This is a genomic window from [Pseudopropionibacterium] massiliense (assembly GCF_900607225.1).
GTDB classification, from domain to species: domain Bacteria; phylum Actinomycetota; class Actinomycetes; order Propionibacteriales; family Propionibacteriaceae; genus Arachnia; species Arachnia massiliensis.
This window is the reverse complement of sequence record NZ_LR027842.1, coordinates 1,709,738-1,766,159: the sequence shown is the minus strand read 5'-3', so window position 1 is coordinate 1,766,159 and position 56,422 is coordinate 1,709,738. Positions and strand designations below refer to the sequence as shown.

Sequence of the window (56,422 nt, the reverse complement as noted above, 5' to 3'; positions counted from 1 at the left end):
GCAACCGTGGATCTCGCCCCTGTCGGGAGGGGGGATTCTGCTGAGAGGGGTTCTGCCACTGTGGAACGTTCATGGTGGCTCACACCATACCTGTCGATCTTGTCAACAATTGCTGCGGTTCCCGTGAAAGCGGACGATTCGGTTGGCAGCCTCCCACAACGGTGGTGTGAACACTTCTGACGCCATCCTGCACAGCTCCACCGATGAGGACCTCCTCTGCATACCCGGAATCTGTCTCGGATTCCGCCCGACGGAGTCCTGCGTGGTACTGGGGATCTCGGAGAACCATGTGGAGTTCTGCGTGCGTGCGGACCTCGACTGGCTCGATGACGGTGGAGCTGCTCTGATCAATCAGGTTGATGCCGCGGCGCAGGCCGTGGGAACCAGCAGTTTTGTGATCCTCGGATACACGGCGAACCCGGACGAGAACAGCGAACGACTGATCCGTCTCGCCTTGGAGATCAGGGGCAGGGTGACAGATGTGCTCATGGCCACCTCGGATCGTTACTGGGTCGTCACCCCCATGGGCCTGGTGCCTCCCGAGGGATGTGCGTGGGACCCCACGGCAACGACACTTTCCGCTGAAGCCGTCTACCTGGGGATTGCAGTAGCCCTGAACCGGTCGGAAGTGATCGCGGAGGTGCGCCCCTCCGTGGAACCCGTGGAAGCGGAGTTCCTCACGGATTCGGCCCTCGAGTACATTGCTGGGCTTGGACGAGGGCAACGTAGGGAACTGATGGAGAAGTTGCTGGATGGTGGGGAACCGATGCTTCCCATCGAGGGAGCGCAGCTGGCGGTCCTTGTGGGTGACCCCGAGCTGGCAGGGGAGGTGGTGGCGCGTCTCGATCGCGAAAGTGCAGCCAGATTGCGCCCCAGGATCGCGTATGCCAGGCGCATGTGCAGCGATGCGCAGGTTTCCGAAGTACTCGCGTTGCTGTCCTTGATCTGCTGGTACGACAACCAGGGAGCACAACAGACGGAATGTTTGGAACAACTGGAGGAACTGGTTCCGCGACACCGTCTTCTGCCGTTGCTGCGAGGGTTGAGAGCTCTGGCCATCAAACCTCCCATTCCCTTCCCACCGGATTCCTTCCCAGCGGACTGAAGGACCACTAGAGTAAGGACATGCGTTTCGTTGTTTGCGGAGAAGCTCTCATCGACCTACTGCCAAGAGAACAGGTTTCCGCGGCCGAGACCCACTGGTCGGCGCTGTGCGGTGGCGGCCCAATGAACACTGCACTCGGGCTTGCGAGGCTCGGGGAGGACAGCCACTTCCTGGGGCGGTTGGGAGGTGACGCCTTCGGACGTCAACTCGAGCGTTACCTCCAGGACAACGGTGTCGCGACCGATCTGGCGATCAGGGCAGGGGAACCCACGTCGGTCGCGGTCGTCTCGCTCGACGCCGAGGGAAGGGCGTCCTACACCTTCCATTTCCAGGACACGTCGAACTTCGGTTGGCGGGCGGGGGAGTTCCCCGAGCTCAGGGAGAATGACTGGCTGCACTTCGGATCCATCGGAACCATTTCCGGGCCGGGGGCGCGGGCCGTCCTGAATTTCGTGCGCTCCACCCCGGCCTCGCTCAGCTACGACATCAACGTACGCCCAACCGTGCTGTCCGACCGCGTGGAGTACTTCCAGCGCGTCGAACAGCTGATAGCAGCCGTCGGGGCCGGCGGCGGCATAGTCAAGGCCAGCGACGAGGACATCTGCTGGCTCGTGGATGACCCGGACCCGCTGCCCTACGCGGAGGCATGGTGCATCGAGTACGGTCTTGCCCTGTGCATCGTCACGCTCGGTCCCGATGGCGCCGTCGCCATCAAGCCGGACGGGAGACAGTTCCGCGTTCCGGGTCACGCCATCGAGCTGGCGGACACGGTCGGGGCCGGGGACACCTTCATGTCGGGATTCCTGGCCTCCTACGCCAGGCGTCCGGACGATGTCGAGCGGGCCCTTCGCTGGGGAGCAGGGGCATCCGCGTTGGTCTGCACCAAGCAAGGAGCGAATCCCCCGACCCGCGCCGAACTGGAGGCGTTCCTCTCCTCGCCGAAGAAGAAAATTGAATAGATAAACCTATCTTTAATCGCAATGAGATTGGTTAGGTGAACCTAATTCCTGCCGTCGTGTGCGCCAAAGGAGATTAGGCTTTGAGGCATGGCAACGATGCTTTCTTCCAAAGCGATAGATCGTCTCGCTATGGCGCACGACGCCTCTCATTATGCCTTCACCCCGGTGCAGATATCGAGGCCCCAGAGCGTCAACGACATACTGGACCTGTTCGCCCACGCCCGTCATGAGGGTTCCCCGCTGACCTTCCGGGCCGGCGGTTCCAGTCTGTCCGGGCAGTCCGCCGGCGACGGCATCCTCGTCGATTCGCGCCGCGGGTTCCGCGGGATCCAGGTCCTCGACGAGGGACGTCGCGTGAAGGTCTCCCCGGGGGAGACCATTCGCGCCGTCAACGCCCGTCTGGCCCGGTACGGATACAAACTCGGCCCCGACCCGGCAAGCGAGATCGCCTGCACCATCGGCGGCATGGTCGCCAACAATTCCTCCGGTATGCAGTGCGGCACCACCGAGAACTCGTACGCAACCCTGGATTCGCTGGAGTTCGTCCTGGCCTCCGGTACCCGGATCGACACGGCCGATCCGGACGCCGCCCGGCAGTTCGCCGAGGCCGAACCCGAACTTGTCGCGGGGCTGATGAGGCTGCGTCAGCGAATCCTGGACAACCCGGACTCGGTGAACATCATTCGCCGCCAGTTCGCGATGAAGAACACCATGGGTTACGGGATCAACTCCCTGCTGGACTTCGAGACCCCCCTCGAGATCGCCAGGCACCTGATGATCGGATCCGAGGGAACCCTCGGGTTCGTGGCCTCCGCCACCTTCCGAACCATTCCGGTGGCGCCCCACGCGGCCTCGGCCCTGGCCATCTTCCCGACCCTCCGGGAGGCCACGGCCGCGCTTCCCGATCTGGTGGCCGCCGGTTTCGCGGCCGTCGAGCTGATGGATGCGCAGTCGCTCAGGGTGGCGCAGACGCTTCCCGAGGCCACCCCCGAGATCCTGGAACTGGACGTGACCGGTCAGGCCGCACTGCTGCTGGAACTCCAGGACGCCACCGCCGCGGGGGTCGAGGACAAGATCGAGGCCGTGGCGCCGCTACTGGCCTCCTTGCCGCTGACGAGCCCCACCCAGGCCACCAGTCACGGACCCACCCGGGCCCGGCTGTGGCACATCCGCAAGGGCCTTTACACCACGGTCGCCGGACATCGCAACCCCGGCGCGACCGCCCTGCTCGAGGACATAGTGGTACCCGTGCCGACGCTGCTGGACACCTGCACCGAGCTCATCAAGCTGTTCGGGCAGCACCGGTACGAGAACTCCGTCATCTTCGGTCACGCCAAGGACGGCAACGTCCACTTCATGCTCAACGAGGACTTCACGGATCCGGCATGCATGGAGCGCTACATCCACTTCACCGAGGACATGGTCGACCTGGTGATCGGGCACGGCGGGAATCTCAAGGCCGAGCACGGCACCGGGCGCATCATGGCTCCGTTCGTCGCCCGCCAATACGGGGACGAGCTTCACCAGGTGATGTGTGAGATCAAACGCCTGTTCGACCCGGCGGGCATCCTGAACCCGGGTGTGGTGCTGACCGACGACCCGCAGGGCTACCTGAAGAACCTCAAGCTGGTGCCCAGCGTCGAGGAGGAGGTGAACCGCTGCGTGGAGTGCGGTTTCTGCGAACCCGTCTGTCCCTCTCGCGAACTCACCCTCACGCCGCGACAGCGGATAGCGCTGCGCCGGGAGCTGGCCTCCAACCAGCCCGACGAGCAGCTCCTGAAGGACCTCGACAAGGACTACGACTACCACGCCATCCAGACCTGCGCCGTCGACGGCATGTGCGGGGAGGTCTGCCCCCTCCACATCAACACCGGCGACCTGGTGCGCAGGCTGCGCGCCGAGCAGGCCAATCGTGTTCTCGGCGGGGTGTGGGGAGCCGCCGCCAAGGCTTGGGGGCCGTTCACGAAGGGCGCCAGTGTCGCGATGACCACGGCGCACGCCGTCGCCCCGGTCGCCTCGGGTATCACCAAGGTGGCGCGCAAGATCATCAGCCCGGACGTCATGCCCCAGTACTCGAAGGACCTCCCCAAGGGCGGCAAACGTCCCAAGGCCCGGGAATCGGCAGATCCGGTGGCCTTCTACCTCCCGGCCTGCATCCAGACCATGTTCGCCAGCGGGGTTCCCAAGGCGTTCACCGCCCTGTGCGAACGGGCCGGGGTCCCGGTGACCACGCTGAACACCGGCAGCCTGTGCTGCGGCACCCCGTGGAAGTCGAAGGGTTTCCTGAAGGGATACGCAACCCAGCTCAAGCGGGCCGAGGAACGTCTCGGCGGCAGTCCGGTTCCCATCGTGGTGGATGCGGCCAGCTGCACCGAGGGTTTCCACGTCATGCAGTCGAAATCCTCCAGCGAGGAGTTCAAGGCCGTCCAGATAGTCGACGTGGTCAAGTTCGCCCACGAATGGCTCCTGCCGCACCTGACGGTGACCAACCGCCTGGGCTCCATCGCCCTGCACCCCACCTGTTCGTCCACCCACCTCGGGTTGAACGACGCGCTGAAGGGCCGGGCGGAGGCGATGGCGGACGAGGCCTCCGTCCCGCGGGACTGGGGTTGCTGCGCCTCCGCCGGTGACCGCGGAATGCCCCCCCCGGAGCTGAACGCATCGGCCGCGAAACGGGAGCCCGCGGAGGTCAACTCCCGCCACTTCGACGCCTACGCCTCGCTCAACCGTACCTGCGAGATCGGCATCGGTAGGGCGACGGGCAAACCCTACGTCCACATCCTCGAACTCGTGGAGCAGGCCACGCGTCCCTGAACCCGGCGCCGGGGGCCGGTTCTCAGACCAGCCCCCGCTCCCAGGCCTCCCGCACCGCGGCGGCCCGGTCCAGCACCCCCAGCTTGGCGTAGACGTGGGCCAGGTGGGTTTTCACGGTGGCCTCGCCGATCCCGAGTCGTCTCGCGACCGCCCGGTTGGTCAGACCGTCCGCGACCAGCGCCAGCACCTCGGTCTCCCGGTCGGTGAGCGACAACCGTGACCCGTGGGGGGCGTTGGCGTGCGCCCGGGGGGAGCCGCTCATCAGTTCCCGGACGGCCGCCACGAGCTGGTCGCGGGGAAGGTCCTTCAACAGGTATCCGTCGGCGCCCGCCGCCATCGCCCTGCGGATGTCGCGTTCCGTGTCGTAGGTGGTGAGCACGAGAACCCGGGGACGCTCTCCCCGTTCCCGCAGCTGCCTGATGGCCGCGAATCCGTCGCCGCCGGGCATCCTGAGGTCCATCAGCACCAGGTCGGGATCGTGCTCGGCCACGACGGCCAGGGCCTCGGGGCCGTTCCCGGCCTGCCCGACCACGTCGATGTCCTCCTCCAGGGCGAAGATCCCGACGAGGCCGTCCCGGACGATCGGGTGGTCGTCCACCACCACCAGCCGGAGGGTCATGAGGGAACCACTGCTGTCACCGTGCATCCTTTCCCCGGCGCGCTGTCCACTCTCAGGCTGCCGCCGATCTCTGTCAGGCGATCACGCATGCCGGAAAGCCCGTGCCCGGCGGCGAAGATGGGTGTGAAACCGATGCCGTCGTCGGTGATGCGGATCCGCGGCCCGGCGGGTGTGCCGTCGAGGCGCACCCACACCCGGCTGGCGTTGCCGTGCCGGGCTGTGTTGGCCAAGGATTCCTGGGCGACGCGGACCAGCACTCCGTCGTGCGGCGAGGCGGCCGGGGCGTCGTCGGCATCCAGTTCGGTGACGATGTGGTTCATCCGCCCCCAGCCCCTGACGATCTCGTGCAGGGCATCGGCCAGGGGACCGTCATCCAACTGGTGTGGCGCCAGGGCCTGCACCGCCCGCCGTGCCTCCGTGAGGCAGTCCCGCGCCACCTGTTCTGCCCGCCGGACCCTTTCCCGGGCGGAGTCGTCCAAGGAGGAGGGGAGCGCCTCCAGCTGGCGGATCACACCGATCAGTCCCTGTGCCACGGTGTCGTGGATCTCCCGCGACAACCGTGCCCGTTCCTGCTCGATACCCATCTGGCGGGCCTGCGCCATCAGCTCCTCGTGCAGGGCCAGGTTGGCCGCGTTGGCCTTCGCCAGCCGCTCGGCGGTCTCCTCCCGGATCCGCACCTGACGTTCGTGCTCCCGGTTCAGCGTCAGCATGAGGAAGGCCACCCCGACGTTCACCAGGGCCAGCAGCGTGAAAAGCCAAGGAGTCGCCGAGGCCCCGGGGATCCCACCGGCCTGTCCGACCGCGATCACCAGCCCCGTGGCGATGGTGGCGGGCACCCGGAAGGATCCCGTGACCAGGCGGTCGACATCCGGATAGCCCGAGAACAGGTAGATGCACATGAACGGGTTGAACAGGGAGGCCGTCAGGGCGAGCAGCAGATTGCCCGCCACAAAAGCGAGCGCTGCCGGGCTTCCCCCGGACGGCGGCCGGACCGCCACGAACACGCGGCCGAGCAGGATCAGGGCGGCGGGGCACAGGGAGACGAGCATGCCCCCGGGGTCGATGAGCCTGTCCGTCAGGACCCAGCCGATGATCACCGACACGGCGAGCAGCACGAAGGGTCCCCAGCGTGCCGCCCGGATCGCGATCGGGCTCTCGTAGCGTTCCACCGGACCATTGTCCCGGTCCGGTGGTGGTGGCCGCCATCCACCGATCGGACGATGGTGGAGGCGGATCCGGAATCGTAACTTCGAACCATGACCACCGAAAAATGCCTTCACGAACCCGGCACCGCCCGTTCCGATGCCCTCCCGCAACGCCTGCACGGCCTCGACGCAGTCCGTTCCGGCGCCCTGCTGCTCGGCATAGTCCTGCACTCGTTGCTGCCCTTCACCGACATCGTCTGGATGATCAACGACTCCGAGCGCAGCATCCTCGCCCTGTGGGTATTCGGCACGATCCACCTGTTCCGGATGGCGTTGTTCATGCTGCTGGCCGGCTATTTCGGGCGAATGGTCACCCTGCGGCGCGGGTCCGGTAGCTACTTCCGGGACCGCGCGAAGCGGATCCTGCTGCCCGCCGTCGTCTTCTGGCCGTTCACGGTCATCCCGCTCGGTCTCCTCGCGATGTACGGGGCCTCGGTCCGGGGCCTGCCGGCGCCGATGGCCTCGGAGCCGGCCTCACCCCTGATGATGTTCACCCCGGGGCAGCTGTGGTTCCTGCTGGTGCTGTTCGAGCTCGCCACCCTGGTGCTTCTCGCCCGGTCCGCGCTGCTCCGGTTCCTGGGCGCGGAGCGCGCAGGGCGGGCCGCCACCCGGATCGGTGAGATCCTGTCCCACCCGGTCGGTGTCCTCCTTCCGGCCCTGGTCTTCGTGGTCGCATTGCTGGTGCAGGGTGGGGAACCGGCGGGTGGGATCATCGCCCCGACCACCATCGTCCCGGAACCGGCATCGACGCTCGGTTACCTGGGGGCGTTCCTGACCGGCTGGTTCCTGCACGCATCCCCGGGTTCCGTGCAACGCATCGCCGGGAACTGGCTCCCGATGCTCGTGCTGGGTCTCGTCGCGACAGTGGTCGTGTGGCTCCCAGGCGTGCCGAGGGAGGCGCTGATGGTCGCCGTCGCCCTGGCGGGCTGGCTGCTCGGTTTCGGCCTGTTGGGCGCCGCGGTGCGGTTCCTGGACCGGGAACACACCTGGATCCGCTACCTCGCGGACGCCTCCTACTGGATGTACCTGGTTCACCTGCCGCTGCTGGTGCTGTTCGAGATCCCGCTGGCCGACCTGGGATGGCCGGTTCCGGTGAAGCTCCTGGTCACGTGGGTCGTGACCACCGCGGTCCTGCTGATCACCTACGAACTGCTGGTCCGGCACACCTGGCTGGGTGCATGGCTCAACGGCAGGCGCTACCCGCGCCGGGCGCGCTGATCGGGCTGTGAAGGTGAGGGGACGGGATCCCTCCCCCGTCCCCTCACCGTTCGTCACGAACCGGTCCTGGGGAGCCCCGGCCTGACGAGGGTCCGCGACGGGGTCCCCGTCGGCTCCGGTTCCGGCGGGGCCGGGGTACACGACGAATCGTCCCCGGTGATGTTCACCTGCCGGTGGGCGAGGGTCCCCGAGGGGGCGAACCTGAAGGTCAGCGTCTGGGTTCCGGTGGGTGCGGAGCAGCCGCCGGGCAGTGTGACATCGACCTTCGCCCTGCCGTCGGTCACGGTCCCGCTGCCGATTCCGGTCCCGCCCAGGAAGACCTCGACGCCGTTGTTCGTGAGCGCCGGGCTGACCTTGGCCGGGTCCTTCGGGGATGCGCCGGCCGCCTCACCCAGCAGGAAGTCGATGCCCTCCCGTGCCTTCACGTCGCCACCCGGCACGTCGAAGTTGAAGGTGGCGGTCCCGCCGTTCCGGTTGATCTCGGTGGGGGCGTCGATCAGCGGCAGGCCGCGCTTGGCGTAGCTGGGGGAGAGCGTCTGCCGGGCCTTCACCCATTCGGTCCAGGCCTCCAGATCGACGCGTCCCGTGTCCCGGGTCCCGGCGCCCTTCGCGAACTCCCGGAAATTGTCCCCACCCGCGATCAGGAAGGAAGTGGAACCGACGGTGTAGAGCCGCTCCGGATCGAGTGGGGAGTCCCCGACGAAGACCGAGGTGATCCGGTCCCCCTCCGGGCGGGACTCGTCATAGGTGTAGGAGACGTTGCTGGAAAGACCCAGGCGCAGGAACGGGCGCGAGGGGATCTCGCCCTTGTCGTTGCGCTGCCACTGCTGCTCCAGGATCGTCTTGAACTGGGCCCCGGTGAGCCGGGTGGTCATCAGGGTGTTCGCGAACGGCAGCGTGAGCGCGGCCTCCTTGTAGGTGATCTCCCCCGCATCGAAGCTGTCGCGGGTGCCACCCGGGTTCTGGACGCCGATGAAATACGGATCGTCGCCGCCCAGCACCTCCCGGAACATCTGGGCCACCATGTTGCTCATGGGCGACTCCACGTCCCGGACGTCGGAGTTGCCGGTCGGCGTCGAGATGGCCTCGGTTGCCTGGCCGATCACCTGTGCGCCGATCTCATCGGCCTTGGTGACGGCGGCGGAGACGATGTCGGTGATCTCCCGGATGCGCGGCAGGCTCGTGTCGGATGCCTTGGGGTCGATCCCGGTGGTGGTGTTGGAGATCCCGCACAGGGCGCCGTCGTCGGTGACCCCGGCCTTGAGCTCGTTCAGGGCCGCCGCGTAGGAACCGGCCTGGGTGAACAGCTGCCCCTTGTCGTTGGTCCACGAATAGGTCTGGTGGGTGTGTCCGCCCAGCACCACGCGAATCCTCGGGTCGATTCCCGTCCACATCTTCCGGAAGTTCGGGCTGGTGGCGGCCTGCTCGTCACCGGTGCCGTTTCCGCTCGGCGCTCCTTCGTGGATGGAGGCGATCACCAGGTCGATTCCCTCGGGAAGCTGGGAAACTGTCTCGTTCACGGCATCCACGGGGTCACCGATGGTCAGGTCCGAGATCCCGGCGGGGGAGACGAGGGACGGCAGATCCCCGGTTACGGCGCCGATCACGGCGACATCGAGTTCCCCGACCTTGAAGGTCGTGTACGCCTTGAGTGGGGAGGCCACCTGCCTGGTTCCCTTGAGGTAGACGTTCGCCCCGAGCTGATCCACCCCGGGTACCGCTGGGTTCACGCGGCCCGCGAGGTCGGCCCAGCCCTTGTCGAACTCGTGGTTCCCGACGGTTCGTGCGCTGAGTTTGGCAGCGGCCATCACCTTCAGGGTGGGGTTGTCGTCATCGGCCATGGACTCGAACGTGGAACCCCCGATGTCGTCCCCGCTGCTGATGAGAGCGACATTCGCGTCCCCCCGGGAGGCGCGGGCCTTCTCCACGGGGGTGAACAGGGCCGCGGCGTTCGCCAGCCTGCCGTGGAAGTCGTTGTAGGTGAACATCGAAACGGTGTTGGCGGGCGTGCAGTCGGCCGGGTCGGCCGCTGCGCGGGGCTGTGCCATGAGATGTGTCCCGAGCCCCAGGCACAGGGCCGTGAGCCCGGCTGTGAAACGTTTCCTGAGCGGAATCATGAGCAACTCCAGGTGTTCTCCGGTCGACGCTGTTGTCGATCTCTCCGAGATCACCTTCCGGCGCGGTCACCAATCCAGTCAAGGAATTAATTTTTTGTTAACCTGGCATTAAATTAGGTGTAATCTTTGTCAGAGTTTCCAACAGGGTCATGACTCAGTGGAGGATCTGGCTCCACACCGCCCAGAGTGTTGGCATGGGGAGCCTCACGGAACAGCAGCAGATCGAACGGGCGCGGTTGGCGCTCGTCGCATCGGGGCAGACTCCGCTCGGTGCGGCGCGCCGGGCTGACGATGTCCCGCTCAGCAATGACGGACCCGGGAAGGAGGAGCCATCTGAACCCTCCGGGCAGCAGGCCCCCAAGGGGTGGCGGCGGGTGGTGATGCTCGGCCGCGAGCACATCATCGTGGTGGCGGCCCTGCTGGTCGGCGGGATGGTGATCACCATCCATGCTCTGGGGCAGAGTTCCGCGACGGAGCTGCCGGTTGCATCACCCAGCGTGGTTCCCGTCTCGACCGCGGCAGCATCACCCGGTCCCGAGGCCTCCGCGAGTCGTGGCCTGGTGCGGGTTCACGTTCTCGGGGCCGTGGCCAGACCCGGGGTGGTGTCGGTTTCGGATGGCGCCATCGTTCAGGACGTGATCGAGGCTGCCGGTGGGCTGGCTCAAGGAGCTGATCCCGGGGAGCTGAATCTCGCGGCCCCGGTCAGGGATGGGCAACAAGTCATAGTGGGGACCTCGGAGTCACCTCGCGGGGAGGTTGTGGATCCCGGTGGTGGCAGTTCGGCGACGGGGTCGGCAACGACCTCCGGGGCGGGGCTGGTGAACCTCAATCGAGCCACCTCGCAGCAGCTTCAGGAACTCCCGGGAGTCGGTCCTGTCCTGGCCGAGGCCATCATCAAGTGGCGCACGGACAACGGTTCCTTCACCGATGTCTCGCAGCTTCGGCAGGTCTCGGGGATCGGGTCGAAACTGTTCGAGAAGTTGTCGCCGCTGGTGACCCTGTGAAAGGGCACGACTGGCGTCTTTTCCCACTGGCGGTCGCCGCCTGGGCGGGTTGCTGGGCCGGGACCTCGGGGTGGCGGCCCGGAGCGGGGGTGCTTCTCGGATGCGTGGGAATCCTGGTGGTGTGTCTCCTGCTGGTGCGACGCATCTGGGTGGGGCTTGCCGCCTGCACCTTGGTGGTGGCCGTTCTCACATCCGGGTTGCGTTCCGCGGGACTGCACGACGGCATGCCCGCCAGGTGGGCCGCGGATGAGCCGTTGGCATCCGTGCTGGTTCGTCTGGACGGAGAACCAACCCTGGTGAAGCACTCGGGTCGCAGCCTCGCGATCGTCCGTGCCACGCTGCTGCAGCTGGATGTGGGGAGGAAAAGCCTCACCACATCGCAGCCGATTCTTCTGCTTGCCGGGGACCAACTGGCCACCGAACTGGCCGGCATCGCGCCCGGCTCTGTTCACAAGGTCCTGGGCCGGCTCGGCGCCTCGGAGCCGGATTCCCAGGAGGCGTTCGTCGTGCGGGTGAGCAGGATCTCTGATCAGGCGCGTGCCCCGGATGTCTTCAACGCCCTCGTGAGCATGATTCACGCGGGACTGCGTGAGGCTGCTTCTCACTCGCCACCCGAACAGGCGGCCCTGGTTCCTTCTCTGGTGGTCGGGGACCGCAGCGGGATCACCAAGGAACTCACCGAGATCTTTCGCGCCACCTCGCTGAGCCATCTGCTCGCTGTCAGCGGTTCGAACCTGACGCTGCTGCTCGGTGTGCTGTTGCTCGTCGTACGGTTCCTGGGAGTTCGTGGCTGGGCGATCCGGGGTATCGCTGCCGGGGGAGTGGCGCTGTTCGTTCTGGTGTGCAGGGCCGAACCCTCGGTGCTGCGGGCGGCTGCCATGGGACTTGTCGTCCTGCCCGCCGCGGGAATCGGGCGCGGCAGGAGCAGCATCCGAAACCTGAGTATCGCGGTCCTCGTCCTGATGCCCTTGGATCCCTGGCTGGCGCGTTCCTGGGGTTTCGCGCTCTCCGCGGCTGCCTGCCTCGGCATCAGCCTGGGAGCGGAGCCGTTCGCCAGGATCATGACAGGCTGGGCTCCCGCATGGCTCGCCGAGGCCGTTGCGGTACCTCTGGCCGCGCAGCTGGCCACGATTCCCCTGACGACGGTGTTGTCCGGTCAGGTGTCCGTGGTCGGGGTGCTCGCCAATGCCCTGGCCGGCCCCTTCGTCGGCCCCGCCACCGTGCTCGGACTGGCGGTCACCCTTCTGATCTGGGCCCCACCTGTCGCTGCCGCGGTGGCCTGGGTGGCCGGTTGGGTGGTGCAGCCCATCCTCTGGATCGCGCATCTTGGCGCGGCCATGCCGGGGGCCGTCCTCGAGTGGCCCGCCACCCCGTTCGGGATGCTCACCAGCGTCCTGCTGGCGGTGGCGGTAGCGGTGCTGGCCCGGGCGGGGCTCCGGCGGCGGGCAGGTTTTCTGCTGCTGGCCCTCGGGTTGCTGCTGGCAGGATGGATTCGCCCGGCCCCGTTGGGATGGCCGGGGCGATGGCAGGTGGTTTTCTGCGATGTCGGTCAGGGGGATGCGACGGTGCTGCGGGCAGGCGAAGCAACGGCGGTTCTGGTGGACACGGGACCGGAACCTGGCCCCACCATCGCCTGCCTGGAGTCCTTGGGCGTCGAACGCATCCCGCTGCTGGTCCTGACCCACTTCCACGCGGATCACATCGGGGGAACGGAAGCCGTCGTGTCCCGGTTCCGTCCGGAACTGGTGCTGGTCAGCCCGCTGCGTTCCCCCGGTTTCGCGGCGGCATCCGTCGAGGCCACGGCGGAGGCCCACGGCGCACGCCTGCTCGTGGCGGAGCCGGGGCAGCGCATGGAAGTGGGGGACGTGAACTGGGTGACGGTCTCGGCCTGGCAGCCGGGTGGGGCGTCCGTCGCAGGGGAGAGCGAGAGCTCGGTCGAGAACGACTCCTCCGTCGTGGGAATCGCGGACATCTCGGGTCTGCGGGTCCTGTTGCCGGGGGACGCGGAACCCGGCGGTCAGGAACAGGCGATCCGGCGGGCCCGGAACCTGGGCATCCCGCTTTCCGTGCACATCCTGAAGATTCCCCACCACGGATCCTCCCGGCAGGCCCCGGAATTCCTGGAGGCCTCGTCGGCGCAGCTGGCCGTGGCGAGTTGTGGGCTGGGAAACGACTACGGGCACCCGAGCCCCAAGACCTTGAGCAGGGTGACCTCGCTGGGCATGGCGGTGGCGCGCACCGACACGGAGGGCAGCATCGCGGTCTCCTCGGGTGATGACGGGCGACTCGGTGTGCGTCGCTGGCGTGGCTGATGTCGGGGTCAGCTGGCATGCTGGGCCCGTGAACAGTTTCGGACGCACCCTGCTCGTCACCGGTTCGGAATCCCTGCTGGCCGCCCGCGCCATCGACGGCAGGCGCCGGGCCGCCCTGGAGGCGGAACCCGACGCCGAGGTCAACCGGGTCTGTGGGGCGGAACTGGCCGATTCCATGCTCTCGGAGGTGACGGGGGGATCCCTGTTCTCGAACCACATCGTCGCCATCATCGATGACGTCGGCTCCACCCCGCCCGATGTCGTCGACGCCCTGGTCGCCCTGGCGAAGAACCCCGGCGACGAGCTGTGCCTGATCCTGTCACACGAGGGCGGGAACAAGGGCAGGGGCTTGATCGACAAACTGAAGAAGGCCAGGATCGAGACGGTCGCCGTGGCGGCCCCCAAACCCTGGGAACTGCCGAAGTTCTGCGTGGAGGAGGCGCGTTCCCGGAAGGTGAAGCTCTCCCAGGACGCGGCCGGGGCGCTCGTGGCGGCGGTCGGAAACGATCTGAGGGCGCTCACCTCGGCGGTCGCGCAGCTCGCCTCCGACTCCGACGGGGAGCCGGTGGACGAGGCCCTGGTGCGGAAGTACTTCGCGGGACGGGCGGAGGTCACCTCGTTCGCGGTCTCCGACGCCGTGCTGGCCGGTGATGCGTCGCTGGCGTTGGAACGTCTCCGCTGGGCCCTCGGTTCTGGCGTGGCCCCCGTGCTGATCACATCCGCCATGGCCGGTGCCTTCCGTGGCATGGGCAAGTATCTGGAGGCGCGGGGGAGCGGGACCGACTTGGCCCGGCGAATCGGGGTGCCGCCGTTCAAACTGAAGGAGTACCAGCGCACCTCCCGGAACTGGCAGCCGGCCGGGGTGGCCGCGGCCATCGGGATCATCGCCCGGGCCGACGCGGACGTCAAGGGGGCGGCCACCAACCCGGACTACGCGCTTGAACGCATGGTGCTCGGCGTCCTCCGCCAGAGACGAACCTGAAACCCCGCGGGCTCAGTGCTTCCGGTACAGCCTCTTGGTCTGGAACACCGGTTCGCACGTGACGTAGGCCCCCAGGCTGCGCAGGATGGCCTCGTCCACGGGACCGAGGATCACCGTCGAGTGGACGTCACAGCCCCGGATGTTGTGAAGTTCTGCCAGTGCGCGGCGGGCGAAGTCGCTGTGGGTGGCGCTGACGGACAGGGCGATCAGGACCTCGTCGGTGTGGAGCCGGGGATTCCGACTTCCCAGGTGCTTCGTCTTCAGCGTCTGGATGGGTTCGATGGTCTCGGTGGCGAGCAGTTTCACATCCGGGTCGATGCCGGCCAGGGCCTTCAGCGCATCCAGGAGCATCGCGGAACAGGCCCCCAGCAACGGTGATGTCTTGCCCACGATGATCTGCCCGTCTGGGAGCTGGATGGCGGCGGCCGGTCCCTTCGTGGTCCTCTGCTTCTCCAGCGCGGGAAGCACCACGGGCCGGTCCTCGCGGGAGATCTGCAGTTTGCTCATCAACAAGGCGATGCGATCCGACTGGATCGGCTCCGACTGGTCCCGGTGCTCCGCGGCGAGGGCCTTGAAGTAGCGGCGGATCACCTCCTGCTTGGAGGCCTCCCGGCACACCTCGTCGTCGCTGATGCACATGCCTGCCATGTTGACGCCCATGTCGGTGGGCGACTGGTACGGGGATTCGTCGAGGAGCTGCTCGAACAGGCGTTCCAGCACGGGGAAGATCTCGATGTCACGGTTGTAGTTGACCGTCTGCTCCCCGTAGGCCGCCAGGTGGAAGTGGTCGATCATGTTCACGTCGTCGAGGTCCGCGGTGGCGGCCTCGTAGGCGATGTTCACAGGATGGTCGAGGGGCAGGTTCCAGATCGGGAAGGTCTCGAACTTCGCGTAACCGGAGCGGACTCCCCGCTGGTGGTCGTGGTAGAGCTGTGACAGGCAGGTGGCCATCTTGCCTGACCCCGGGCCGGGAGCGGTCACCACCACCAGGTCGCGTTCGGTCTCGATGTAGTCGTTGCGTCCGTACCCCTCCGGGGAGACGATGCGTGCCACGTCGTGCGGGTAACCCGGGATCACGTGGTGCCGGTAGACCTTGATGCCGAGCCGCTCCAGTTTTCGTTTGAACGCCGTGGCCTGACGGTTGTCGTTGGACCAGTGGGAGATGACCACGCTGCCGACGTAGAGACCGTAGGAGCGGAAGGCGTCGATGTGGCGCAGCACGTCGTCCTCATAGGAGATTCCGAGGTCGGCGCGGACCTTGCGGCGGGAGAAGTCCTGGGCGTTGACCACCACCACGATTTCCACCTCGTCGGCGAGGCCTGCCAGCATCACGATCTTGTTGTCGGGGGTGAAACCCGGGAGTACACGGGAGGCGTGCATGTCGTCGACAAGTTTTCCCCCGAATTCGAGGTAGAGCTTGCCCCCGAACTGTCGTCGTCGGGCCTCGATGCGTTCCCCCTGGAGAATCAGGTATTTTTCCCGGTCGAATCCAACTTTGTGCATTGCTCCCCATTCATTGTGCCTGCCGAAGCATACGCGAAACAGCGCCCGGACCACCGAGTGGGTCCGGGCGCTGGAATTGCCCTCGCGGCCTGGGCTCAGTCGAGGGCGTTGACGGTGAGGCTGATCGCTGACTTGCGGTTGGCAGCCTGGTTGGCGTGGATGACGCCCTTGGTCACGGCCTTGTCCAGGGCGCGGTTGGCGACCCGGGAGAGCTCGACGGCCTTGGCCTTGTCGCCCTCGGCGACCGCGGCGCGGAAGTGGCGCACATGGGTGCGCAGCTCCGACTTGATAGCCTTGTTGCGCTGACGTGCTTTCTCGTTGGTCTTGACGCGCTTCTTCTGGGACTTGATGTTTGCCACTTGGGCTTGCCTCACTAGTCTGGGTTACTCGGTATGTGGGTGCGTTGTGATGACGCGATTGCTCAGACTAGCGGAGCTTCGGGGTGGCCGCAAAATCCCGGCCCGCCCGGTCCGGCCGCGTCGGGCTCGTGCCCAAGGTGCCACTCGTGAGAAGATGGCTCGTCCCGCTCCCGGCTCCCAAGGAGGATGCATGCCCGCTCCCGGTAGGACCGATCCGGCGATCATCCGCAATTTCTGCATCATCGCACACATCGACCACGGCAAGTCCACGCTGGCCGACAGGATGCTGCAGCTGACGAAGGTGGTGGACGAACGCGCCATGCGGGCCCAGTACCTGGACCGCATGGACATCGAACGCGAACGGGGCATCACCATCAAATCGCAGGCGGTGCGGATGCCGTGGAGCGTCGACGGGGTCGAGCACGTCCTCAACATGATCGACACCCCCGGGCACGTCGACTTCACCTACGAGGTCTCGCGTTCCCTGGCGGCCTGCGAGGGGGCGGTTCTGCTGGTCGACGCGGCCCAGGGAATCGAGGCGCAGACCCTCGCCAACCTGTACCTGGCGCTGGAGGCCGACCTCCACATCATCCCGGTGCTGAACAAGATCGACCTGCCCGGCGCGAACCCGGACAAGTACGCCTCCGAACTGGCGGGGATCATCGGTTGCGACGAGTCGGATGTGCTCAGGGTCTCGGCGAAGACCGGAGCCGGTGTCGCGGAACTGCTGGACCAGATCGTCGCTCAAATTCCCGCCCCGGTCGGGAACCCCGAGGGACCGGCGCGGGCCCTGATCTTCGATTCCGTCTACGACACCTACCGTGGCGTGGTCACCTACGTCCGCGTGGTCGATGGGGAACTCAGCCACCGCGAACGTATCCTCATGATGTCCACCAGGGCCGAGCACGACCTCCTCGAGGTGGGGGTGATCTCCCCGGAACCGAAGAAGTCCGACGCGCTCGGGGTCGGCGAGGTGGGTTACCTGATCACCGGCGTCAAGGACGTGCGGCAGTCGCGGGTGGGTGACACCATCACCGGGGCGTCGCGTTCCGCCTCCGAGGATCTCGGAGGCTACCGGCACCCCAACCCGATGGTTTACGCGGGCCTCTATCCGATCGACGGCGACGACTTCAACGAGCTGCGCGAGGCGCTGGAGAAACTCCAGCTCAACGACGCGGCCCTCACCTTCGAACCCGAGACCTCCGGGGCCCTCGGTTTCGGGTTCCGGGTCGGTTTCCTGGGATTGCTGCACATGGAGATCGTCCGGGAACGCCTTGAACGCGAGTTCAACCTCGACCTGATCTCCACCGCGCCGAACGTCGTCTACCGCGTGGTCATGGAGGACGGCACCGAACACACCGTCACGAACCCGTCGGAATACCCGACGGGCAAGGTCGCGGAGGTTCACGAACCGGTGGTGCGCGGCACCATCCTCACCCCGTCCGAGTACATCGGCACCATACTGGAGCTGTGCCAGACCCGGCGCGGTGTGCAGCAGGGACTCGACTACCTGAGCGAGGACCGGGTCGAGATCCGCTACACCCTGCCGCTGGCCGAGATCGTCTTCGATTTCTTCGACGCACTGAAGTCCCGCACCAAGGGCTATGCCTCACTCGACTACGAACCCGATGGTGAGCAGGTGGCCGACCTGGTGAAGGTGGACATCCTCCTCCACGGCGACCCCGTCGACGCCTTCTCGGCGATCGTCCACAAGGACAAGGCCTACTCCTACGGCCTGAGAATGGCGGGCAAACTCAAGGAACTCATTCCTCGCCAACAGTTCGAGGTACCGATCCAGGCGGCAATCGGTTCGCGGGTCATCGCCCGTGAAACCATCCGCGCCATGCGCAAGGACGTGCTGGCGAAGTGCTACGGCGGCGACATCTCCCGCAAACGCAAGCTCCTGGAGAAACAGAAGGAGGGCAAGAAGCGGATGAAGATGGTGGGTCGCGTCGAGGTGCCGCAGGAGGCCTTCGTGGCTGCTTTGTCCACATCGGAGACCACCAAGAAGTAGACGCCGTTCAGCGCAGCCCGGAAGTTGCCAGGCCCTGGACCAGGAAACGCTGCAGGAACAGGAAGACCACCAGCATCGGCAGGATCGCGATCAGCGAACCCATGAAAAGTTCTGGGTAGCGTACGTTCTGGCTGGTCATGTACTGACTGAGCGCCACCTGAACGGTGCGCGTCGCCTCGCGGCCGATCAGTGAGGGCCACAGGAAGGCGTTCCACGATCCGATCAGCACGATCGTGCCGACCGCTGCGATCGTTCCGGTGGAGTTCGGCACCACGATCCGCCAGAAGGCCGTGAACGGGTTGCATCCGTCCATCAAAGCCGCGTCTTCCAGCTCGGATGGGAAGTCCAGGAAGGCCTGCCGGAACAGGTAGGTGGCGAAGGCCGAGAACATGCCCGGAATCACCAGCCCCTGGAACGAGTCGACCCAGCCGAACCGGGCGGTGATGATGAACATCGGGACGAAGGTTGTGGCGGCCGGAACCATGAGCGTGAACACCGTCAATCCCAGTACCATCCTCGACAGCCTGTGGTTGAAACACGCCAACCCGTATCCCGCCATCAGGGAGACCACCACGGTGCCCACCGTCTGCAGGACGGTCATGATCGCCGAGTTCAGCAATCCCCTCAACACGCCCGTCGAATCGGAGGACAGCATGGAGTCCAGATTGGCCAGGCTGAGCTGATCGGGCAGCCAGTTCCAGTGGGGGGCGGTGATGTTCTGGTTCGTTGAGAAGGCGTTCCTGACGATCACGTAGAGGGGCAGCAGGAAGAACAGGGACAGCACTGTCGCCACCCCGTAACGCAGCGCCGTGACGAGCCGGGATGGCCTCATCCGTTCCGCCTCCCCAAAACCCGGTTCTGCAGCAGGCCGAACACCACGATGATGCTGGCCAGGATCATCGTCCCTGCGCCCCCGACCCCCAGGTCCTGCTGCCCTCCGCCCAGGGCGGTCAGGTACAGGTGCACCAGCGGTGGACGACCGTAGGGTGGGTAGGAGCCGATGGACCCCAGCAGGTTGTAGAACTCGTCGAAGGCCTGAAAGGCCCCGATCAGCAGAAGCATGATCACCGCAGCCGAGGTGGCGCGCAGCTGGGGAAGGGTGATGTGACGCAGCATCCGCCAGCCGTGCGCCCCGTCGAGTGCCGCTGCCTCGTAGGTCTCGGGCGGGATGCGTTGCAGGCCCGCGATGAAAAGGATCATGTAGAACCCGGCCTGCAACCACAGGCGCACCGTGACCAGGGCGATCCAGTACAGGCCGTCACCACCTCCGAGCCAGTTCACCGGGTCCCCGCCGAAGATCCGGATCAGGGAGTTCAGCAAACCGAAACGGGTCCCGGAGAAGAATCCGAACCGCCACACCAGGGCTGCGACCACGTAGGAGACCGCGGTCGGGATGAAGAAGGCGGAACGAAAGAAGGCCTGCCCCCACCTCAGCCCGTTCAGCAGCAGCGCCAACCCCAGCGAGCACACATAGGTGAGCGGCACGATGAGCACGGCGAACGCCGCGAATACCAGCAACGAATCCCGGAACAGGGGATCGCCCAACAAATGCGCGTAGTTGTCGAAGCCGACGAAACGCGTCGGGGTGAGCGTGTTGCGGGCCTCGTGGAGGGACAGCCAGGCGCTCCACAGGATCGGGACGTAGACGAACACCAGCAAACCCAGGGCGAACGGCCCCACGAAGACCGGGAACCAGCGTTCCCGGCGCCGGGTCAGGCTCATCCCTTCAGTTTCGCGAGCTCGGTGGCCGCCAGTTCTGCGAAACCGGCGAAGGCCTGAACCGGATCCTGACCCTGCACCACGACATTGCTGATGGCCGCGGAATAGGCTTCTCCCAAGGAACCCGACCACATGATGTCGTTGGCGAAGCCGTGGTTCCCGACGAACCCAGCTGCCTCCGCCCCGGGGCCGGACTGCAATTTCTTGGCCTTGGCCACGAGAGACTTGCGGGCCGGGATGTGGGTGCCGTAGGAATCGGAGAAGTCAACCTGCTTGTCGGTCTGATCGATCCAGAGCCATTTCACGAACTCCTTGGCGGCCGCGACGTTCCTGCCCTTGGCGGCGACGCAGGAACCGAAAGCGCCGAACGGCACTGCGACACGTCCCTTCGCACCGATGGCGGGGAACGGCAACACGCCGACGTCGTCGCCGTGGGCGGCGATGATCTCGGGCAGCGACCACAAACCACCCCATTGCATCGCCGCCTCGCCGTTGACGAAGGCGGCGCCGGAGAACCAGTCGGCCGAGGCCGCCTTCAGCAACCCGTTGGACTGGTAGAAATCCCTGTAGGCGGAAAGAGCCGCGTAGAAATCGTCGGTGAGAAAGGCCGCGGCGGTGCGATCCGCATCGAGCTGGTCATGGCCGGAGGCCCAGATCAGCAGGGTTCCCAGCACGTCCACCCCGCCCTTGTTGCCAGCGAAGAACCCACCCATCTCCGAGGTGGCCACGGCATTCGCCGCCTTCACCAGGTCATCGAAGGTGGCGGGGGTGGCCACCCCCGCGGCCTGCAGCAGGGAGGGTCGGTAGTAGAGCAGCTGCATGTCGATGGTTTGCGGAATGCCGTGGATCTTTCCGTCGAAGGTGAAACGTTTGATGACGGCCTCGTTGAAGTCGTCGCGAACCGGGGATATCAGTTCGGTCAGGTCCTCCAGCTGCCCGGAGCGGATCATGTCGAGGGAGCCGCCCTGCTCCACCTCGAACACATCAGGAACGTCATCGGTGAGCAACTGGGCCGCGAGGATGCTTTCATAGTCACCGGGGTTCCACTTCACGTCGACCTTCGTGGCGGTGTACTCGGCCGCGTAACGCTCGACGGCCTCCTTCACCCCCTCCTCCCCGTACTGGTGGTACCACTGGGTCAGGGCCGGGCCGCCGCCCGAGGACGCAGCGCCGCTGAGCCCGGTGTTGGAACCGCAGGCGCTGAGGGCGGCAGCAGCGGCGAGGCCGCCGAATCCGAGGATGCTTCGACGAGTCAGGTTCATGTCCAGAGTCTTTCACCAAACGTCTTCCGTGTGAGTCCGGGGGTGGGAATTTGAGCGCTGTATATTCTCCCGGTGGCCAATCAGTTGCCTACCGGAGACCCAGTACCCCTCGACGGGACCCTGCCGGGCTCCGCGCTGGCCGAGTTGGAAACAGGTCCCTTCTCCGTCTATCTGCACGTCCCCTTCTGCCGCAGCCGCTGCGGTTACTGCGATTTCAACACCTACACCGCATCCGAGCTGCGGGGCATGTCCACCGGCGACTACCTCACCGCGGTGTTGCAGGAGATCGATCTCGCCGCCCGGGTGCTCGGCGACGGGGCACCCGAGGCGGCCACGGTCTTCGTCGGCGGCGGCACCCCGACCATGCTTCCTGCGGGGGATCTGGCACGCCTTCTGGACGCTGTCCGGGAGCGTTTCGGTCTGGCTCGCGACGCCGAGATCACCACCGAGGCCAACCCCGAAACCGTGAACCCGGAATACCTCCAACGACTCCGGGAGAACGGTTTCACACGGATATCACTGGGAATGCAGTCCGCGGTGCCTCACGTCCTGGAGGTCCTGGAACGGGCACACACCCCGGGACGCGGCCTCGATGCGGCACGCTGGGCCCGGCAGGCCGGTTTCGAACACATCAGCCTCGACCTGATCTTCGGCACCCCCGGTGAATCCACGGCCGACTGGGAGAAAAGCCTCGAAGCGGTGGCCACAGCACCCGTCGACCACGTTTCCGCCTACTCCCTCATCGTGGAGCAGGGAACCCGCCTGGCGATGCGGGTCCGCAGGGGTGAGGTGCCGATGCCGGACGACGACGAACTCGCCGAGAAATACCTGATGGCCGAGCACCACCTGACGGCTCTGGGATTCCGCAACTACGAGACCAGCAACTGGGCCCGCGACGAGGCCGCGCGCTGCCGGCACAACCTGGCCTACTGGCGGGGCGGGAACTGGTGGGGTGTGGGCCCGGGCGCCCACAGCCACATCGGGGGGGTCAGGTTCTGGAACCGCAAACACCCGCGCAGCTACGCGGCCGCCCTGGCCGACGGCCACACCCCGGCTCAGGGCCGGGAGGTGCTGTCCCCGGAGGATCGCCGGGTGGAGCGGGTGATGCTCGAACTCCGGCTGGCCGAGGGACTACCGCTGGACGTGCTCACCGAGACCGAATCCGCCCGGGTCGACGGGATCGTCGCCGAAGGACTGGGGGCCGTGGCAGACGGCCGGCTCGTGCTCACCCTGCGCGGCCGTCTCCTGGCCGACGGCGTGGTGCTGAGGCTGCTCGACTGAGCGGCCTCGGTGAACTCCGTTGCCAGGGCCGCCAGGGCGTTTCGCAGGGAATCGCCGCGCACCACGTGCAGCTCCGCTCCCAGAGAGCGCGCTACACCGACGAGATGCCAGGCCATGTGGCCGGGATCATCGGCCCCCACCCGCAGCGTCGAGACCCCGTCGTTGTCCTCCAACAACTCGAAATGGCGTTCCGGAATCCTGTCCTCCAGGGCCCGTGAGGGACAGGTGAGCGTCACCACCGCCTCGTGCGGCCAGCTCTCCGGGCGCCGACCCAGCAACATGTCACGGGGGTTGGGTGGGGAGCGGGGAGCGAAGGTGAAGGTGAGAACACGAACCTGGTTCATGCGGTCTAGCCGGAAGATCCGCCAGTCGGAACGCAACCGGTCGAAGGCGATCAAATACCACTTTCCGGCCTGGGCGAGCAGCTGGGCGGGTTCCACGTCCCGTTCGGACTCCTCCCCGTCGCCGCGCACGTAGGTGATCCGCACCAGGCAGTGGTCGCGCTTGGCCTTCGCCAGCGCCGCCAAGGGCTGCCAGGAAATCCCGGGGCGGGTGGATGGCAGAGTCGTCACGGCCTCCGAAACCGCTGCGACCTCGGGACGAATCCGCGCGGGCAGCACCTGGTCGAGCTTCGCCAGGGCCCGCAGAGCGGCCTCGCCGATCTGGTCCCTGCCGTCCAAGGCGGCCATCTTCAGGCATGCCGTCAGGGCAATGGCCTCGTCGTCGTCGAGCACCAGAGGGGGCAGGGCACGGCCACCCGACATGCGGTATCCGCCGTCCAGACCCTGCACGCTTTCCACCCGGTAACCGAGCGCCCGGAGCCTGATGACGTCACGCCGGATGGTTCGCTGCGTGACCCCGAGCCGCTCCGCCAACTCGGAACCCGTCCACGTGGAGCGGGACTCGAGCAGCCCCAGCAGCCGCAGTACCCGGTGGGTGATCTCGCTCATGAACCCAAGCCTTGCACGGGTAGCGGACAGAATCTGTCCGGATTGTGCGGCAACGTTGGTGTCGAACGAACCGAACAGGAGGAAACATGTACTTCCCGGCCATCCACGATGAACGCACCACACTACGCAATTTCCTGCAGGTGCAGCTCCAGGCCATCCGGGACGCCGCCCACGGGCTGACCGACGAACAGGCCCGGCAGCAACCCTTGGCCTCGGTGTTCTCCGTCGCAGGGGTGATCAAACACTGCTCCTACGTCCTGCGCAACCGACTGGCTGCGGCCGGTGTCCTGGACGCGAAACCCGGCTACGAGGACTTCATGGCCAGCTTCACCCCGGGCGAGGACGAGGACCTCGCGACGCTGCTGGAGAACTACGACAAACTGTGCGAGCAGTACCTGGCGCTGGTGGAGGAGGTCGATCTGGATCGGGTGGTGCAGGTTCCGCCGGCACCCTGGTACGGGCGCAACGAGCCCGCCGAGGCGGCCATGAGGTACGTCGTCGTCCACGACCTGGAGGAGTTCGCCCGACACGCCGGCCACGCCGACATCATCCGGGAGCAGATCGACGGCGCCAAGGCAGCGGAACTCAATGCCGCCGTCGAGGGGAGGCCCGCCAACGAGTTCGTCACACCCTGGAGGAAATGACGCGACACGGTTGGGGTCGCGAGGTTTCCTGCGGCCCCAACCCGCTTCGCAGGGGTTTCTCGGCCACGAGCAGCACGTTCGTCCACGACCAGTCGTCTGGGACGAGATCGGTGGCGAACACTTCCGTGGCCGGGGTGAAGCGGTTCTCGACCAGCCACGGGTTCCGCACACGGCGAGTGTCCGATGTACAAATGCACGTACTCCTCACGGTCGCGAGTCTCGGTCCCGAAGGTGATGCCGTCGTCCTCCTCGCTGCGGAAGTCCTGGGTGGAACGCACGATTAATTCTGGTGCATGAACAAATGGTTCCTCAGTCCTCCCTCATGATCGGGGGGTGAAGGCCGTCCGCGGTTCCCGCACGGTACAGGGCGGCGGGTCTCCCGCGACCGCCGCTGCGGGTCCCGCACTCGATGACGAATCCCCGCGACCCCAGCACCTTGCGTGAGAAGTTCCGGGGATCGATCGTGGTGTCCCAGGCCGCCTCGTAGACCCGCCGCAGCTCGGTCATGGTGAACCCGGGCCCGCAGAACCGGGTCGCCACGGTCGTGTACTCCAGTTTCGCCCGGGCGCGTTCGACCCCCGTCCGGAGGATCTCGTCGTGGTCGAAGGCCAGGGAGGGCAGGTCGTCAACCGGACACCAACGGGCCCCGGAGGCATCCGACCCGGGATTCAGGCCGCCGAGGGAGGCGGCCAGGGCGAGGTGGGCGACCGAGACCACGCGGCCTCTCGGGTCGCGCCCGGGTTCGCCGAAGGTGGCGAGCTGCTCCAGGTGGGTCGTGTCGAGATCCAGGCCGGTTTCCTCCACCAGCTCGCGCCGGGCCGCATCCATCACCGACTCCCCGGGCAGGACGAAACCACCCGGCAGAGCCTGTTTCCCCTCGTACGGGGGGATGCCCCGCTCCACCAGGGCCACCTGCAGGCGGGCGTCCGCGATGGTGAGCACCACGATGTCGACGGCGACGGTCATGACGGGAAGCTTCATGCACCAAGATTAACGTCAAGTTGACAGAATCTCCAGAAGTCTTTACTGTCAGTTACACATTAATTAGGAGGTTCCAATGGCCACCATTCATCGCTACCCGTTCTTCTCCCACGCCACCAGCTCGGCCACCAGGGCGCTCTTCCAAGGAAGGCGCGGAAAACTGGTCAACCGCGGCGCCGGGGCCTCGTTCTGGTTCCGGCCGCTCGACACCAGCCTCTCCGAGGTTCCGGTCGACGACATGGAGTTCGGGAACATCTTCCGGGTCACCACCTCCGACCGCCAGGAGGTCAGCGTCCAGACCGCGCTCACCGTGCGTATCGCCGATCCCGAGCTGACCGCTCGGAGGGTGGATTTCGAGATCGACCAGCGAACCGGTGAATGGACCGGCCAGCCCATGCAGAACCTGCAGAACCGCCTCGCCGAATCCGCGAAACAGTTCGCGGCGGAAGTGGTCGCGGGGGAGCCCCTCAGGACGGTCCTCGACGACGGGTTGCGGCTGGTCCGCGACGCGATCGCCGAGGGTCTGTCGGGGGAACGCCAGCTCGGCGGCGCGGGCATCGAGGTGCTCGGGGTCCGTGTCGTCGCGGTCCGGGCCGACGAGGAGCTCGAACGGGCCCTCCAGACCCGTATCCGGGAAGAAGCGCAGGCGGACGCGGATCGCGCCACCTACGACCGGCGGGCGCAGGCGGTGGACCGGGAACGGGCCATCAAGGAGAACGAGCTGAACAACCGAACCGAACTGGCTCGCCGCGAGGCCGAGCTCGTGGAGCTCCAGGGAATGAACGAACGCCGCCGCACCGAACAGGAACTGGAACGAGACCGGCTCCGCAATGAGGCCGAGGCGGCGAACAGGCGGCTCCGGGTGGAGGCTGGGGCCGACGAGGTCACCCTGATGGCGGAGGCCAGGGCCGGCGAGGTCGCCCGGATTGCTGAAGCGGAGAATGCCGCCCTCCAGGCCAGGCTGGCGGTCTTCTCAGCAGGGGAACCGGTCGCGGTGCTGGCAGCCGTGGCCCCGGAGGTGTTGTCCGCGTTGCCGAAGATCGACTCGCTCACACTCACCCCCGACCTGCTCGCAGGCGGGGTCTCCAGGCTCTTGGAGGAGGTCCGGGGATGAGCGCGCCACGTCTCGTCGTCGTGCATCGACGGACCTGGCTGGCCGAGCTGCTCGAGGTCCACTCCACGCTCGGCGCCGTCGAGTTCTTTCTGAGCGGCCGCGGGCTGGGGATCGAGACCCTGCGGGCTGCCGATGAGGCGCAGCGAAGAACGCTCGACGCCGTCTCGAACGCGGTACCGGCCCAGTGGCGTTACGCGGAGGCCGAGAGGGGTCAGCTCTCCCGGTTCCTCTTCGAACCCGACGACTTGGTGGTCGTGGTCGGGCAGGACGGCCTGATTCCCAACGTCAGCAAATACCTGCGCGACCAGCCGGTGCTCGGCATCAGCCCGGGTGCGCCGGGAGTCCTGTGCAGCCACTCGCCCGAGGACCTGCGGGACCTGCTGGCGGGCCGGGGCAGGCCGGAGACCGAGGTTCGGACGATGGTCGAGGCGATCGTGGACGACGGGCAACGGCTCCGGGCCCTCAACGAGATCTTCGCCGGCGACCGCGGCCATCAGTCCGCGCGCTACGACCTCAGGGTCGGCGGGAGCGCTGAGACGCAATCCTCCTCCGGGGTGGTCGTGGGGACCGGGACCGGTGCCGGTGGATGGCTGGCATCGCTGTGGGGGCAGAACCGCCCCGGTTTCGGCTTACCGGGGGCCACCTCCGGTGAACTCGCCTACTTCGTGCGGGAGGCCTGGCCGTCGGGGACCACCGGCACATCCCTCACCGCCGGGCTGCTCGCGGAGGGGGAGGGGCTGGAGCTCTCGGCCCGCTCCACCCTCGTGGTCTTCGGGGACGGCATCGAACGCGACTTCCTGCGCCTCGAATGGGGGCAGGGGCTGATCGTCCGGAAGGCCGAGGGCGGGCTGAACCTCATGCGCCTGAAGTAGATTCTTCCCATGACGAATCGCCCTGTAGCCCTCGTGACCGGAGCAACCCGCGGCATCGGCCGCGCCATCGCCGTCGAGCTCTCCTCGACGCACCGGATCCTGGTGGGCGGTCGCGACGCCGCCCGGGTCGGGGAGCTGGTCGCCGAATTGGGCGACGCGGCACCCTTCGTCTGCGACCTGGCCGATGAGGACGCGGTCGCCACGGCCTGCGCCGGGATTGGACGTCTGGACGTGCTGGTCCACTCCGCCGGCATCGGGCGCTCGGACGACATCGGCGCCGCCTCCCGGGCGCTCTGGTACGAGGTCTTCGAGACCAACGTGTTCGCCGTCGCCGACCTCACCCGCCTTCTCCTGCCCGCCCTCGAGGCCGCCCAGGGGATCGTGGTGGCCATCAACTCCGGGGCCGGGTTCTTCTCGAGCCCCGGCGGGGGAGTCTACGCCGGTTCCAAGTTCGCCCTGCGGGCGCTGACCGATGCCCTGCGTGAGGAGGTGCGCGGAAAGGTGCGGGTCTGCTCCATCCATCCGGGGCGGACGGACACCGACATGCAGCGTGAGCTACAGGCGGCGATGGGCAACGAACACTACGACGGTTCGCGCTACGTCTCACCCGGGTCGGTGGCGGCAGCCGTGCGGTTGGCCGTCGACACCCCGGGCAACGCCACCGTCGAGCAGCTGAGCATCCGGCCCAGCGTTTTCTGAGCCGGGTTCGCCACGCCCCTGCCGGGGCGGAGGCGTGCGTCGATGCCTGGCGGGTTGACTTGCACCGTCGCTGTGCTACTGTATTAAGTACTTAATACGGAAATACGGAGGGACGTGTCGTGGACTTCGACGCCAGCCGGCCGATATGGCTCCAGCTCCGGGAGGAGTTCACCAGGCGGATCGTCATCGGGAGATGGGTCCCGGGCAAGCAGATCCCCGGGGTCCGGGAGCTCGCGGTCGAGCTCGGGGTCAACCCGAACACCGTCCAGCGCACTCTCGCCGAGCTGGAGCGTGACGGGCTCTGCCGCTCGGAGAGAGCGGTGGGGCGGTTCGTCACCGACGACGCGCACCGCATTTCCCGGCTCCGGCGCGACCTGGCGAAGGGAGCGGCGGACGAGTTCACAACCCGGGTGAAGGGTTTCGGGCTGACCGAGGCCGAAGCCATGGCACTGATCACAGAAAGGTGGAACCAGCAATGAACCAGGCCGGCCCCAGGAGCAACGGGCCACTCATTGAGGTCCGCGACCTGAACAAGAATTTCGGACCGGTCCCGGCGCTCGCGGGCGTGGACCTGGAACTCGCGGGCGGGCAGGTGATCGGCCTGCTCGGGGAGAACGGTTGCGGCAAGACCACGCTGTTGAAGGTGCTGGCCGGGGTTATGCAGGACCACGCGGGGCAGGTGAGGATCGCGGGCAGGCGGCTGGGTCCCGACACCAAGGCCTGCGTGAGCTTCCTACCCGATGCCAGCTATCTGGATGATTCGGCCACCGTCTCCCGGTGTATCGGGATGTTCTCGGACTTCTTCCCGGACTTCAGGGCCGACAAGGCCAGCGACATGATCAAGTTCTTCGGTCTCACGGGAGACATGAAACTGAAGCAGATGAGCAAGGGCATGCGCGAGAAGGCGCAGATCGCCCTGGCCATGTCGCGCGACGCCAAGGTCTTCCTGCTCGACGAACCCATCTCCGGGGTCGACCCGGCCGCACGAGAGGTGATCCTCGAGGGGATCGTGCGCAACCTGGAGTCGGATGCCCTGGTCCTCATCTCAACCCACCTCATCCACGATCTCGAACCGGTCCTCGACGCCGTCGTCATGATGCGCCACGGCAAGGTCCTGCTGACCGGGCAGGTGGACGATCTCCGCGCCGAACACGGACTGTCCATCGACGCGCTCTTCCGAAAGGTCTATTCATGGTCCGCAAACTGATCAAACACGAGGCCCTCCGCACCGGACCCATAGTGGGCCTGATCCTCGGCGTGGGCACCCTGGTGCTGCTGGGATCGGGATTCCTGTCCCATTTCAACATTCCCGTGGTCTCCGCGGTGTTCGGGGTCTTCGGCCTCTTCCTCGTCGGGGCGATGTGGCCCTTCATCCAGATCGTCCTCGCGGTCGACTTCTGGCGCACGTCCTGGGGACGGACGGGGTACCTGACCCACGGCCTCCCGGTCAGGGGCTCCACGATCCTCGGTGCGCGACTGGTGTGGGGAACCGTGATCCAGGCGGTCGCCCTGGTGTGGGTGGCGCTGGCCTCGCTGGCGATGGCCTACCTGGGTGGCCCGGTCTTCCAGGGAGACGGGCCGGGCATGGAGGAACTGATCCCCCGGTTCCTGGCCTCGCTGGGCGAGCTGCTGCCTTGGTGGCAATGGGTGCTGGTGGTGCTGTTGGTCCTGTTCCTGGGCTGGTTCTACCTCGTCATGTTCTACTTCGCCGCCACGATCGGCAGCGATCCGAAACTTGCCGGGTTCGGCGTCGCGGGGCCGATCCTGACCTGGATCGCCAGCTATCTGGTTACCAGCATCCTGTGCTTCGGGGCGATCTTCCTTCCCATCGGCCTGACATATGCAGGCGGGGGGTTGAACCTCGGTGTCGTGGACACGCTGCACGCCTACCAGATGAAGGAGAACACCATCATTCCCCTCGGCTGGGTCGTTGCGATGGTGGTGCTCGTTGCAGTCTGCATCCCGTGGATGCTCCACAACTGGAATCGCCGGATCTCGCTCCGGTGAACCCGGAACCCCGGGCCCCGGTCGTGTCCGGACACGACCGGGGCCCGGGGCGTCTATCGTGTGGCGAATGGATCGGTACCGCGACGACGTGCTGCGCCCCGGTTGGCAGCAGGCCCACCTGAGGAAAACCCGCGACGTTCCCGTCGAGAAGGATCTCGTGGTCGAGTTCGACGACTTCTGCGGGGCCGTGGTCGGCTGGGAGAACGGCATCGTCGTGCTGGAGGACCGCAAGGGAAAGAAACGCAGCTTCCCCCTCGGACCGGGATTCCTGCTCGAGGGAGAACCGGTCGCTCTCCGCCCACCCCTGCGGGCCACGACCCCGAAACCCCGCTACACCGCATCCGGATCCCGGGCATCAGAAACCCCGGAACCGGCGAAGGTGGCGCTGCCCTCCCGGATCTACGTCGAGGGCCGCCACGACGCCGAACTGGTGGAGAAGGTCTGGGGCGAAGACCTGCGCCACGTCGGGGTGGTCGTCGAATACCTGGGGGGCATCGACGACCTGCCGGCCATCGTCGCCGAGTTCAACCCCGGCCCGGGACGTCGGCTGGGGGTGCTGGTCGACCACATGGTGGCGGGCAGCAAGGAGTCACGGATCGCGGCACAGGTGGCCCGGGCCGGATACCGCGACCACGTGTTCGTCACCGGGCACGAGTTCATCGACATCTGGCAGGCCATCAAACCCGAACGCATCGGGCGCAGGGCATGGCCCCGGGTACCCAGGGATCAGGATTTCAAGAAGGGCACCCTCAAGGCTCTCGGCCTGCCCCACGCCGACCAGGCCGACATCGCACGGGCGTGGCGGGCGATGCTCGCCCGGGTACGAACCTGGCGCGACCTCGAACCCCAGCTGAACCAGCGCATGGAACTGCTGATCGACTTCGTCACGCAGGATCACCTCGACCTTGGATAGTGTGGCCCCATGGACACCGCAGCCATCCTGGAATTGATCAAGGAGACCGCCGAAAAGGCCATCAATCCCCGGTTCCGGGCCCTCGAACAGGCGGACGTGGAGGCGAAGACGTCGCCGGACGATCTTGTCACCATCGCGGACAGGGAGGCCGAGGCCATCCTTTCCTCCGCATTGCGCCGGATCTACCCGGATGCCCTGGTGATCGGGGAGGAGGCGGTGTTCGCCAACCCGGGGCTGCGCCGAGAACTTCCCACCGCGGAGCACGCCCTGGTGATCGACCCGATCGACGGAACCCGCAACTTCGTCGCGGGACGTCCGGAACACGGGGTGATGCTGGCGGAGACCCGGAACGGGATCACCACCCGGGGATGGATCTGGCAACCGCGGACCGGCCGCGGGTACGTCGCCGAGAAGGGCGCCGGAGTGCGCCTCAACGACGAGCCGGTCACCCCGCACGAACACGACCGGCCACCCCTCGGTGCCTCGTCCAAGACCCACGTCCAGGGGTTCACCGGGGGTGGTGAGCTTTCCCCGGTGGTCCGTTCCCTCTTCGCCTGCGCATTCGACTACCCGAGGGTGCTGCACGGGGAACTCGACTTCATTCACTACACCAAGGTGATGCCGTGGGACCACCTGGCTGGATCGCTGATGGTGGTCGAGAACGGCGGGGGTTCCCGGACCATGAACGGCGCCGACTACACAGCGGGCAGCGAGGCCAGCGGGCTGCTGGTGGCCCGCGACCCCGGGGTCTGGGAGACTGCCCACCGGTGCCTGGCCGGGATGTTCGGCTGATCAGACCAGCGGCAGGTGTCGTCTCGGTTCGATCCCCTCCTCTGCCAGCCGCCGGTAGATCAGGGGCAACGCGACCCGCATCGTGTTCTCGCCGAAGGGCCACTCCGCGAACCCGAGGGCGTCCTCCAGCGCCACGCCCCGGTACACGAGGCCTTCGACCGTGCCCTGGACCATGGCGATCTCGGCCCGTTGCCGGAAACAGAACTCCCTGTCCACCGTCAGCTCCTCCCCACCGGCCGGGGCGTGTCCGGGGACGAAACGCGTCGCCTCGCTGGAGGCCCCCAGCGCGTCGTCGAGGACCCTCGGCCAGTTGCCGGTATCGGAGGCGGGCCCGAACTGGGGATCGCCCGCGCTCTCGACGAGATCGCCCATGAAGATGACGTCATCCCCGGGAACCACCACGACGATGTCGGCCCGGGTGTGCGCGGGACCCGTGTGAAGCATCTCGAGGCGAACACCCCCCAGGTCCAGGGATCTCGCGAGGGAGAACGTTTCATCCGGTGCCGGCAGCCGCGCGAGCCCGATGGCTGCTGCGGCATCCAGCACCTCGGGTTCCGGGTCGCGGAGCAGGTCCTCGTGGGCGATGGAGGTCACATCTTCCATCCCGGCCAGGCCGAACCAGTGGTCGTGATGCGGATGGGTGACCACCACGTGGTTGACGGGCACCCCCACGAGGCTGCGGGCCCGCTCCAGCAGTGCAGTGCCCTGCTCGGGGGTGGAGCCGCAGTCGATCAGGGCGGCCCGCTGCTCGCCGGCGACCAGTCCGACGCTCACCCCGTGGGGTTGGAGAACACAGAGGTGGATCGCGGGGCTCACGGATCGCCACGCACCGATGGACGAATTGGTCATGGGCCGAGAGTACAGCTGCGGAAGGGATTGCCCGTGTGCTCTACACTGGCACTCGCATGCTTCGAGTGCCAATGAGGAGGTGACCGTGCTCGACGAGCGGAAGATGCAGGTGCTGCGTGCCATCGTCACGGACTACGTGGCCAGTCGTGAGCCCGTTGGCTCGAAGGCCCTCGTAGAGCGACACCAGCTCGGGGTGTCCCCGGCGACGGTGCGCAACGACATGGCCGTGCTCGAGGAAGAGGGTTACATAGCCCAGCCCCACACCAGCGCCGGGCGAATCCCCACCGACAAGGGTTACCGGCTCTTCGTCGACAAACTCGCCACCATCAAACCGCTCTCCGCGGCCGAACGAAGAGCGATCAACGCCTTCATGGCCGGCGCCCTCGACGTCAACGATCTGGTCACCCGCACCGTCCGCCTACTGGCCCAGCTGACCCACCAGGTGGCGATCGTCCAGTATCCCTCGGCGCAGCGCAGCACCATTGCCCACGCCGAACTTGTGCAGCTGACCCCGGGACGTCTCCTCGTCATCGTGATCAGCTCCACGGGCCGGGTGGACCAACAGATATTGGAGCTCCCCGGTCTGGAACCGGAGGCGGTGCACGTGGCCAACCTGAGGCTCAGGGAGGCCACCATCGGGCACACCGCGGCTGACGCCGCGAACCGCATGGCCGCAGCCCTGGACGAATTCGACCAGGCGCGGCGTGCCCAACTCAACCCGGTGTTCGCCGTCGCCCTCGAACTGCTCGGGGCCGAGCCCACCGCCCAGGTCCTGGTGGCCGGAGTGCCGAATCTCGCCGGACACTCCTTCACCACGGGACTTCGCCCGCTGCTGGAAGCGTTGGAGGAACAGGTGGTTCTGCTCCGCCTCCTCGATGAGGCGACCAGCGACGACATCACGGTACGAATCGGGGCCGAGAACACGGCGGAGGGCTTCAAGTCCACGTCCCTGGTCGCCACGGGCTATTCGGTCGGCAACGAACGTGCCGCATCCCTCGGGGTGGTCGGTCCCACCCGCATGGACTACCCCTCCACCATCGCGTCCGTACGCGCCGTCGCGCGATACGTGAGCCGTATCCTCATAGAAGGTTGAGCATTGAGCAAGAACTACTACGACATCCTCGGGGTCGACGAGGAAGCCACGACGGAACAGATCAAGAAGGCCTACCGTCGCAAGGCCATGAAGGTGCATCCCGACGTGGCGCAGGGAGAGGATGCAGCCGAGAAGTTCAAGGAGCTCAGCGAGGCCTACGAGGTACTCAATGATCCCAACAAACGTGCCATCTATGACCAGGGGGGTGACCCGCTCGGTCGTGGCGGCGCCGGCGGAACGGGTGGCTTCGGCGGCGCGGGTTTTGGCGGATTCGACTTCTCCACCATCATGGACGCCATGTTCGGGGGACAGGCCGCTGGACGCGGTCCTCGGTCCCGGGTCCAGCAGGGGCACGACGCGCTGGTCAGGGCCGGTCTGGAGCTTCACGAAGCGGTTTTCGGGTGCACGAAATCCATCAGGATCGACACTGCCGTCGTGTGCCCCAAGTGCCAGGGGGCGGGCGGGGAGCCCGGCTCCAAACCCGTGACCTGCAACACCTGCCGTGGGCAGGGCGAGGTGACCACGGTGCAGCGCAGCTTCATCGGGGACATCCGCACCGCGCAGCAGTGCCCCACCTGTCAGGGTTTCGGGACGATCATTCCCAACCCCTGCGGGGAATGCTCCGGTGAAGGGCGGGTGCGCAGCTCCCGCGACATCTCCGTGCGCATCCCTGCGGGGGTGTCGACGGGCAACCGGATCCATCTCGAGGGCCGCGGCGAGGTAGGCCGCGGTGGCGGCCCCGCCGGCGACCTGTACGTCGAGCTGGTCGTGGCCGAGCACGAACGGTTCCGCCGTGACGGCGACAATCTCGAAGTGGTGATGACGCTGCCGATGACCGCTGCCGCCCTCGGCACCAGCGTCGAGCTGGCCACCCTGGAGGCCGAGTGGGAGGGTTCGGAGGAGGCCGACCGGAAGGTCATCGTCGACGTGCCGGCCGGGACGCAGTCGGGGGCCCGGATCCCGCTCAAGGGCCGGGGCGTGCCCAGGCTGCGCGGGGGCGGCAGGGGCGACCTGGGGGTCACCATCGTCGTCGAGACCCCGCGGAAACTGGACGAGAAACAACGCGACCTGCTGCGCCAACTCGCCGAGCTGCGTGACGAGACCACGGTGGAGGCCAGACATCCCGGCCACAAGGGTGTCAGGGGTTGGTTCAAGGAAACCTTCGGGTGAGCGACCCGCTCTTCCTGGCGCGATTCGACCGGGTGAGGATCGGTGGGATCGTGGAGGTGACCGGGGACGAGGCCCGGCATGCGGTGGTCGTCAAACGCACGACGCCGGGGGAGGGCGTGCTGCTGGCCGACGGTGCGGGACGGGCGGTCCGCGGGCGCGTCGTCGCCGCGGAGAGGAACCGTTTGGCGGTCGAGGTGACCGAGATTCTGGAATCACATCCCCGCGCTCACCGGTTCGTGGTTGCCCAGGCACTCGCCAAGGGTGACCGTTCGGAACTCGCGGTGGAGACCATGACCGAGCTGGGGGTGGACGAGATCCTCGCCTGGCAGGCGTCGCGCTCCATCGTGCGCTGGCAGGGGGAACGCGGGGTGAAATCCTTGGGACGTTGGACCGCCACCGCGCGTGAGGCCACCAAGCAGTCCAGGAGGTTCCGGATCCCCGAGGTCTCGGCCGTCACCACCACCCGGGTGGTGGAGCGGATCGAAGCAGCCGAACTCGCCCTGGTCCTGCACGAGTCGGCAGAGAAGACCCTGTCCCGTGTGAAGCTCCCCGAAGCGGGAGAGATCCTGCTGATCGTGGGCCCTGAGGGGGGCATCAGCCCGGAGGAGCTGGAACGCTTCCGGGGCGCGGGGGCGGTTCCGGTACGGATCAGCGACGGCGTGCTGCGCACCTCCACGGCGGGAGCCATCGCCATCGGGCAGCTCACGGTTCTGGGCGAACGCTGAAGGGTCGTTTCCCGGCAACGGTCCCGGAATCGCACGACGTTGCTACCGGCGCCCGGCACGTCCAGGATCCTGGGGCAGATGCGGATGCTTTCTCGGCCAAGTTCCCTCCGGGCGCAACGGTATCAATCAGCTTTTCCCCGGCAACGAATCCGCAGGGCCCCGGGATCGATCCACGCCTCCAGCGAACGCGACGCCGGGCGCGGGTCACCGTCCAGGTGAACCGCTCTCGGGATGTCCGACTCGATGAGCACGTGGGCCGTCTCCCAACGGAGCAGTTTGCCGATGTCGCGGCGGGAGCGGGTCATTCCCACGAGCAGAACGGGCCACCAGTCCCGCCAGCCGTCGACCCCGAGGTGCATGACGTGCAACCTCCCGTCGTCGGGACGCGCCCCGGGGAAGAGGGAGGCCGTCGGAACCCTCCCGACATTGCCCGCCAGAACGGTCCAGGCCTCGACCGGTTGCCCGTTGATCCTCAGAGGCAGTCTGGGAAGCCCCATGGTTCCGAGCCCTGCCCGTGCGTAGGCCATCCAGCCGAGCCGCTTCTTCAGGTTGTCCCGGACCCCGAGGAGGGTTTCGGCGTCCCGCCCCATGCCGGCGGCCACCAGGAAGGGCTCGGGGGAACCTCCGTCGAGACTCGCCCAACCGAGGTCCATGGAACGGGCAATCCCGGTCATGGCCAGCTCCGCTCCTGCCGGTCCGAGGGGGAGCCCCAGATTCCTGGAGTAGATGCAGGCGGTGCCGGTGGCGAGGATCCCGATGGGGATCCCGGTGCCCGCGGCTGCCCCCGCGACGAGCCGCCGCGTGCCGTCCCCGCCCGCGACGACCAGGGAACCGGCCCCCTCCGACAGGGCCCGCGCCGCCTGCTCGGGGCCGGGGGATGCGGGGGTGGTCGGGTAGGTGCGGACCTCACCCAGCGCGCCCAGTTCTCGTGCCGCCGTTGCCGCTCCCGGATGGACCGGGTTCAGGATCAGTGCGGTGAAGGGCATGCGCCAACGGTAACCTTGCCCGGTGAGTTTCGGTTTTGAAGTGGCTGTGCGTTCCGAGGGGCGGGCGCGTACCGGCGTGATCCACACCCCCCACGGCGACATTCGCACACCGGCCTTCATACCCGTCGGGACGAAAGCGAGTGTGAAGGCGGTGCTGCCGGAGGCCATGGCCGATCTCGGTGCCCAGGCGCTGCTGGCCAATGCCTATCACCTGTATCTACAGCCCGGTTCCGACCTGGTGGACGAGGCCGGCGGTCTCGGGTGCTTCATGAACTGGCCCGGCCCCACCTTCACGGATTCAGGTGGATTCCAGGTGATGAGTCTCGGTGCCGGTTTCAAAAAGGTGCTGGCGATGGACACCAAGGGGCTCGTGGGCGACGACGTCATCGCCGAGGGAAAGAAGCGGCGCGCGCACGTCGACGAGGACGGCGTCACCTTCTTCAGCCACCTCAACGGCAGCCGCCTCCGGTTCACCCCGGAGGTCTCGATGACCATCCAGCACCAACTCGGTGCGGACATCATGTTCGCCTTCGACGAGCTCACCACCCTGATGAACACCCGCGACTACCAGGAGGCCTCCGTGGCGCGCACCCACCGGTGGGCGGCCCGATGCCTGCGCGCCCACGCCCGCTTGACGGAGGAACGAGCCGGCCGGCCCCACCAGGCCCTGTTCGGGGTGATCCAGGGCGCCCAGTACGAGGATCTGCGCAGGAGAGCGGCCGCGGACCTGGCGGCCCTCGAGGTGGATGGTTCCCGGTTCGACGGGTTCGGGCTCGGCGGGGCACTGGAGAAGGAGAATCTGGGGCGCATCATCGGCTGGATGGTCGATGAACTGCCCGAGGACCGGCCCCGGCACCTGCTCGGGATCTCCGAACCCGAGGACCTGTTCGAGGCCGTGGCCTTCGGTGCGGACACCTTCGACTGCGTCAATCCGTCCAGGGTGGCCCGCAACGCCGCCATCTACACCGCCGACGGGCGGTACAACGTGAACACCGCCAGGAACCGCCGCGCCTTCGAACCGTTGGAGGCGGGCTGCGACTGCTACACCTGCACCCACTACACCCGTGCCTACCTCCATCACCTGTTCAAGGCGAAGGAGATGCTGGCCTCCACCCTCGCCACCATCCACAACGAACGTTTCACGGTGCGCCTGGTGGACGAGATCCGTGCCAGCCTGGAGACAGGTGAGTTCGACCGCTTCCGCAACGAGTTCATGGGCCGCTACAACGCCCGGAAAACGCAGTGATCATGTGTACCGAAGAGACCATGTGCGCCGAGGACGAGTTTGGGGCTGTCCCACCTTGGCAGGATGAGCTGATCGCACTTGCCGGGAACATCACGCAGGACGATGACCCACCGAGATCCCCCGAGGAGGAGGCGGAGGAACTGGCCGGACACCAGCGCCTGTGCGAGATCGTCGATTCCTTGAACGGGGAAGAGGGGCCGGCCGCCATCCGAAGTCTGTTGCTGGCGGTTCATCCCATCGAACACCATGAAATCTACGAAGCCATCTATTCACACCTGGCTGTGTATCCCGCCGCGGATTTCGGAAGAGTCGCGGCCCGGGTGTTACCTGAGTGGTTGGAAACCAACGGGAATCACCCGAATATTTCCGATGCCCTGGAACGACTGACCCATGACGATCAAGCCTGCCGGGAGTTCACGACATGGGCCGGGGAATGGCGATCGCAGCAGAGGGAACTGGTACTTGACGCGATGCGTCTCTGGTCCCACGAGAGTCAGCACTGGGAGACGGTGTTCGTTGCGTTGGGTGGTGAGGTCACGGAGGTCTGCCTGGATCCGGTTCCCACGGGCTGGCCCGAGGAATGGAGATGGGCCGTGGAGCTGTTCCGGCAGGACGGTGATCTTCAACTGCTGCGGTGGGCGATGGATCAGAAACCTGCCGACTACGGTCCACTCCTGGCGGTCCTCGAACTGGACCATGGTCCGAACTGGCGTGGGATCCGCAGACTGATCGATCTGTTCCTCTCCTCCAGGGAAAGGATGAGGCTGATTCCCGGTTTTGTTGCAGCCCTGGAGGAGCAACCCCGAGAACGTCAGGACCGTGTCCGGCGATCGCTGGAACGGGCTCGGCCGGGTGCCATCGAACATCTGCGCGCCCGGTATGAGCAGTTCCGGCAGCTCGAGGGCCTGGGTTGAGGTGGTTCCTCAAACCTTGGTGAGTTCGGGCTCGAGACTGCGCACCAGGCTGATCACCCGGTAGGTGACCGGCAGCAGAACGGCCTCCACACTGACCTTGAACAGGTAGCCGACGACGATGTAGTTCAGCATCGTGCCGCCGTCGATCTGCCCGCCGAAGGCGATCAGGCAGAAGATGGTGGTGTCGGCAGCCTCACCGACAACGGTGGAACCCAGCAGGCGTTTCCACATGCCCTTGCCGCCCCGCCACCGCTTCAGCTTCACGAGCACCCAGGCGTTGAGGAACTGCCCGACCAGGTAACCGGCGAGGGAAGCGACGACGATGCGCGGAACGAAGCCGAGGACCGCGACGAATGCCTCTTGGTTCTCGTAGCCGGGGGCTGCAGGGGCGGCACCGACCGCCAGGAAGGTGAGCGAGGCGAGCAGCGAGACCCCGAAACCCAGGAGGATGGCGCGCCGAGCCCCCCGCATCCCGAACACCTCCGCCAGGACGTCGCCCAGCACGTAGGTGAGCGGGAACAACAGCGCACCGCCGTCGGTGATGATCGGCAGGACCGGCAGCCCGAACGGCGACCACTCGGGCCCGAAGGCGATCAGCTTGGTGGCGGCTACGTTGGAGATCAGCAGCAGTGCGACGAACAAGGTCACCACCAGGTCGTAGTTGCCGCGGGCGCGGGGAAAGGTATCCGGCTGGGTCACCTTGGAATTTTATGCCGCGCCCAGGTGATGAGTTCAAGCGTGGTTTACGTCTTGAAGGCGTAGTGGTGGCAGTATTGGGTCATGGAAGACATCGTCGACTTCAACACCCAGGTTCCCGAGGAAGCCGAGCAGCTGGATCAGTTGCAGGAGGGGGACTCCCTGATCAACCGCGGCGTGGACGATGTGCTCGATGAGGGTTACATCACCCCCGAACGGTGGTCGGTGGGCCAGGGATTCGGAAACACGTTCGCGGAGATGCACCGGGGCGAGACCATTGAGCAGCGCATCCGCCAGGAGCAACCGGAGGCCGTCCGCGATGACGCGCCCTGGAACCCGGACGGGGAGGAGCGTCAGGTCGGGCGGGAACGTGCGGGGCGACTGATGCGGGTCCAGGGATCGGGCGGTGAGGACACCCTCGGAGTGGACGTGGGATTCTCCGGCGGGGCGGCGAGCGCCGAGGAGGCCGCCATGCACATCATCCGCGACGATCAGGACGATCAGGACGATTTCTGACCAGGAGGGGCGCGGTGGGTCCACCGTTCCTTGAAATCCCGGCCGGTCATTGCTTCACGGAACCGTGTGTCCGCGGTGTGCTTCCCCCGACTCGGTGCGTCCCGGGACCGCTGACGATGTGCGGATCACCAGACTGGTCGGGATGGTGACCCGTTCCGGTGAGGCGCCGGGATCGGCGATCCGGCGCAGCAGAGCCTCGGCGCAGGCCACGCCGACGTCGAAGGCGTGATTGTCAACGGTGGTGAGGTCCAGGAAACGACTCCGGGCGAGCTGCGAGTTGTCGAAGCCGATCAGCGACACATCGCCCGGTACCTCGTATCCGGTTTCGCGCAGCGCGGCACGTGCCCCCAGGGCCATGGTGTCGTTGGCAGTGAAGACTGCTGTCAGCCCGGGATGTTCCCGCAGCAACTCCGCGGTTCCCAGATACCCTCCCTCCTCGTTGGTCGGGTTCGTGAACCCGCCGAGCAGGGGCTCCAGGCCCGCCGATTCCATGAAATCCGAGTACGCCCTGCGGCGGATGCCGGCCGAGCCGCCGGTGCCGGTGACGTGGCCGATGCGTTCGTGTCCCAGACAACGCAGGTGTTCCATCAGGAGGTTCACCCCCTGGACCTGGTCGCTGCTGATCAGGTCGGCCCCCTCGATGGTGTTGCACCGGGTGCCCTCCAGCACCGTGGGAATGCCCAGGTCCTCGAACTCCCGGCCCGGCTCCGCCGCCACGACCAGGGCATCGACCTGGGTGTCGCGGAAGCCGTCGACGGCGTTCATGGTGGTGCCACCCAGCGTGAAGTGCTCCCTGACGGCGACGTGGAAGCCGTGCGGCCCCACCATGGTGCGCAGGCCGTTCAGCAGCTCGACGAACCACGGGTTGCGGAAGTCGTCGATCACCAGGCCGATGGTCCGTGTCCGATTGCTCGCCAGGGAGGAGGCCGCCTGGCTGCGTCGGTACCCGAGTTTCCGGATCGCGTCGCGGACCGCATCCCGCTTCGCCTCGGCCACCAGGGGCGAGTCGTTCAGCACCAGGGAGACCAGTGACTTCGAGACCCCGGCCTCGCGCGCCACGTCGTAGATGGTCGGCCTGGGTGACGGCGGGGTCATCATTCCTCCTCCCCGGGTGTTGACAGAGTGCTCGCAGGATTCTACAGTGAAACCACTTGGAGCGCTCCAAGTGGTGATCAAGGAGGATGCATGACCATAGGAATCGCCGTCATCGGAGCCGGTATGGCGGGCAAGGCCCATGCCGCCGCGTACCGGGTCGCACCAACGCTCTACGAATCCACGCTCCCGGACCTGCGCTATGTCTCCATCGGGGACGTGAACGCCGAGGTCGGGCGAGCGGCCGCCCGCCGCTACGGCTATGAACGCAGCGACACGGACTGGCGGGCCATCGCCGAGGACCCCGACATCCAGGTGGTCAGCGTCGTCATCGCGAACAGCCTGCACCTCGAGGTGGTCAGGGGACTCGTCGAGGCGGGCAAGCATGTGCTGTGCGAGAAACCGCTCTCCGACACCCTGGCCTCGGCGCGGAAGATGGCCGACCTGGCCCGGGAGGCCTCCTCGATCGTTCGCATCGGCCTCACCTACCGCCGCCAGCCCGGCGTCGCGGCGATCAGGGACTGGATCCGGGACGGGACCCTCGGCAGGGTGCTGCACTTCTCGGGCCGCTACTGGTGCGACTACGGCTGCAACCCGATGGCGCCGATGAGCTGGCGCTACAAGGGGCCGATGGGATCCGGCGCGCTCGCCGACGTCGGCAGCCACCTGACCTACCTGTCCGAGTTCCTCTGCGGTCAGATCACGGCCGTTTCCGGCGGGGCCTTCGCCACCGCGATCAAGGAACGTCTCGTGCCCCTGGGGTCCGTGGTCGGGCACGGACTGGCCGCCGTCTCCGATCGGAAGGAGACCGTGGAGAACGACGACTACGCCACCTTCACCGCGTTCTTCGGGGAAACCCGGGGAAGCCTCGAGGTCTCCCGCGTCGCGGCCGGCTACCCGAACGGGCTCGACTTCGAGGTGTTCTGCGAGAACGGCGCCGCCAGCTTCCACCAGGACACGCCCTCACAGGTCCGCCTGTACCTCAACGACGACCACCCCGGCAGCAACGGCTACCGCACCGTGAACCTCGGAGCGGACCACCCCTACGTGGCCGGCGGCATGCCGATCGACGTCTCCGGTGTCGGTTTCGGCCAGAACGAGGGCTTCACCTACCAGGCCCGGGCCTTCCTGGAGGAGGTTGCGGGAATCCCGGAGGAGGAATCCCTGCCCCGCAACGCGTCCTTCGACGAAGGTGTCCACAACATGGAAATCCTCGCGGCCGTCGCCCGCTCGGCTGCGGACAACGGAAAGCAGGTGAACCTGTGAAACTCGGCGTCTACAACGCGATTCTGCACGACCGTTCCCTGGAGGATGCGATCAAGGTGATCGCCGACCTCGGGTTGAACGGCATCGAGATCAACTCCGGTGGTTTCCTGCCCCCGGTGCACATCCCCGAGATCGACGAGATCATCGCCGACCCGGCCGCCGCGAAGGCCTATCTGGCGCGCTTCGACGGCACCGGAGTGGAGATCGCGGGCCTCAACTGCAATGGCAACCCCCTCCACCCCAACCCGATCATCGGGGACAAGCACGCCGAGGATGTCCGCCGTTCCATCCGTGCGGCGGCCGCGCTCGGGCAGAACCGGGTGGTGACCATGTCCGGGTTGCCCGGTGGCGAGCCCGGAGCCCTGCACCCGAACTGGATCGTCAACGCCTGGAACTCGGCCGCGCTCGACGTGCTCGACCACCAGTGGGAGATCGCCGCGAGGTTCTGGAGCGAGATCGACCAGCTCGCCAAGGACCACGGGGTCAAGGTGGCGCTCGAACTGCATCCCCAGAACCTCGTCTTCAACGCCCGAGACATCCGCAAACTGGTCGAGCTGACCGGCGCCACGAACATCGGGGTCGAGATGGACGCCTCACACCTGTTCTGGCAGCAGGCCGATCCGGTGGCCGTGGTCCGTGAACTCGGGCCGCTGATTTTCCACGCCGCCGCGAAGGACGTCCGGATCAACGTCGAGAACGCCAGGTTGAACGGCGTCCTGGACAACGGTTTCCGCCGGTTGTCCCCGGACGAGCCGCGCGTCAACCTCGGCGGCGACGAGTGGGCCAACGAGTGGCCGAAGGATTCGTCGTGGGATTTCGTCGCTCTGGGCAAGGGGCACGACGTGGCCTACTGGACCGAGTTCATCCGGGTTCTTCACGACGTGGATCCCGACATGTGCCTCAACATCGAGCACGAGGACACCGAGCTCGGACGCATCGAAGGACTCCAGGTGGCGGCCGACGTGCTGAAGTCGGCCTGGGCGGCCTTCCAGGCCGGATGACCCGGGACGGGCCGGTCGGGTCAGGGCACCCGGCCGGCCAGCTCCTTCCCGAACCTCTAAGCTGGGTCCTCATGGGCTCGGGTACTCCGAGCCGTGAAAGGGAACCTGTGGGAGACGAAATTCAGCGGGCGAGCCGGGTGATCACGGTTCCGGCCTCCATCGACATGGTGACGCTGCTCGGTCCCCGGGACGCCTTCCTGCGGGTGTTGGAGGACCGGCTCGCCGCGGATCTTCACGTTCGTGGCAGTCAGGTGACGGTGACCGGGGAACCGGGAGACGTGGCCTCCGCCGTCGAGATCCTGACCGAGCTCATCACCATAATTCGCACCGGGCAAGGTTTGAGTGAGGAAACCGTGGAGCGGGTCATCGGGTTGGCGGCCGATGACCTGAAACCCTCCGAGATCCTCACTTCCGGCATCATCTCCGCGCGTGGCAGGACCGTGCGGCCGAAAACCCTCAACCAGAAACGCTACGTGGACGCCATCGACCGGCACACGGTGGTCTTCGGAATCGGCCCGGCAGGCACCGGCAAGACCTACCTGGCCATGGCGAAGGCGGTGCAGGCCCTGCAGTCCAAGAAGGTGAGCCGCATCATCCTGACCCGCCCGGCGATCGAGGCCGGGGAACGGCTCGGTTTCCTGCCGGGTACCCTCAACGACAAGATCGATCCCTATCTGCGTCCCCTCTACGATGCGCTGCACGACATGGTTGAGGCGGATTCGGTGCCGAAGCTCCTGACCTCCGGCACCATCGAGGTGGCCCCCCTGGCCTACATGCGTGGCCGCACCCTCAATGACGCCTTCATCATCCTCGACGAGGCCCAGAACACGTCCGCGGAGCAGATGAAGATGTTTCTCACCCGACTCGGATTCGGTTCCAAGGTCGTGGTGACGGGGGACATCACCCAGGTCGATCTTCCCGGCGGGGTGCGCAGCGGGTTGCGTCAGGTCACCCAGATCCTCGACGGCATCGAGGACATCGCCTTCTGTACTCTCACCGCCCGCGACGTGGTGCGTCACAGGTTGGTCGGCAGGATCGTCGCCGCCTACGATTCCTACGACAGCATCCAGCAGGGCAGGGGCGGCAGATGATCGACATCAACAATGAATCCGGTGTTCAGGCCGATGAACTGGGATTGGTGGCCCTGGCACGGTTCGCCCTCGGTCGTCTGCGCATCCATCCCCAGGCGGACCTGTCGATCCTGCTGGTCGACGAGGCCACCATGGCCGAGTACCACCAGCGTTTCATGGATCTGCCCGGCCCGACCGACGTGATGAGTTTCCCAATGGACGAGCTCCGGGAACCAGCCGAGGATGAGGAGCCACCCCTCGGGCTGCTCGGCGACATCGTGCTCTGCCCGCAGGTGACCGCCCGGCAGGCGGCCGAGAACGGCCGAGAACCGGATGCGGAGGCCGAATATCTCCTGATTCACGGCCTGCTCCATCTCCTCGGGCACGACCACGCCGAACCGGAGGAGAAAGCCGTCATGTTCGGCCTGAACGACAGGATCATCGCTGCATGGGAGGTGGCTCGGAACAACCGTCGGAGCGATCAACCGGGCAACAGGTGACGGTGCGTCGGGTCGTTTCGTCGCGGGACGCCACTAAACTGGCCGCTCAAGTGTTTCCATTCAAAGGTTGGGGTTGATCACCTCCACATGTTCCAGGCCCAGTGGACAGAACTGACGGCTGCATTCGCCTGCGCGATCGTCGCCTCCCTGCTCGTCGCCGTCGAAACCGCCCTCACGGGGTTCTCCCGGGGACGGGCCGACAAACTGGTCGAATCGGGAGTCCGCGGGGCGGAACGGATCCGGTTGATGGCACAGGACCCGGCCCCCTCCATCAACGCCGTGATGTTCACCCGGATGTCCTTCGAGGCGACGGCCATGGCGCTCGTGGCGTTGGTGGTCTTCCAGAACATCGAGGGCACGGCACCTCGACTGGTGACGCTCGTGGCGATCCTGCTGATGGTGTTCTTCATCCTGTGGGGGGTTGCCCCCAGAACGATCGGAAGGCAGCACCCGGAGCGGATCATGAGGTCCTTCGCGCCTCTGGTGTCGCTGCTGACCACGGTGCTGGGACCGGTTGCGCAGCTGATGATCCTGCTAGGGAACGCGCTGACCCCCGGGCGCGGGTTCTCGGATGGTCCGTTCGCCTCGGAGGCCGAGCTCCGGGATCTCGTTGACATCGCCGAGGCCAACGAGGTGATCGAGGCGCGCGAATCGAAGATGATCCACTCTGTGTTCGAACTGGGCGACACCCTCGTCAAGGAGGTGATGGTTCCCCGCACCGACATGGTCTGGGTCCCCAGGGACCGCACCCTCAGACAGCTGTTGTCGCTGGCCCTGCGATCCGGTTTCTCCCGCATCCCCGTCGTGGGTGACGACGGCATCGACGACGTGCTCGGTGTGGTCTACCTGAAGGATGTCACCAGGCGCGTCTACGACTACCCCGACGCGGAACGCAACGAAACCGTTGGCGACCTGATGCGTCCGGCCAGTTTCGTGCCCGACTCCAAACCCGCCTCGGAACTGCTGCGTGACATGCAGCTGCGCCACTCTCACCTGGTGATCGTCATCGACGAGTTCGGCGGCACAGCGGGCCTGTGCACGATGGAGGACATCGTCGAGGAGATCGTGGGGGAGATCGTCGACGAGTACGACCACGAGATCCCCGCCATCGCCGAACTCCCGGAACCCGGACACTACCGGGTCAGCTCCCGGCTGCCCGTCGACGAGCTGGGTGAACTGTTCGGAATCCCGCTGCAGGACGAGGACGTCGACACCGTCGGCGGGTTGATGGCGAAACTTCTCAACGTGGTTCCCATCCCGGGTTCCAGCGTCACCTACGAAGGCATCGAGATGGTGGCCGACCGTGCAGTGGGGCGCCGCCACCAGATAGGGACCGTACTGGTGCGTCTCGCCCCCGAGAAACCCCAGGAGGACAAGGAGGAAACCAGTGACTGACCAGCCGTTCCACTCCGGCTTCGCCTGCTTCGTCGGGCGACCCAACGCGGGAAAATCCACCCTGACAAACGCCCTGGTGGGTCAGAAGATCGCGATCGCATCCTCGAAACCCCAGACCACCAGGCATGCGGTACGGGGCATAGTCACCTGCGACTCGGGGCAGTTGGTGCTGATCGACACACCCGGGCTGCACCGTCCCCGCACCCTGCTGGGGGAGCGCCTCAACGAGCTGGTGCGCGAAACCTGGTCCGAGGTGGACATCGTCGGCGTCTGTCTGCCCTGCGACCAGCGGATCGGTCCCGGCGACCGCTACATCGTCTCGCAGATCGCCGAACTGTCAAACCGCCCCCTGCTGGTGGCGTTGGCCACCAAGACCGATCTCGTCAGCAAGGAACGGGTACTCTCCCACCTGGTGGACGTCTCGGCGCTCGCGGACGAACTCGGCATCCAGTGGGCCGAGGTGGTTCCCTGTTCCGCGCTCAACAACGACCAGGTGGACACGGTTCGTGACGTGCTGCTGCGTCTGCTGCCCGAGGGCCCGATGTACTACCCCGACGGCGAGGTCACCGACGAACCGGAGGAGACGCTCATCGCCGAACTGATCCGGGAGGCCGCCCTCGAAGGAGTGCGCGACGAACTCCCACACTCCATAGCGGTGGTGATCGACGAGATCCTGCCACGTCCCGACCGCCCCGAGGACAAACCCCTCCTGGACGTGTTCGCATCCATCGTCGTGGAGCGTGACTCCCAGAAGGGGATCATCATCGGGCACAAGGGAAGCCGCCTGCGGGAGATCGGGACGGCGGCCCGCCTCCAGATCAACCGGTTGCTGGGCACCCCGGTCCACCTGAGCCTGCACGTCAAGGTGCTGCGCGAGTGGCAGCGCGACACGAAATATCTCAACAGGCTCGGTTTCTAGTAGGCTTCCAGGCATGGCAGAGCGATTCCTTCTCCTTCGCTGCCGCGGCGAGGCCCAGTTCTGAACCGGCCAGCCTCCTCGCTGCGGAGCCCTCGTGTGCCTGGCTGCATCCAGCAAGGAGAGAAACAATGACCCGCATCCAGCCCAAACCCATACAAAACCCCACCATCATGCCCGTGGGGCGCTACCGTGCCTTCGAACCGGTGGTGGTTCCGGACCGCACATGGCCGGCCAAACGCATCACCAGGGCGCCCCGCTGGCTGTCCACCGACCTGCGCGACGGCAACCAGGCCCTGATCGATCCGATGACCCCGAACCGCAAGATGCGGATGTTCGAACTGCTCGTGGCCCTGGGGTACAAGGAGATCGAGATCGGGTTCCCGTCGGCCTCCCAAACCGATTTCGACTTCGTCCGGCAGCTCATCACCGGCGGACACGTACCCGAGGACGTGACCATCTCGGTGCTGACCCAGGCCCGGGAGGACCTGATCGCCAGAACCGCGGAATCCCTGATCGGGGCGCATCGCGCGACCATCCACATGTACAACGCGACCGCCGAGCTGTTCCGGCGGGTGGTCTTCGGCATCGACGAGGCCGAGTGCGTGAACCTCGCCACACGAGGCACCGAACTGGTCATGAAATACGCGGACAAATACCTGGGCGAGGTCGAGTTCGGATACCAGTACAGTCCCGAGATCTTCACCCAGACCCCGACGGATTTCGCCGTCGAGGTGTGCAATGCCGTGGCAGAGGTCTGGAAACCGGACCAGAATCGCGAGATCATCTTCAACCTGCCCGCCACCGTCGAACGCTCCACCCCGAACACCTACGCCGATCAAATCGAGTACTTCTGCCGCAATATCGAGAACCGGGAATTCGTGGTGGTCTCACTGCACCCCCACAACGACCGGGGAACCGCCGTCGCCGCCGCGGAACTGGGCCAGATGGCCGGGGCCGACCGGGTCGAGGGCTGCCTTTTCGGACACGGTGAACGCACCGGCAACGTCGACCTGGTGACGCTGGCCCTGAACCTCTACACCCAGGGTGTCGACCCGCAGCTGGACTTCCATGACATCGATCACGTGCGTCGAACCGTCGAGTACTGCACCGGCCTGCCCGTGCACCCCCGCCAACCGTACGCGGGGGATCTGGTCTACACCGCCTTCTCCGGATCCCACCAGGACGCCATCAAGAAGGGCCTGGAATCCCTGGAGAAACAGGCCGCCGCCGAGGGGAAGGCCATCACCGAGATCGAATGGGAAGCCCCCTACCTGCCCATCGACCCGCACGACGTCGGCCGGAACTACGAGGCCGTGATCCGGGTGAACTCTCAGTCCGGCAAGGGCGGAGTGGCCTACCTGATGAAGACCGAGGCGAAGATGGAACTGCCGCGCCGCCTCCAGATGGAGTTCAGCCGCGTGGTACAGCAGCGCACCGATGCCGAGGGCGGCGAACTCTCCCCGAAGGCCATCGTCGAGATCTTCACGGCCGAGTACCTGTCCGAAGGCGCGTGGGCCCTCACCTCCGCCGGTTCGTCGTCGCAGAACGGGCTTTTCCACATCACCGCCACCGTCAACGATCCCTCGGGCCGAGACATCAACGTCGAGGGCGAGGGCAATGGGCCGGTGTCCGCCTTCGTGGACGCCTTGGCGGAGACGGGGGCCCGGGTCCGGGTTCTCGACTACTCGGAACACGCCCTCGAATCCGGGGGAGACGCGAAGGCCGTGGCCTATGTGGAGTGCGAACTCGGCACCGGGGACGACGCGCAGGTGTTCTGGGGAGTCGGTGTGGATCCGTCGATCACCAGCGCATCCATGAGGGCCATTCTCTCGGCGCTCAACCGGGCCGCCCGTGCCTGAACGCGGGAAACCTTGGCCGGGACGGCTGGCGTGGGCACTCGTCATCACCGTGTGTGCGACTGTTGCCGTCGCTGCCGAGGTGTATCGGGAGGTGCACACCACCCGGCTGGTCACCGAGACCACCGTCACGGACAAACTGGCCGGGGAACTGCGGATCGTGCAGCTCAGCGACATCCACGTGCGCGACGATCACGCCCAGCTCGCGAGCATCGTGACCCAGGTGCGTGAAGCCGAACCGCACCTGATCGTCATCGCGGGGGACACCCTGAACACCCGCAACGAAACCCTCGCCCCGCTCCACGATCTGTTCTCCCGGCTCGCGGAGCTCGACATCCCGATGTACGCGGTCCTGGGAAACCACGACCACTGGTCGAAGGAACTGCCGCAGCTGATCGAGCTGTATGCCCGCCACGGGGTCAAACTGATCGACAACGAACACGAGGTGATCACCGGGGGGTTCGGAAGCTTCACCCTGGTGGGGGCGGGTGACGCCTACACCGATCACGCCCACCTCGACCAGGCCCTCGCCGGGGCGCCGGAGGGGTTCAGGTTCCTGCTGACCCACTCCCCGGAGATCCTGCCCCAGCTGGAGAAAGCGGACATCGACTACGCCGTGTGCGGGCACACCCACGGGGGACAGGTTGCGATGCCGTTCATCGGCGCTCTCTACGTTCCGGGGCAGGGATTTTTCCCGAAGTACAGCCGGGGCCGTTACCAGGCAGGCAAGGCGGTGCTGTACATCGATTCGGGAATTGGCGTTTCGGGAATGAACGTGAGGTTCTTGGCGCAGTCACAGATCGTTCTGCACGTCTTCACGCCTTGAAATCGTCGGTCTGAACGGTTTTCGTGGTTGGCCACGATGAACAGGCAATGAGGGGCAGGCTTCTGTTTTCTCAGGCAGTTCCGAAGCGGCGTTCACGAGTGACGTACTGCTCGACCGCGCCCCAGAGGTCGCGGCGGTCGAAGTCGGGCCACAGTCGGTCAAGGAAGATGAACTCCGCGTAGGCCGACTGCCACAGCAGAAAGTTCGAGGTGCGCTGCTCACCCGAGGAACGCAGGAACAGATCGACGTCCGGGATCTCGGGCTCATCCAGGAAACGGCGGAAACGATCCTCGCTCAGGCGGTCGGGATCCAGTTTTCCGGCCTTGGCGAGGCGGGCCACCTCGCGGGCGGCGTCCACGATCTCGGCCCTGCCCCCGTAGTTGACGCAGAACTGGAGGGTCAGCTTGGTGTTTCGGCGGCTCTGCGCCTCGGCCTGCTCCAGCTCCTTGATCACGGAGCCCCAGAGTCGTGGCCTGCGCCCGGCCCAGCGGATCCTCACCCCCATCGCGTCCAGCTCATCCCGGCGGCGGTGGATGACCTCCCGGTTGAAGCCCATGAGCCAGCGCACCTCCTCCGGGGAACGTTTCCAGTTCTCGGTGGAGAAGGCGTAGGCCGATAGGTAGGGTATCCCGATCTCCAGCGCTCCATGGATGACGTCCAACAGGGCGGCCTCACCTCGCGCATGGCCCTCGGTGCGTTTCAGACCCCGTTGTTTCGCCCAGCGGCCGTTGCCGTCCATCACGATGGCCACGTGCTGAGGCAGCTTCGCAGCTGGAATCGCAGGCGGACGGGCACCGGAGGGGTGGGGGGTGGGATCGCGATAAGGCATTTCCGAAGCCTATCCGGGTAGCACCGATAGCATGGCCCGGTGCGCACTTACCGAGACGAGGCCGTGGTCCTGCGTACCTGGAGGTTGGGAGAGGCCGACCGGATCATCAGCCTGTTCACCCGCGGCCACGGCAAGGTGAGGGCCGTGGCGAGGGGAATCCGTCGGACCAGCTCGAAGTTCGGTGCCCGGCTGGAGCCATTCGGCCATGTCGACGTCCAGCTGGGCGAGGGGCGCGGGTCACTGGAGACGATCATCCAGGTCGAGTCGTTGCATCCCCCCATGCTCGGAGCCGACTACGAACGCTTCTGTGCGGCCCAGGTCCTGGTGGAGGCCGCCGACCGGTTGGTCTCCGAGGACGGGGTGCCATCGCTGCCCCAGTACCGGCTGCTCCTCGGGGGGCTGTTGGCGCTGGGACGGGGTGAACTTCCCATGACCGCAGTGGTGGACTCCTACCTGCTTCGGGGCCTCGCATCCGCAGGCTGGGCCGCGATGACGGACGCCTGTGTAAGTTGCGGGGCCACCGAGCAGCTGGGCTGGTTCTCCCCACAATTGGGTGGAGCGGTGTGTCCCGCCTGCCGCCCCCCGGCCTCGGCGTCCGCGAGCCCAGAGTTGCTCACTCTGCTCGGGGCCCTGATCGCCGGACGGTGGGAGGAGGTCCGGACGACCGAGGAATCACTTCGCAGCAGGGCGCACGGGGTGGTTTCGGCCTATGCCACCTGGCATCTCGATCGTTCCCTGAGATCGCTTCCCTTCCTGAGGGCCGTGTGAGCGTCAGGGCGGAGAACCTGACGCGGTTCTCTCGTCCCGAGATTTCGCGGCAGTCCCCGAGCGATTGTTGATCCCCACCGTCTCGAGGACATTCGCTCCTTTCGTGGGGGCGCCACGAGCAACGACCGTCACGGGGAAATCAGATCACTGTGAAACGCCGCGGAGCCGATTTCGGGTGGTACCGAATGGTGTTTCAGGAGGAGCAGTTTCGGCACAGCCCGAAGATCTCCAGGTTGTGCCCCGCCTCGGTGAAGCCGTGCTCGTTCGCCACTTGGTTCGCCCATGACTCGACGGCATCGGCCGAGATCTCCACCGCCAAGCCGCAGGAACGGCACACCAAGTGGTGATGATGGGTGTTGGAGCACATGCGGTAGGCGGACTCCCCGTCCGGGGTGCGAAGCACGTCCAGGTCCCCTGATTCGCTCATCGTCTGCAGTGCCCTGTACACGGTCGCGAGTCCTACCTTGTCACCGACGTGGCGAAGTTCGGAATGGATCTGGGCCGCGGTGCGAAACTCTTCCGTGTTCGCCAGGAGAGCCCGCACGGCGGCGCGTTGCCATGTGTTGCGGGTGCTAGTGCTCGTCATAGTGGTCTCCATGCAGGGCATGACGATGATTTCCCACCACACGGTCGAGACGATCGCCATGCTGGATGAAGGCCACACTACCCGAAGAGGGGGTTGCTCCGGCAGGTTTCTCGGCGGGAATGCGGTTTTCCCGTCCGTGATCGGCCAGGCGGCGTCCCGGGGGCAGGAGGATTCCCGTCAGAGTGGCGATTCCCAGCAGGGCAATGGCCACCACGACGATGGTGGCCCCCGTGACGGTGTTCCAGTGGTAGGACCCGAATGTGCCCCCGAGCGCCGCGACGACACCGACTCCCATCGCGCCCAGCAGGGTGGCGCGGAAACTGGTGAAGAGCTGCTGGGATGCGGCGACCGGGATCACCATGAGTGCGCTGATCAGGAGCAGTCCGACCGTGCGCATCGAGAGGGTCACGGTTACGGATGCGATCACGACCACGAGCAGGTTCAACAGTTTCACCCGGATGCCGAGCACCCGGGCGAAGTCCTCATCGGCGCAGACCGCGAACAGCCGAGGCAGCAACCCCAGCGAGAAGATCAACACCACGATCGCCAGCGTCGCGATGACCCAGAGGTCGGATTCGCTCACCGAGGTGAGGGCGCCGAACAGGTAGGCGGACAGGCCTGCTGGCCCCTGCCCGGCGATCCCGGCCATCATCACACCCGAGGCGATGCCACCGTAGAACAGCACGGCCAGACCCAGGTCTCCCGAGGTTCTGCCGGATTGCCGTAACAGTTCGACGGCGATGGAACCGGCCACGCACGTGACCACGGCCATGGGTAGGGGAGCAGTTCCTGTCAACAGGGCCAGCCCCACCCCCATGATGGCGACGTGTCCCAACCCGTCACCCAGCAGCGACAGGCGTCGCTGAACGATGTACATGCCGATCGCCGGGGCCACCAGGCCGCTGAGCAGAGCCGCGAGCAGCGCGCGCTGCATGAAGGGATACGAGAAGATGTTCATGAGGTGTTTCCAACCGGATCATCGGGGCGGGGTTGAGGGGTTCGTGCGACGTCGTCGGCGCAGGTCACCACTCGTCCGTCGCGCAGTCGGATGGTTCGATCCAGTACCCCCGCCATGGGCTCAAGCTCGTGGAGCACGACGGCAACCCCGAGGCCGTCGTCACGGAGTTCGCCGAGCAGCCGGGTCAGGACCGCCTGGCCTTCGAGATCAACCCCGGCGAGGGGTTCGTCCATCACCAGCAGATCGGGTTGGGAGGCCAGTGCCCGCGCGATGAGCGCCCGTTGCTTCTGGCCACCGGACAGGGGGGCGAAGGGCCACCGGGCCCGATCAGCCAGGCCAACGCGCTCCATGGCCTCGGCGACGATCGCCCGGTCGGTGCGGGTGAACCAACGAAACGCTCCACGATGTGCCAGCCGGCCGGAGGTGACCACTTCCCGCACGGTGGCGTTCTGAACGTTCAGAGTGGCGTGCTGGGGGACGTATCCGACGCGGTGCCAGCCCCGGAACCATCGGATCGGGGTTCCGAACAGTTCCAGGGAGCCCTGCTGAAACGGGGTCAGGGCCACCAGGGTGCGGAGCAGGGTGGTCTTGCCGGAACCGTTCGGACCGAGGACGGCCACTGCCTCGCGGGCGTGGATGCGCAGGCTCACGTCCTTGAGGATCGGCAGGCCGCCGAGAAAGACGTGAATCCCCTCGGCGGTCACCAGCGTTTCGGCATCAGGAACAGCCATTGGCCTGTTTCAGGGCATCGAGATTTGCCTTCATCACCGACGGATAGTCCTGCCCGGCGGATTCAGCGGTGATGCCCTCGATCGGATCGAGAACGGCGGTTTTGAGGCCCAGGTCGCCGGCGATCGCCTTGGCCACCTCATCGGAGGTGAGGGTCTCGAAGAAGATCGTGGTCACGCCGTGCTCCTTGGCCTCCTCCTGGACCTTCGCGATGCGGGTCGGGGAGGGCTGCTCGTTGGGGGAGAGCCCGCTGATGCCAATCTGCTCCAGGCCGTAACGTTCGGTCAGGTAGCCGAAGGCGGCGTGCGTGGTGATGATCGTCTTGACCCGGCAGGTGCCCAGGCCCGACCTGTAGTCGCCGTCAAGGGCGGTCAGGTCGTCGGTGGTGCTCTTCGCGTTCGTCTCGTAGGTGCTCTTGTTGTCGGCGTCGATCTTCGACAGTTCCTCCGCGATGGCACTGACCGCCTTGGCCTCCAGAGTGGGGTCCAGCCAGAAATGGGGATCCGTGGTTGCGTGGTCGTGGTCCTCGGCCTCGTCGGCATCGGAGTCATGGTCCTCGGCTGCCGGGTGCAGTTGGATCACCTGGGAGAGATCGAGCTTGTTCTTGGCCCCGGACTGCTCCACCGCCTTGTCGACCGCGGGTTGGAAACCCTTCAGGTAGACAACCAGGTCGGCCTCCTCCAGGCTGGCGATCTGCTGTGGGGTCAGCTCCAGATCGTGCGGTTCCTGACCCGGCAGGGTCAGGTTCGTGACGCTCACCTTGTCGCCACCCACCTTGGAGGCGGCGTACTCGAGTGGATAGAAGGCGACGGAGACCTTGGTGGTGCCCGGTGCCGCGGCGCTGTTCGAGCTGGTGCTGGCTGCATCGGGGGGCGAGGTGCTCGGTGTGCAGGCGTTGAGCGTCAGTGTCGCGACGGCCGCGAGTGCGAGGATTCGTGACTTCATGAGAGTCATTATCGTTACTCTTCCGGCGTGGACCAAAATTCCGAGTAGCCTTGTCCGGTGCTTGCGATCTCCCGGTTCCGTGACGTCGACGGGGAACTCGCCGAGGGCCTGCGAACGGTGGCCGAGTTCTGGCGCTCCCTGCCGGGGTGTCTCGGTGTGGACCTGGTGGCCAACCTTGACGAACCCGGCCTGTGGGCGCTGGTGAGCAGGTGGCGTGATGTCGGGAGCTATCGGCACGCACTCTCCGGCAACGAGACGAGACTCCTGTTGACCCCCGTGCTGCTGCGTGCCGTGGACGAGCCGTCCGCGTACCTCGATCCTGGCGAACTGACCGGGGATGACGATCCGTGGTCCCGCGGCCCTTGAAACGTTCGGAGATGGCTACCCTTTGATTAGTTCAACGTCGAAAATTATTGGGAGGGGACATGCGCTCGCGAATCGTCCTTCGTTCTGCCGGAGTCGCGCTGCTGCTGATGGCCGGTCCGGACGGCATGCCCGAGGTGGTGCACTGGGGCGGCGATCCGGGGGAGGTCTCGGAGACCGGATTCGAGGACCTGCGACTGGGGGCGGCCTGGATGGTCCCCGGGAACTCCGTCGACCTCGGTCCGCGGCCGGGAATCATCCCCGAGGCCCGCTACGGCTGGACCGGGACGCCGGGGTTGATCGGTTCCCGGGAGGGCAGGGCCTGGAGCCCCGACTGGCGGGTGAGCGCGGTGCACGTCGGCGGAAGACCCGCCGGGGGTTTCGTCTCCGCGGGACCCGCGACGGTCGAGTACGCACTGGAGGCGTCCTCCGCCGGGCTGCGGATGCTGCTGACCGTCGAACTGCTGCCGACCGGGTTGGTGAGGTCCCGCGCCACTCTGACCAACGCGGGGGAGGGCGCCTTCGAGGTCACGGAGCTGACCCTGCGGATGCCGGTGCCCGGCCAGGCCCGCGATCTCATGGACTTCGGGGGACGCTGGGCGGCCGAGCGGATGCCGCAGCGCCGCCCGTTCGCGATGGGAGCGCACCGCAGGGAGGGCCGCCACGGCAGGACCGGCGCGGATGCGGCCTTCGTGCTCAGCCTGGGTGAGGAGGGGTTCGGATACCGGGACGGCGAGATCTGGGCCTGCCACGTGGCTTGGAGCGGCAATCACATCCACATCGCCGAGCGGGATTTCGTGGGGACCCAGCTCATCGGGGGAGGCGAACTGCTCCTGCCCGGGGAGGGACGCCTGGATTCGGGGGAGGAGTACACCTCGCCCTGGGTCTACTTCAACCACGCCGTCGGTCTGGACGCCCAGGCCGACCGTTTCCACCGGCACCTGCGCTCGTTGCCAGTGCACCCCGGCCCCGAGCGCCCGGTGAGCCTGAACGTCTGGGAGGCGGTCTACTTCGACCACGACCCGGCACGCCTGATCGACCTGGCGGAGCGCGCCGCCGCTCTCGGGGTGGAACGTTACGTGCTCGACGACGGCTGGTTCGGCGCCCGCCGCGACGATCACGCCGGACTCGGCGACTGGGTGGTCAGCCCCGAGGTGTGGCCGGACGGTTTGCATCCGCTGGTGGACCGGGTGACGGAGCTCGGCATGCAGTTCGGCCTCTGGTTCGAACCCGAGATGGTCAACCCCGACTCCGACGTGGCCCGGGCGCACCCGGAATGGCTGATGCAGCTCGACGACCGCCTGCCCCTGGAGGGCCGGTTCCAGCAGGTGCTCAACCTGTCGATCCCCGGTGCCCGCGAGCACGTTCTGGGGCAGATGTCGGCCATCCTGGAGGAGTACGCCATCTCCTACGTCAAGTGGGATCACAACCGCGACCTCAATGACGCGGGCACCGCTCCCGACGGGCGTCCGGCCGTCGCGGCGCAGACGCGCGCCTTCTACGCGCTGCTCGACGAACTGCGCCGTCGCTTCCCCCACGTCGAGTTCGAATCCTGCTCCTCGGGCGGTTCCCGGATCGACCTGGAGGTGATGGAACGCGCGGAACGCGTGTGGGTCTCCGACAACATAGACCCCGATGACCGGCAACGGATGTTGTGGTGGACCTCCCAGCTGCTGCCC

General features: G+C 66.5%; 55 protein-coding genes and 1 pseudogene (2 of these 56 cut by a window edge). 35 read left to right on the top strand and 21 right to left on the bottom strand.

The window, feature by feature from the left end; translation table 11 throughout:
• Positions 1 to 73: the 5' portion of a hypothetical protein gene (locus tag E0E39_RS07865; RefSeq protein ID WP_130874247.1), read on the bottom strand. Its footprint begins 545 nt before the window's first position; only the first 73 of its 618 coding nucleotides appear in the window; the start codon lies at positions 71 to 73; its stop codon lies beyond the left edge, outside the window.
• A gap of 93 nt (positions 74 to 166) precedes the next feature.
• Between E0E39_RS07865 and E0E39_RS07860 the strand changes: the two genes are divergently transcribed.
• From E0E39_RS07860 to E0E39_RS07850, 3 genes are all read left to right on the top strand, one after another.
• Positions 167 to 1,105, top strand: a complete 939-nt coding sequence (locus tag E0E39_RS07860) for a DUF4192 family protein (RefSeq protein WP_165444687.1) — start codon at positions 167 to 169, stop codon at positions 1,103 to 1,105.
• Between the two features lie 20 nt (positions 1,106 to 1,125).
• A complete protein-coding gene (locus E0E39_RS07855; protein WP_130874245.1) occupies positions 1,126 to 2,064 on the top strand; it encodes a carbohydrate kinase family protein in 939 nt (312 codons plus the stop codon).
• Positions 2,065 to 2,151: 87 nt separating this feature from the next.
• Entirely contained in the window at positions 2,152 to 4,878 is a 2,727-nt protein-coding gene (locus E0E39_RS07850; protein WP_130874244.1) for an FAD-binding and (Fe-S)-binding domain-containing protein, read from the top strand.
• Between the two features lie 22 nt (positions 4,879 to 4,900).
• Here E0E39_RS07850 and E0E39_RS07845 read toward each other — a convergent pair whose 3' ends face one another.
• Positions 4,901 to 5,497: a response regulator gene (locus E0E39_RS07845; protein WP_130874243.1), complete on the bottom strand. Its 597-nt coding sequence runs from the start codon at positions 5,495 to 5,497 to the stop codon at positions 4,901 to 4,903.
• Entirely contained in the window at positions 5,494 to 6,666 is a 1,173-nt protein-coding gene (locus E0E39_RS07840) for a sensor histidine kinase (RefSeq protein ID WP_130874242.1), read from the bottom strand. The genes E0E39_RS07845 and E0E39_RS07840 overlap by 4 nt, the downstream gene beginning before the upstream one ends.
• An 87-nt stretch (positions 6,667 to 6,753) precedes the next feature.
• Here E0E39_RS07840 and E0E39_RS07835 point away from each other — a divergent pair, with 87 nt between their 5' ends.
• Positions 6,754 to 7,920 (top strand): acyltransferase family protein, encoded by a 1,167-nt coding sequence (locus E0E39_RS07835; RefSeq protein WP_130874241.1) that lies wholly within the window; start codon positions 6,754 to 6,756, stop codon positions 7,918 to 7,920.
• Between the two features lie 53 nt (positions 7,921 to 7,973).
• Here E0E39_RS07835 and E0E39_RS16340 read toward each other — a convergent pair whose 3' ends face one another.
• Positions 7,974 to 10,037: a bifunctional metallophosphatase/5'-nucleotidase gene (locus E0E39_RS16340; protein WP_130874240.1), complete on the bottom strand. Its 2,064-nt coding sequence runs from the start codon at positions 10,035 to 10,037 to the stop codon at positions 7,974 to 7,976.
• 194 nt (positions 10,038 to 10,231) lie between these two features.
• On the opposite strand from E0E39_RS16340, the gene E0E39_RS07825 reads away from it, so the two are divergent.
• From E0E39_RS07825 to holA, 3 genes are read left to right on the top strand one after another with little or no spacing between them, the layout of a single operon-like run.
• Positions 10,232 to 11,041 (top strand): ComEA family DNA-binding protein, encoded by an 810-nt coding sequence (locus tag E0E39_RS07825; RefSeq protein ID WP_165444686.1) that lies wholly within the window; start codon positions 10,232 to 10,234, stop codon positions 11,039 to 11,041.
• On the top strand, positions 11,038 to 13,353 hold the full coding sequence (locus E0E39_RS07820) for a ComEC/Rec2 family competence protein (RefSeq protein WP_130874238.1): 2,316 nt from the start codon (positions 11,038 to 11,040) through the stop codon (positions 13,351 to 13,353). Before E0E39_RS07825 ends, E0E39_RS07820 begins: the two co-directional genes overlap by 4 nt.
• Before the next feature lie 28 nt (positions 13,354 to 13,381).
• On the top strand, positions 13,382 to 14,335 hold the full coding sequence (holA, locus tag E0E39_RS07815; protein ID WP_130874237.1) for a DNA polymerase III subunit delta: 954 nt from the start codon (positions 13,382 to 13,384) through the stop codon (positions 14,333 to 14,335).
• Positions 14,336 to 14,347: 12 nt separating this feature from the next.
• Here holA and E0E39_RS07810 read toward each other — a convergent pair whose 3' ends face one another.
• Entirely contained in the window at positions 14,348 to 15,838 is a 1,491-nt protein-coding gene (locus E0E39_RS07810; protein ID WP_130874236.1) for a DUF1846 domain-containing protein, read from the bottom strand.
• Positions 15,839 to 15,933: 95 nt separating this feature from the next.
• Complete coding sequence (gene rpsT / locus E0E39_RS07805) at positions 15,934 to 16,197, bottom strand: 30S ribosomal protein S20 (protein ID WP_130874235.1); 264 nt, start codon at positions 16,195 to 16,197, stop codon at positions 15,934 to 15,936.
• 190 nt (positions 16,198 to 16,387) lie between these two features.
• Between rpsT and lepA the strand changes: the two genes are divergently transcribed.
• Positions 16,388 to 18,211, top strand: a complete 1,824-nt coding sequence (lepA, locus tag E0E39_RS07800) for a translation elongation factor 4 (protein WP_130874234.1) — start codon at positions 16,388 to 16,390, stop codon at positions 18,209 to 18,211.
• Between the two features lie 7 nt (positions 18,212 to 18,218).
• On the opposite strand, the gene E0E39_RS07795 is transcribed toward lepA, so the two are convergent.
• From E0E39_RS07795 to E0E39_RS07785, 3 genes are read right to left on the bottom strand one after another with little or no spacing between them, the layout of a single operon-like run.
• Positions 18,219 to 19,043 (bottom strand): carbohydrate ABC transporter permease, encoded by an 825-nt coding sequence (locus E0E39_RS07795; RefSeq protein WP_130874233.1) that lies wholly within the window; start codon positions 19,041 to 19,043, stop codon positions 18,219 to 18,221.
• Positions 19,040 to 19,933, bottom strand: a complete 894-nt coding sequence (locus E0E39_RS07790; protein ID WP_130874232.1) for a carbohydrate ABC transporter permease — start codon at positions 19,931 to 19,933, stop codon at positions 19,040 to 19,042. Before E0E39_RS07790 ends, E0E39_RS07795 begins: the two co-directional genes overlap by 4 nt.
• Positions 19,930 to 21,192, bottom strand: coding sequence for an ABC transporter substrate-binding protein (locus E0E39_RS07785; RefSeq protein ID WP_130874231.1), 1,263 nt, complete (start codon positions 21,190 to 21,192; stop codon positions 19,930 to 19,932). Before E0E39_RS07785 ends, E0E39_RS07790 begins: the two co-directional genes overlap by 4 nt.
• A gap of 72 nt (positions 21,193 to 21,264) precedes the next feature.
• Between E0E39_RS07785 and hemW the strand changes: the two genes are divergently transcribed.
• Positions 21,265 to 22,473 (top strand): radical SAM family heme chaperone HemW, encoded by a 1,209-nt coding sequence (gene hemW, locus E0E39_RS16335; protein ID WP_130874230.1) that lies wholly within the window; start codon positions 21,265 to 21,267, stop codon positions 22,471 to 22,473.
• Between the two features lie 338 nt (positions 22,474 to 22,811).
• Here the strand turns inward: hemW and E0E39_RS07775 are convergent.
• Positions 22,812 to 23,423: pseudogene (locus tag E0E39_RS07775) on the bottom strand (helix-turn-helix transcriptional regulator); the annotation flags it as partial.
• An 86-nt stretch (positions 23,424 to 23,509) separates the two neighbouring features.
• Between E0E39_RS07775 and E0E39_RS07770 the strand changes: the two are divergent.
• Positions 23,510 to 24,067, top strand: a complete 558-nt coding sequence (locus E0E39_RS07770; RefSeq protein WP_245988234.1) for a DinB family protein — start codon at positions 23,510 to 23,512, stop codon at positions 24,065 to 24,067.
• On the opposite strand, the gene E0E39_RS07765 is transcribed toward E0E39_RS07770, so the two are convergent.
• Together E0E39_RS07765 and E0E39_RS07760 are read right to left on the bottom strand one after the other, a co-directional pair.
• On the bottom strand, positions 24,048 to 24,236 hold the full coding sequence (locus tag E0E39_RS07765) for a hypothetical protein (RefSeq protein ID WP_130874227.1): 189 nt from the start codon (positions 24,234 to 24,236) through the stop codon (positions 24,048 to 24,050). The two genes, E0E39_RS07770 and E0E39_RS07765, sit on opposite strands and share 20 nt — an antisense overlap.
• Positions 24,237 to 24,376: 140 nt before the next feature.
• On the bottom strand, positions 24,377 to 25,048 hold the full coding sequence (locus E0E39_RS07760; RefSeq protein WP_245988233.1) for an NUDIX hydrolase: 672 nt from the start codon (positions 25,046 to 25,048) through the stop codon (positions 24,377 to 24,379).
• 76 nt (positions 25,049 to 25,124) lie between these two features.
• On the opposite strand from E0E39_RS07760, the gene E0E39_RS07755 reads away from it, so the two are divergent.
• From E0E39_RS07755 to E0E39_RS07720, 8 genes are all read left to right on the top strand, one after another.
• On the top strand, positions 25,125 to 26,162 hold the full coding sequence (locus E0E39_RS07755; RefSeq protein WP_130874226.1) for an SPFH domain-containing protein: 1,038 nt from the start codon (positions 25,125 to 25,127) through the stop codon (positions 26,160 to 26,162).
• Positions 26,159 to 27,034 (top strand): NAD(+)/NADH kinase, encoded by an 876-nt coding sequence (locus E0E39_RS07750; RefSeq protein WP_130874225.1) that lies wholly within the window; start codon positions 26,159 to 26,161, stop codon positions 27,032 to 27,034. The genes E0E39_RS07755 and E0E39_RS07750 overlap by 4 nt, the downstream gene beginning before the upstream one ends.
• Positions 27,035 to 27,043: 9 nt before the next feature.
• Positions 27,044 to 27,733, top strand: coding sequence for an SDR family oxidoreductase (locus E0E39_RS07745; RefSeq protein ID WP_130874224.1), 690 nt, complete (start codon positions 27,044 to 27,046; stop codon positions 27,731 to 27,733).
• Between the two features lie 119 nt (positions 27,734 to 27,852).
• Positions 27,853 to 28,212, top strand: a complete 360-nt coding sequence (locus tag E0E39_RS07740) for a GntR family transcriptional regulator (RefSeq protein ID WP_130874223.1) — start codon at positions 27,853 to 27,855, stop codon at positions 28,210 to 28,212.
• A complete protein-coding gene (locus E0E39_RS07735; protein ID WP_130874222.1) occupies positions 28,209 to 28,940 on the top strand; it encodes an ABC transporter ATP-binding protein in 732 nt (243 codons plus the stop codon). Before E0E39_RS07740 ends, E0E39_RS07735 begins: the two co-directional genes overlap by 4 nt.
• A complete protein-coding gene (locus E0E39_RS07730) occupies positions 28,925 to 29,740 on the top strand; it encodes a hypothetical protein (RefSeq protein ID WP_130874221.1) in 816 nt (271 codons plus the stop codon). Before E0E39_RS07735 ends, E0E39_RS07730 begins: the two co-directional genes overlap by 16 nt.
• 67 nt (positions 29,741 to 29,807) lie before the next feature.
• Positions 29,808 to 30,653: a DUF3097 domain-containing protein gene (locus E0E39_RS07725; protein WP_130874220.1), complete on the top strand. Its 846-nt coding sequence runs from the start codon at positions 29,808 to 29,810 to the stop codon at positions 30,651 to 30,653.
• Between the two features lie 9 nt (positions 30,654 to 30,662).
• The gene (locus E0E39_RS07720) at positions 30,663 to 31,445 is read left to right on the top strand and encodes an inositol monophosphatase family protein (RefSeq protein WP_130874219.1); all 783 of its coding nucleotides are present in this window, start codon (positions 30,663 to 30,665) and stop codon (positions 31,443 to 31,445) included.
• Here the strand turns inward: E0E39_RS07720 and E0E39_RS07715 are convergent, their stop codons facing one another.
• Positions 31,446 to 32,294 carry an MBL fold metallo-hydrolase gene (locus tag E0E39_RS07715; RefSeq protein ID WP_165444685.1) on the bottom strand — a complete coding sequence of 283 codons (849 nt, stop codon included), beginning with the start codon at positions 32,292 to 32,294 and terminating at the stop codon, positions 31,446 to 31,448.
• A gap of 85 nt (positions 32,295 to 32,379) precedes the next feature.
• On the opposite strand from E0E39_RS07715, the gene hrcA reads away from it, so the two are divergent.
• Genes hrcA through E0E39_RS07700 form a run of 3 tightly spaced genes read left to right on the top strand, consistent with a single transcriptional unit; the run spans position 32,380 to position 35,282 of the window.
• Positions 32,380 to 33,387: a heat-inducible transcriptional repressor HrcA gene (gene hrcA, locus E0E39_RS07710; RefSeq protein WP_130874217.1), complete on the top strand. Its 1,008-nt coding sequence runs from the start codon at positions 32,380 to 32,382 to the stop codon at positions 33,385 to 33,387.
• Between the two features lie 3 nt (positions 33,388 to 33,390).
• A complete protein-coding gene (dnaJ, locus tag E0E39_RS07705; protein WP_130874216.1) occupies positions 33,391 to 34,557 on the top strand; it encodes a molecular chaperone DnaJ in 1,167 nt (388 codons plus the stop codon).
• Entirely contained in the window at positions 34,554 to 35,282 is a 729-nt protein-coding gene (locus E0E39_RS07700; protein WP_130874215.1) for a 16S rRNA (uracil(1498)-N(3))-methyltransferase, read from the top strand. The genes dnaJ and E0E39_RS07700 overlap by 4 nt, the downstream gene beginning before the upstream one ends.
• Before the next feature lie 122 nt (positions 35,283 to 35,404).
• On the opposite strand, the gene E0E39_RS07695 is transcribed toward E0E39_RS07700, so the two are convergent.
• Positions 35,405 to 36,268, bottom strand: a complete 864-nt coding sequence (locus E0E39_RS07695) for a diacylglycerol/lipid kinase family protein (RefSeq protein ID WP_165444684.1) — start codon at positions 36,266 to 36,268, stop codon at positions 35,405 to 35,407.
• 22 nt (positions 36,269 to 36,290) lie between these two features.
• On the opposite strand from E0E39_RS07695, the gene tgt reads away from it, so the two are divergent.
• The gene (gene tgt, locus E0E39_RS07690) at positions 36,291 to 37,514 is read left to right on the top strand and encodes a tRNA guanosine(34) transglycosylase Tgt (protein ID WP_130874213.1); all 1,224 of its coding nucleotides are present in this window, start codon (positions 36,291 to 36,293) and stop codon (positions 37,512 to 37,514) included.
• A gap of 2 nt (positions 37,515 to 37,516) precedes the next feature.
• Complete coding sequence (locus tag E0E39_RS07685; protein ID WP_130874212.1) at positions 37,517 to 38,428, top strand: hypothetical protein; 912 nt, start codon at positions 37,517 to 37,519, stop codon at positions 38,426 to 38,428.
• A gap of 9 nt (positions 38,429 to 38,437) precedes the next feature.
• Here the strand turns inward: E0E39_RS07685 and E0E39_RS07680 are convergent, their stop codons facing one another.
• Positions 38,438 to 39,127 (bottom strand): queuosine precursor transporter, encoded by a 690-nt coding sequence (locus E0E39_RS07680; protein ID WP_130874211.1) that lies wholly within the window; start codon positions 39,125 to 39,127, stop codon positions 38,438 to 38,440.
• Between the two features lie 81 nt (positions 39,128 to 39,208).
• Between E0E39_RS07680 and E0E39_RS07675 the strand changes: the two genes are divergently transcribed.
• Complete coding sequence (locus tag E0E39_RS07675) at positions 39,209 to 39,640, top strand: DUF5709 domain-containing protein (protein WP_130874210.1); 432 nt, start codon at positions 39,209 to 39,211, stop codon at positions 39,638 to 39,640.
• A 54-nt stretch (positions 39,641 to 39,694) separates the two neighbouring features.
• On the opposite strand, the gene E0E39_RS07670 is transcribed toward E0E39_RS07675, so the two are convergent.
• Positions 39,695 to 40,735, bottom strand: coding sequence for a LacI family DNA-binding transcriptional regulator (locus E0E39_RS07670; RefSeq protein ID WP_130874209.1), 1,041 nt, complete (start codon positions 40,733 to 40,735; stop codon positions 39,695 to 39,697).
• A gap of 90 nt (positions 40,736 to 40,825) precedes the next feature.
• On the opposite strand from E0E39_RS07670, the gene E0E39_RS07665 reads away from it, so the two are divergent.
• The 8 genes from E0E39_RS07665 to E0E39_RS07630 all read left to right on the top strand — a co-directional run bounded on the left by E0E39_RS07665 (position 40,826) and on the right by E0E39_RS07630 (position 49,565).
• A complete protein-coding gene (locus E0E39_RS07665; protein WP_130874208.1) occupies positions 40,826 to 41,998 on the top strand; it encodes a Gfo/Idh/MocA family protein in 1,173 nt (390 codons plus the stop codon).
• On the top strand, positions 41,995 to 42,999 hold the full coding sequence (locus E0E39_RS07660) for a sugar phosphate isomerase/epimerase family protein (protein WP_130874207.1): 1,005 nt from the start codon (positions 41,995 to 41,997) through the stop codon (positions 42,997 to 42,999). The genes E0E39_RS07665 and E0E39_RS07660 overlap by 4 nt, the downstream gene beginning before the upstream one ends.
• Before the next feature lie 164 nt (positions 43,000 to 43,163).
• Positions 43,164 to 44,090 (top strand): PhoH family protein, encoded by a 927-nt coding sequence (locus E0E39_RS07655; protein WP_130875657.1) that lies wholly within the window; start codon positions 43,164 to 43,166, stop codon positions 44,088 to 44,090.
• Entirely contained in the window at positions 44,087 to 44,569 is a 483-nt protein-coding gene (gene ybeY / locus E0E39_RS07650; protein ID WP_130874206.1) for an rRNA maturation RNase YbeY, read from the top strand. Before E0E39_RS07655 ends, ybeY begins: the two co-directional genes overlap by 4 nt.
• An 87-nt stretch (positions 44,570 to 44,656) precedes the next feature.
• Positions 44,657 to 45,964 (top strand): hemolysin family protein, encoded by a 1,308-nt coding sequence (locus E0E39_RS07645; RefSeq protein WP_130874205.1) that lies wholly within the window; start codon positions 44,657 to 44,659, stop codon positions 45,962 to 45,964.
• The gene (era, locus tag E0E39_RS07640) at positions 45,957 to 46,883 is read left to right on the top strand and encodes a GTPase Era (protein WP_130874204.1); all 927 of its coding nucleotides are present in this window, start codon (positions 45,957 to 45,959) and stop codon (positions 46,881 to 46,883) included. Before E0E39_RS07645 ends, era begins: the two co-directional genes overlap by 8 nt.
• A gap of 128 nt (positions 46,884 to 47,011) precedes the next feature.
• Entirely contained in the window at positions 47,012 to 48,742 is a 1,731-nt protein-coding gene (gene leuA, locus E0E39_RS07635) for a 2-isopropylmalate synthase (protein WP_130874203.1), read from the top strand.
• The gene (locus tag E0E39_RS07630; protein WP_130874202.1) at positions 48,735 to 49,565 is read left to right on the top strand and encodes a metallophosphoesterase; all 831 of its coding nucleotides are present in this window, start codon (positions 48,735 to 48,737) and stop codon (positions 49,563 to 49,565) included. The genes leuA and E0E39_RS07630 overlap by 8 nt, the downstream gene beginning before the upstream one ends.
• Before the next feature lie 70 nt (positions 49,566 to 49,635).
• Here E0E39_RS07630 and E0E39_RS07625 read toward each other — a convergent pair whose 3' ends face one another.
• A complete protein-coding gene (locus E0E39_RS07625; protein WP_130874201.1) occupies positions 49,636 to 50,394 on the bottom strand; it encodes an isoprenyl transferase in 759 nt (252 codons plus the stop codon).
• A gap of 39 nt (positions 50,395 to 50,433) precedes the next feature.
• On the opposite strand from E0E39_RS07625, the gene recO reads away from it, so the two are divergent.
• A complete protein-coding gene (gene recO, locus E0E39_RS07620) occupies positions 50,434 to 51,162 on the top strand; it encodes a DNA repair protein RecO (protein WP_130874200.1) in 729 nt (242 codons plus the stop codon).
• A gap of 193 nt (positions 51,163 to 51,355) precedes the next feature.
• Here recO and E0E39_RS07615 read toward each other — a convergent pair whose 3' ends face one another.
• Genes E0E39_RS07615 through E0E39_RS07600 form a run of 4 tightly spaced genes read right to left on the bottom strand, consistent with a single transcriptional unit; the run spans position 51,356 to position 54,380 of the window.
• A complete protein-coding gene (locus E0E39_RS07615) occupies positions 51,356 to 51,748 on the bottom strand; it encodes a Fur family transcriptional regulator (protein ID WP_207302449.1) in 393 nt (130 codons plus the stop codon).
• Entirely contained in the window at positions 51,735 to 52,706 is a 972-nt protein-coding gene (locus E0E39_RS07610) for a metal ABC transporter permease (protein ID WP_130874198.1), read from the bottom strand. The genes E0E39_RS07615 and E0E39_RS07610 overlap by 14 nt, the downstream gene beginning before the upstream one ends.
• Complete coding sequence (locus E0E39_RS07605) at positions 52,703 to 53,437, bottom strand: metal ABC transporter ATP-binding protein (RefSeq protein ID WP_245988232.1); 735 nt, start codon at positions 53,435 to 53,437, stop codon at positions 52,703 to 52,705. Before E0E39_RS07605 ends, E0E39_RS07610 begins: the two co-directional genes overlap by 4 nt.
• Positions 53,424 to 54,380, bottom strand: a complete 957-nt coding sequence (locus E0E39_RS07600; RefSeq protein WP_245988231.1) for a metal ABC transporter substrate-binding protein — start codon at positions 54,378 to 54,380, stop codon at positions 53,424 to 53,426. The genes E0E39_RS07605 and E0E39_RS07600 overlap by 14 nt, the downstream gene beginning before the upstream one ends.
• 57 nt (positions 54,381 to 54,437) lie before the next feature.
• On the opposite strand from E0E39_RS07600, the gene E0E39_RS07595 reads away from it, so the two are divergent.
• Entirely contained in the window at positions 54,438 to 54,746 is a 309-nt protein-coding gene (locus E0E39_RS07595) for an antibiotic biosynthesis monooxygenase family protein (protein ID WP_130874196.1), read from the top strand.
• Positions 54,747 to 54,805: 59 nt separating this feature from the next.
• Positions 54,806 to 56,422: the 5' portion of an alpha-galactosidase gene (locus E0E39_RS07590; RefSeq protein WP_130874195.1), read on the top strand. 528 nt of this gene lie beyond the right edge of the window; only the first 1,617 of its 2,145 coding nucleotides appear in the window; the start codon lies at positions 54,806 to 54,808; the stop codon falls past the right edge of the window.

Bases quoted from the DNA above. Each gene is read 5' to 3' on its own strand.
- E0E39_RS07855 (WP_130874245.1), top strand. From the start codon at position 1,126: ATGCGTTTCGTTGTTTGCGGAGAAGCTCTCATCGACCTACTGCCAAGA.
- E0E39_RS07850 (WP_130874244.1), top strand. From the start codon at position 2,152: ATGGCAACGATGCTTTCTTCCAAAGCGATAGATCGTCTCGCTATGGCG.
- E0E39_RS07845 (WP_130874243.1), bottom strand. From the start codon at position 5,497: ATGACCCTCCGGCTGGTGGTGGTGGACGACCACCCGATCGTCCGGGAC.
- E0E39_RS07835 (WP_130874241.1), top strand. From the start codon at position 6,754: ATGACCACCGAAAAATGCCTTCACGAACCCGGCACCGCCCGTTCCGAT.
- E0E39_RS16340 (WP_130874240.1), bottom strand. From the start codon at position 10,037: ATGATTCCGCTCAGGAAACGTTTCACAGCCGGGCTCACGGCCCTGTGC.
- E0E39_RS07825 (WP_165444686.1), top strand. From the start codon at position 10,232: ATGGGGAGCCTCACGGAACAGCAGCAGATCGAACGGGCGCGGTTGGCG.
- E0E39_RS07810 (WP_130874236.1), bottom strand. From the start codon at position 15,838: ATGCACAAAGTTGGATTCGACCGGGAAAAATACCTGATTCTCCAGGGG.
- lepA (WP_130874234.1), top strand. From the start codon at position 16,388: ATGCCCGCTCCCGGTAGGACCGATCCGGCGATCATCCGCAATTTCTGC.
- E0E39_RS07795 (WP_130874233.1), bottom strand. From the start codon at position 19,043: ATGAGGCCATCCCGGCTCGTCACGGCGCTGCGTTACGGGGTGGCGACA.
- E0E39_RS07790 (WP_130874232.1), bottom strand. From the start codon at position 19,933: ATGAGCCTGACCCGGCGCCGGGAACGCTGGTTCCCGGTCTTCGTGGGG.
- E0E39_RS07785 (WP_130874231.1), bottom strand. From the start codon at position 21,192: ATGAACCTGACTCGTCGAAGCATCCTCGGATTCGGCGGCCTCGCCGCT.
- E0E39_RS07770 (WP_245988234.1), top strand. From the start codon at position 23,510: ATGTACTTCCCGGCCATCCACGATGAACGCACCACACTACGCAATTTC.
- E0E39_RS07760 (WP_245988233.1), bottom strand. From the start codon at position 25,048: ATGAAGCTTCCCGTCATGACCGTCGCCGTCGACATCGTGGTGCTCACC.
- E0E39_RS07755 (WP_130874226.1), top strand. From the start codon at position 25,125: ATGGCCACCATTCATCGCTACCCGTTCTTCTCCCACGCCACCAGCTCG.
- E0E39_RS07750 (WP_130874225.1), top strand. From the start codon at position 26,159: ATGAGCGCGCCACGTCTCGTCGTCGTGCATCGACGGACCTGGCTGGCC.
- E0E39_RS07745 (WP_130874224.1), top strand. From the start codon at position 27,044: ATGACGAATCGCCCTGTAGCCCTCGTGACCGGAGCAACCCGCGGCATC.
- E0E39_RS07735 (WP_130874222.1), top strand. From the start codon at position 28,209: ATGAACCAGGCCGGCCCCAGGAGCAACGGGCCACTCATTGAGGTCCGC.
- E0E39_RS07730 (WP_130874221.1), top strand. From the start codon at position 28,925: ATGGTCCGCAAACTGATCAAACACGAGGCCCTCCGCACCGGACCCATA.
- E0E39_RS07725 (WP_130874220.1), top strand. From the start codon at position 29,808: ATGGATCGGTACCGCGACGACGTGCTGCGCCCCGGTTGGCAGCAGGCC.
- E0E39_RS07720 (WP_130874219.1), top strand. From the start codon at position 30,663: ATGGACACCGCAGCCATCCTGGAATTGATCAAGGAGACCGCCGAAAAG.
- E0E39_RS07715 (WP_165444685.1), bottom strand. From the start codon at position 32,294: ATGACCAATTCGTCCATCGGTGCGTGGCGATCCGTGAGCCCCGCGATC.
- E0E39_RS07695 (WP_165444684.1), bottom strand. From the start codon at position 36,268: ATGCCCTTCACCGCACTGATCCTGAACCCGGTCCATCCGGGAGCGGCA.
- E0E39_RS07685 (WP_130874212.1), top strand. From the start codon at position 37,517: ATGTGTACCGAAGAGACCATGTGCGCCGAGGACGAGTTTGGGGCTGTC.
- E0E39_RS07675 (WP_130874210.1), top strand. From the start codon at position 39,209: ATGGAAGACATCGTCGACTTCAACACCCAGGTTCCCGAGGAAGCCGAG.
- E0E39_RS07670 (WP_130874209.1), bottom strand. From the start codon at position 40,735: ATGACCCCGCCGTCACCCAGGCCGACCATCTACGACGTGGCGCGCGAG.
- E0E39_RS07665 (WP_130874208.1), top strand. From the start codon at position 40,826: ATGACCATAGGAATCGCCGTCATCGGAGCCGGTATGGCGGGCAAGGCC.
- E0E39_RS07655 (WP_130875657.1), top strand. From the start codon at position 43,164: ATGGTGACGCTGCTCGGTCCCCGGGACGCCTTCCTGCGGGTGTTGGAG.
- ybeY (WP_130874206.1), top strand. From the start codon at position 44,087: ATGATCGACATCAACAATGAATCCGGTGTTCAGGCCGATGAACTGGGA.
- E0E39_RS07645 (WP_130874205.1), top strand. From the start codon at position 44,657: ATGTTCCAGGCCCAGTGGACAGAACTGACGGCTGCATTCGCCTGCGCG.
- leuA (WP_130874203.1), top strand. From the start codon at position 47,012: ATGACCCGCATCCAGCCCAAACCCATACAAAACCCCACCATCATGCCC.
- E0E39_RS07625 (WP_130874201.1), bottom strand. From the start codon at position 50,394: ATGCCTTATCGCGATCCCACCCCCCACCCCTCCGGTGCCCGTCCGCCT.
- E0E39_RS07615 (WP_207302449.1), bottom strand. From the start codon at position 51,748: ATGACGAGCACTAGCACCCGCAACACATGGCAACGCGCCGCCGTGCGG.
- E0E39_RS07610 (WP_130874198.1), bottom strand. From the start codon at position 52,706: ATGAACATCTTCTCGTATCCCTTCATGCAGCGCGCGCTGCTCGCGGCT.
- E0E39_RS07605 (WP_245988232.1), bottom strand. From the start codon at position 53,437: ATGGCTGTTCCTGATGCCGAAACGCTGGTGACCGCCGAGGGGATTCAC.
- E0E39_RS07600 (WP_245988231.1), bottom strand. From the start codon at position 54,380: ATGAAGTCACGAATCCTCGCACTCGCGGCCGTCGCGACACTGACGCTC.